Annotated in this window: 53 protein-coding genes, 1 tRNA gene and 4 pseudogenes (2 of these 58 running past the window's edge); 33 read left to right on the top strand and 25 right to left on the bottom strand. The window is 64.9% G+C overall.

Features of this window, described 5'->3' with window-relative positions:
• From ybeY to dnaK, 19 genes and pseudogenes are all read right to left on the bottom strand, one after another.
• Positions 1-269 carry the 5' portion of an rRNA maturation RNase YbeY gene (gene ybeY, locus D1F64_RS01640; RefSeq protein WP_117411000.1) on the bottom strand. The gene continues 232 nt to the left of window position 1, outside the view, so 269 of the gene's 501 nt are visible here — the first part of the coding sequence; it begins with the start codon at positions 267-269; its stop codon lies beyond the left edge, outside the window.
• Between the two features lie 136 nt (positions 270-405).
• Positions 406-1470, bottom strand: a complete 1065-nt coding sequence (locus tag D1F64_RS01635) for a PhoH family protein (protein ID WP_248304832.1) — start codon at positions 1468-1470, stop codon at positions 406-408.
• 14 nt (positions 1471-1484) lie between these two features.
• On the bottom strand, positions 1485-2903 hold the full coding sequence (gene miaB, locus D1F64_RS01630; RefSeq protein ID WP_117410999.1) for a tRNA (N6-isopentenyl adenosine(37)-C2)-methylthiotransferase MiaB: 1419 nt from the start codon (positions 2901-2903) through the stop codon (positions 1485-1487).
• Positions 2904-3200: 297 nt separating this feature from the next.
• A complete protein-coding gene (locus tag D1F64_RS01625) occupies positions 3201-4094 on the bottom strand; it encodes a 1-acyl-sn-glycerol-3-phosphate acyltransferase (protein ID WP_117410998.1) in 894 nt (297 codons plus the stop codon).
• The gene (locus D1F64_RS01620; protein ID WP_117414345.1) at positions 4091-4507 is read right to left on the bottom strand and encodes a Fur family transcriptional regulator; all 417 of its coding nucleotides are present in this window, start codon (positions 4505-4507) and stop codon (positions 4091-4093) included. The genes D1F64_RS01625 and D1F64_RS01620 overlap by 4 nt, the downstream gene beginning before the upstream one ends.
• A 179-nt stretch (positions 4508-4686) precedes the next feature.
• Positions 4687-5199 carry a ribosomal protein S18-alanine N-acetyltransferase gene (gene rimI / locus D1F64_RS01615; RefSeq protein WP_248304575.1) on the bottom strand — a complete coding sequence of 171 codons (513 nt, stop codon included), beginning with the start codon at positions 5197-5199 and terminating at the stop codon, positions 4687-4689.
• Between the two features lie 175 nt (positions 5200-5374).
• Positions 5375-5908 (bottom strand): annotated as a pseudogene (tsaB, locus tag D1F64_RS01610) (tRNA (adenosine(37)-N6)-threonylcarbamoyltransferase complex dimerization subunit type 1 TsaB); the annotation flags it as partial.
• Between the two features lie 205 nt (positions 5909-6113).
• A complete protein-coding gene (locus D1F64_RS01605; RefSeq protein WP_117410996.1) occupies positions 6114-6668 on the bottom strand; it encodes a NifU family protein in 555 nt (184 codons plus the stop codon).
• Positions 6669-6977: 309 nt separating this feature from the next.
• Positions 6978-7472, bottom strand: coding sequence for a universal stress protein (locus D1F64_RS01600; protein ID WP_117410995.1), 495 nt, complete (start codon positions 7470-7472; stop codon positions 6978-6980).
• 74 nt (positions 7473-7546) lie between these two features.
• Positions 7547-8851, bottom strand: coding sequence for an ATP-dependent protease ATPase subunit HslU (gene hslU, locus D1F64_RS01595; protein WP_117410994.1), 1305 nt, complete (start codon positions 8849-8851; stop codon positions 7547-7549).
• Positions 8848-9636, bottom strand: a complete 789-nt coding sequence (locus D1F64_RS01590; protein WP_117410993.1) for a hypothetical protein — start codon at positions 9634-9636, stop codon at positions 8848-8850. The genes hslU and D1F64_RS01590 overlap by 4 nt, the downstream gene beginning before the upstream one ends.
• Entirely contained in the window at positions 9567-9926 is a 360-nt protein-coding gene (locus tag D1F64_RS01585; RefSeq protein ID WP_117410992.1) for a hypothetical protein, read from the bottom strand. The genes D1F64_RS01590 and D1F64_RS01585 overlap by 70 nt, the downstream gene beginning before the upstream one ends.
• Positions 9913-10473 (bottom strand): ATP-dependent protease subunit HslV, encoded by a 561-nt coding sequence (hslV, locus tag D1F64_RS01580; protein WP_117410991.1) that lies wholly within the window; start codon positions 10471-10473, stop codon positions 9913-9915. Before hslV ends, D1F64_RS01585 begins: the two co-directional genes overlap by 14 nt.
• A 126-nt stretch (positions 10474-10599) precedes the next feature.
• Positions 10600-11196: an NAD(P)H-dependent oxidoreductase gene (locus D1F64_RS01575; protein WP_117410990.1), complete on the bottom strand. Its 597-nt coding sequence runs from the start codon at positions 11194-11196 to the stop codon at positions 10600-10602.
• 85 nt (positions 11197-11281) lie between these two features.
• Positions 11282-11884: a methyltransferase domain-containing protein gene (locus D1F64_RS01570; protein ID WP_117410989.1), complete on the bottom strand. Its 603-nt coding sequence runs from the start codon at positions 11882-11884 to the stop codon at positions 11282-11284.
• A gap of 133 nt (positions 11885-12017) precedes the next feature.
• A pseudogene (gene dnaJ, locus D1F64_RS01565) lies at positions 12018-13156 on the bottom strand (molecular chaperone DnaJ).
• A gap of 14 nt (positions 13157-13170) precedes the next feature.
• Positions 13171-14067, bottom strand: a complete 897-nt coding sequence (locus D1F64_RS01560) for an FkbM family methyltransferase (RefSeq protein ID WP_117410988.1) — start codon at positions 14065-14067, stop codon at positions 13171-13173.
• A 148-nt stretch (positions 14068-14215) separates the two neighbouring features.
• A protein-coding gene (locus tag D1F64_RS01555; RefSeq protein ID WP_117410987.1) for an IS5 family transposase occupies positions 14216-14978 on the bottom strand; the annotation gives its coding sequence in 2 pieces (ribosomal slippage) (positions 14216-14648 and positions 14647-14978; 765 coding nt in all).
• A 497-nt stretch (positions 14979-15475) separates the two neighbouring features.
• A pseudogene (gene dnaK, locus D1F64_RS01550) lies at positions 15476-17385 on the bottom strand (molecular chaperone DnaK).
• A 483-nt stretch (positions 17386-17868) separates the two neighbouring features.
• On the opposite strand from dnaK, the gene D1F64_RS01545 reads away from it, so the two are divergent.
• Complete coding sequence (locus D1F64_RS01545; protein WP_117414344.1) at positions 17869-18459, top strand: alpha-ketoglutarate-dependent dioxygenase AlkB; 591 nt, start codon at positions 17869-17871, stop codon at positions 18457-18459.
• Positions 18460-18484: 25 nt separating this feature from the next.
• Here D1F64_RS01545 and D1F64_RS01540 read toward each other — a convergent pair whose 3' ends face one another.
• Positions 18485-20164, bottom strand: a complete 1680-nt coding sequence (locus tag D1F64_RS01540) for an AarF/UbiB family protein (protein WP_117410986.1) — start codon at positions 20162-20164, stop codon at positions 18485-18487.
• Between the two features lie 2 nt (positions 20165-20166).
• Positions 20167-20958 (bottom strand): bifunctional demethylmenaquinone methyltransferase/2-methoxy-6-polyprenyl-1,4-benzoquinol methylase UbiE, encoded by a 792-nt coding sequence (gene ubiE / locus D1F64_RS01535; protein ID WP_117410985.1) that lies wholly within the window; start codon positions 20956-20958, stop codon positions 20167-20169.
• 108 nt (positions 20959-21066) lie between these two features.
• On the opposite strand from ubiE, the gene mutM reads away from it, so the two are divergent.
• From mutM to D1F64_RS01485, 10 genes and pseudogenes are all read left to right on the top strand, one after another.
• Complete coding sequence (gene mutM / locus D1F64_RS01530; protein WP_117410984.1) at positions 21067-21948, top strand: bifunctional DNA-formamidopyrimidine glycosylase/DNA-(apurinic or apyrimidinic site) lyase; 882 nt, start codon at positions 21067-21069, stop codon at positions 21946-21948.
• A gap of 168 nt (positions 21949-22116) precedes the next feature.
• Positions 22117-22890 (top strand): enoyl-CoA hydratase, encoded by a 774-nt coding sequence (locus tag D1F64_RS01525; protein ID WP_117410983.1) that lies wholly within the window; start codon positions 22117-22119, stop codon positions 22888-22890.
• A 181-nt stretch (positions 22891-23071) separates the two neighbouring features.
• Positions 23072-23374, top strand: a complete 303-nt coding sequence (gene rpsT / locus D1F64_RS01520; RefSeq protein ID WP_248304831.1) for a 30S ribosomal protein S20 — start codon at positions 23072-23074, stop codon at positions 23372-23374.
• Between the two features lie 680 nt (positions 23375-24054).
• Positions 24055-24501, top strand: a complete 447-nt coding sequence (locus tag D1F64_RS01515; RefSeq protein WP_117410981.1) for a rhodanese-like domain-containing protein — start codon at positions 24055-24057, stop codon at positions 24499-24501.
• 363 nt (positions 24502-24864) lie between these two features.
• Positions 24865-26325 (top strand): chromosomal replication initiator protein DnaA, encoded by a 1461-nt coding sequence (gene dnaA / locus D1F64_RS01510; RefSeq protein ID WP_117410980.1) that lies wholly within the window; start codon positions 24865-24867, stop codon positions 26323-26325.
• Positions 26326-26684: 359 nt separating this feature from the next.
• Positions 26685-27803 carry a DNA polymerase III subunit beta gene (dnaN, locus tag D1F64_RS01505; RefSeq protein ID WP_117410979.1) on the top strand — a complete coding sequence of 373 codons (1119 nt, stop codon included), beginning with the start codon at positions 26685-26687 and terminating at the stop codon, positions 27801-27803.
• Positions 27804-27873: 70 nt separating this feature from the next.
• On the top strand, positions 27874-29013 hold the full coding sequence (gene recF, locus D1F64_RS01500) for a DNA replication/repair protein RecF (protein WP_117410978.1): 1140 nt from the start codon (positions 27874-27876) through the stop codon (positions 29011-29013).
• A gap of 185 nt (positions 29014-29198) precedes the next feature.
• Positions 29199-31684: pseudogene (gene gyrB, locus D1F64_RS25245) on the top strand (DNA topoisomerase (ATP-hydrolyzing) subunit B).
• A 225-nt stretch (positions 31685-31909) separates the two neighbouring features.
• Positions 31910-32272 carry a hypothetical protein gene (locus D1F64_RS01490; protein ID WP_117410977.1) on the top strand — a complete coding sequence of 121 codons (363 nt, stop codon included), beginning with the start codon at positions 31910-31912 and terminating at the stop codon, positions 32270-32272.
• Positions 32273-32360: 88 nt separating this feature from the next.
• Positions 32361-33164: an HAD-IIB family hydrolase gene (locus tag D1F64_RS01485; RefSeq protein ID WP_117410976.1), complete on the top strand. Its 804-nt coding sequence runs from the start codon at positions 32361-32363 to the stop codon at positions 33162-33164.
• A 56-nt stretch (positions 33165-33220) separates the two neighbouring features.
• Here D1F64_RS01485 and D1F64_RS24170 read toward each other — a convergent pair whose 3' ends face one another.
• The gene (locus tag D1F64_RS24170) at positions 33221-33700 is read right to left on the bottom strand and encodes a hypothetical protein (protein WP_248304574.1); all 480 of its coding nucleotides are present in this window, start codon (positions 33698-33700) and stop codon (positions 33221-33223) included.
• 316 nt (positions 33701-34016) lie between these two features.
• On the opposite strand from D1F64_RS24170, the gene D1F64_RS24165 reads away from it, so the two are divergent.
• The 3 genes from D1F64_RS24165 to D1F64_RS01470 all read left to right on the top strand — a co-directional run bounded on the left by D1F64_RS24165 (position 34017) and on the right by D1F64_RS01470 (position 36320).
• Positions 34017-34439, top strand: a complete 423-nt coding sequence (locus D1F64_RS24165) for a hypothetical protein (protein WP_248304573.1) — start codon at positions 34017-34019, stop codon at positions 34437-34439.
• Positions 34440-34825: 386 nt separating this feature from the next.
• Positions 34826-35263, top strand: coding sequence for a hypothetical protein (locus tag D1F64_RS01475; RefSeq protein WP_117410975.1), 438 nt, complete (start codon positions 34826-34828; stop codon positions 35261-35263).
• A gap of 34 nt (positions 35264-35297) precedes the next feature.
• On the top strand, positions 35298-36320 hold the full coding sequence (locus tag D1F64_RS01470) for a 2-oxoglutarate and iron-dependent oxygenase domain-containing protein (protein ID WP_117410974.1): 1023 nt from the start codon (positions 35298-35300) through the stop codon (positions 36318-36320).
• Between the two features lie 86 nt (positions 36321-36406).
• Here D1F64_RS01470 and D1F64_RS01465 read toward each other — a convergent pair whose 3' ends face one another.
• Both D1F64_RS01465 and D1F64_RS01460 read right to left on the bottom strand, forming a co-directional pair.
• Positions 36407-36736: an antibiotic biosynthesis monooxygenase gene (locus D1F64_RS01465; protein ID WP_117410973.1), complete on the bottom strand. Its 330-nt coding sequence runs from the start codon at positions 36734-36736 to the stop codon at positions 36407-36409.
• An 84-nt stretch (positions 36737-36820) separates the two neighbouring features.
• Positions 36821-38797 (bottom strand): TonB-dependent hemoglobin/transferrin/lactoferrin family receptor, encoded by a 1977-nt coding sequence (locus tag D1F64_RS01460; protein ID WP_162901221.1) that lies wholly within the window; start codon positions 38795-38797, stop codon positions 36821-36823.
• Positions 38798-39139: 342 nt separating this feature from the next.
• On the opposite strand from D1F64_RS01460, the gene D1F64_RS01455 reads away from it, so the two are divergent.
• The 4 genes from D1F64_RS01455 (at position 39140) to D1F64_RS01440 (ending at position 42082) form a co-directional block, all read left to right on the top strand.
• A complete protein-coding gene (locus D1F64_RS01455; protein ID WP_346432336.1) occupies positions 39140-39277 on the top strand; it encodes a hemin uptake protein HemP in 138 nt (45 codons plus the stop codon).
• An 8-nt stretch (positions 39278-39285) separates the two neighbouring features.
• A complete protein-coding gene (locus D1F64_RS01450) occupies positions 39286-40143 on the top strand; it encodes an ABC transporter substrate-binding protein (RefSeq protein WP_117410970.1) in 858 nt (285 codons plus the stop codon).
• Positions 40144-40210: 67 nt separating this feature from the next.
• Positions 40211-41302, top strand: a complete 1092-nt coding sequence (locus D1F64_RS01445) for an iron ABC transporter permease (RefSeq protein ID WP_248304572.1) — start codon at positions 40211-40213, stop codon at positions 41300-41302.
• A 9-nt stretch (positions 41303-41311) separates the two neighbouring features.
• Positions 41312-42082, top strand: a complete 771-nt coding sequence (locus D1F64_RS01440) for a heme ABC transporter ATP-binding protein (RefSeq protein WP_117410969.1) — start codon at positions 41312-41314, stop codon at positions 42080-42082.
• A 484-nt stretch (positions 42083-42566) separates the two neighbouring features.
• Here the strand turns inward: D1F64_RS01440 and D1F64_RS01430 are convergent.
• Positions 42567-42656, bottom strand: a tRNA-Ser gene (locus D1F64_RS01430).
• 530 nt (positions 42657-43186) lie between these two features.
• Here D1F64_RS01430 and D1F64_RS01425 point away from each other — a divergent pair.
• From D1F64_RS01425 to D1F64_RS01355, 15 genes are all read left to right on the top strand, one after another.
• Positions 43187-43798, top strand: coding sequence for a 50S ribosomal protein L21 (locus D1F64_RS01425; protein WP_117410968.1), 612 nt, complete (start codon positions 43187-43189; stop codon positions 43796-43798).
• 27 nt (positions 43799-43825) lie between these two features.
• Positions 43826-44095 carry a 50S ribosomal protein L27 gene (gene rpmA, locus D1F64_RS01420; RefSeq protein WP_117410967.1) on the top strand — a complete coding sequence of 90 codons (270 nt, stop codon included), beginning with the start codon at positions 43826-43828 and terminating at the stop codon, positions 44093-44095.
• Positions 44096-44157: 62 nt separating this feature from the next.
• Positions 44158-44844: a GNAT family N-acetyltransferase gene (locus D1F64_RS01415; protein ID WP_248304571.1), complete on the top strand. Its 687-nt coding sequence runs from the start codon at positions 44158-44160 to the stop codon at positions 44842-44844.
• Positions 44845-45327: 483 nt separating this feature from the next.
• Positions 45328-46374: a GTPase ObgE gene (gene obgE / locus D1F64_RS01410; RefSeq protein ID WP_117410965.1), complete on the top strand. Its 1047-nt coding sequence runs from the start codon at positions 45328-45330 to the stop codon at positions 46372-46374.
• Positions 46362-47480: a glutamate 5-kinase gene (gene proB, locus D1F64_RS01405; protein WP_117410964.1), complete on the top strand. Its 1119-nt coding sequence runs from the start codon at positions 46362-46364 to the stop codon at positions 47478-47480. The genes obgE and proB overlap by 13 nt, the downstream gene beginning before the upstream one ends.
• 60 nt (positions 47481-47540) lie before the next feature.
• On the top strand, positions 47541-48842 hold the full coding sequence (locus D1F64_RS01400; protein ID WP_117410963.1) for a glutamate-5-semialdehyde dehydrogenase: 1302 nt from the start codon (positions 47541-47543) through the stop codon (positions 48840-48842).
• A complete protein-coding gene (locus D1F64_RS01395; RefSeq protein ID WP_346432287.1) occupies positions 48839-49504 on the top strand; it encodes a nicotinate-nucleotide adenylyltransferase in 666 nt (221 codons plus the stop codon). Before D1F64_RS01400 ends, D1F64_RS01395 begins: the two co-directional genes overlap by 4 nt.
• Positions 49505-49744: 240 nt before the next feature.
• Positions 49745-50155 carry a ribosome silencing factor gene (gene rsfS / locus D1F64_RS01390; protein WP_117414341.1) on the top strand — a complete coding sequence of 137 codons (411 nt, stop codon included), beginning with the start codon at positions 49745-49747 and terminating at the stop codon, positions 50153-50155.
• Between the two features lie 123 nt (positions 50156-50278).
• Positions 50279-50761 carry a 23S rRNA (pseudouridine(1915)-N(3))-methyltransferase RlmH gene (gene rlmH, locus D1F64_RS01385; protein WP_117410962.1) on the top strand — a complete coding sequence of 161 codons (483 nt, stop codon included), beginning with the start codon at positions 50279-50281 and terminating at the stop codon, positions 50759-50761.
• Positions 50762-51040: 279 nt separating this feature from the next.
• Positions 51041-52450: a peptidoglycan DD-metalloendopeptidase family protein gene (locus D1F64_RS01380; RefSeq protein WP_248304570.1), complete on the top strand. Its 1410-nt coding sequence runs from the start codon at positions 51041-51043 to the stop codon at positions 52448-52450.
• The gene (locus tag D1F64_RS01375; RefSeq protein ID WP_117410960.1) at positions 52447-53775 is read left to right on the top strand and encodes a S41 family peptidase; all 1329 of its coding nucleotides are present in this window, start codon (positions 52447-52449) and stop codon (positions 53773-53775) included. The genes D1F64_RS01380 and D1F64_RS01375 overlap by 4 nt, the downstream gene beginning before the upstream one ends.
• Positions 53776-53912: 137 nt before the next feature.
• The gene (locus tag D1F64_RS01370; protein ID WP_117414340.1) at positions 53913-55106 is read left to right on the top strand and encodes a divergent polysaccharide deacetylase family protein; all 1194 of its coding nucleotides are present in this window, start codon (positions 53913-53915) and stop codon (positions 55104-55106) included.
• A 46-nt stretch (positions 55107-55152) separates the two neighbouring features.
• Positions 55153-55653 carry an RNA pyrophosphohydrolase gene (locus tag D1F64_RS01365; protein WP_117410959.1) on the top strand — a complete coding sequence of 167 codons (501 nt, stop codon included), beginning with the start codon at positions 55153-55155 and terminating at the stop codon, positions 55651-55653.
• A 135-nt stretch (positions 55654-55788) separates the two neighbouring features.
• Entirely contained in the window at positions 55789-56559 is a 771-nt protein-coding gene (locus tag D1F64_RS01360; protein WP_117410958.1) for a glucose 1-dehydrogenase, read from the top strand.
• A 15-nt stretch (positions 56560-56574) separates the two neighbouring features.
• Positions 56575-56930, top strand: partial view of an acyl-CoA dehydrogenase family protein gene (locus D1F64_RS01355; RefSeq protein ID WP_117414339.1) — the 5' portion only. It continues 853 nt past the right edge of the window; 356 of the gene's 1209 nt are visible here — the first part of the coding sequence; the start codon lies at positions 56575-56577; its stop codon lies beyond the right edge, outside the window.

Raw genomic sequence — 56930 nt, 5'->3', positions numbered from 1 at the left:
TACACCGGGCCGGACTCGTCGCCGCCTGGAAACGACAGCACGTTCGTCGGCTTGTCCTGGTCGCGCCACTTCTTGTTGAGATCATGTACCGTGGCGTCGTCGGAAAACAGCAGGCTGAGTTCAGAGCCGGGCAGATAGCGCAGCGAGCCGACACTCACGGCCGCCGCGAAGGCCTGAGCAACGCGGGCGTTCAGCGCGTCCGCTCCGGGCCAGCCGGACGCCTCCACCGCCACATCTATGATCACGTCACACGTCGCTGCGTCGTTCATGGGTAACCCGAAGTTCGCTTTCCAATATCGGCCGTCATTGCGGGGCAGCGCCGGTCGCGCGTGCGGCCACATATGGCGACGGCGGCGCCGCATGCAACGACAGCATCCGCCTTTTGCGAACTCTCTCGCATGCCGCTCATGCGCCCTGCCGCACGGGAACGCCCGGCTCCTCGGCAAGCGGGCGCCGCGTGGCGCGGTCGTAGGCCGTAACGATGCGGCCCACGAGCTGGTGCCGCACGACATCTGCCTCGCTGAAGGCAACATGAGCGATGTCCTCAATGCCGATGAGAATATTCAGCGCCTCAACCAGGCCGGAGGTCTGACCGCGCGGCAAATCGATCTGGCTGGGATCCCCAGTAACGATCATCTTCGAGTTGTCGCCCAGCCGGGTGAGGAACATTTTCATCTGCATCGCGGTGGTGTTCTGCGCCTCATCGAGGATCACCACCGCATTGGACAGCGTCCGGCCGCGCATGAAGGCGAGCGGCGCCACTTCGATCACACCGGACGCCATGCCCCGTTCGACCTTCTCGCCCGGCATCATCTCGTACATGGCGTCGTAGAGCGGCCGCAGATAGGGATCGACCTTCTCCTTCATGTCGCCGGGCAGGAAGCCGAGCCGCTCGCCCGCCTCCACCGCCGGGCGCGACAGGATCAACCGCTCGATATCGCCGCGTTCCAGAAGCGCTGCCGCATAGGCCACGGCGAGGAAGGTCTTGCCTGTGCCCGCCGGTCCCGTGCCGAAAATCAGATCGGCGCGATCCATGGCGCGGATATAGGCGTCCTGGGTGGGCGTGCGCGCCACCACCGTCTTGCGGCGGGTGGAAATCTGCGCGAAGGCGAGCCGGGAGCGCGGTTCCAGCGTCGGCAGCGACAACTGCCCGCTGTCGGTCGCCGCCATGCGGATGGCGCCCTCCACGTCCCCCGGGTGCAATTCGTGCCCCAGCCGCAGGCGCTGATACAGCGCCTCAAGCACGAGACGCGCCTGCTCGCAGGTCTCGCGCGGGCCGCGCATGGTGACTTCGTTGCCGCGCGCCACCAGCTCGATGCCGAGCCGCTGCTCGATCATCGCCAGGTTCTGGTCGAATTGGCCGACCAGATCGCCGACAAGTCTGTTGTTGTCAAAGCCAACCACAAGATGGGTACGCTCTTGTCCGCGCTTGGCCTCAGAGGAATGCGTATCGTCGCGCGTGCCGCGCAAGGGAACATCCGCCGTCAACAAACAGCTCCTGTTGAATGCCGCATGATGATGTCGTGCGCGCCCACCGGGCCTCCGGCCACCTCCACATCGACCAGCCGGCCGACGAGGCTGTTTGCGCGCACTTCCTCGATCCGCACCGTGCGGATGGAGCCGAGCAGGCTCTCGGGCGCCTCGACATGCACCGCCTGCAGCCACGGCGAACGACCGCCGAGCTGACCAGGGCGGCGGCCGGGCTTCTCCAGGAGCACATCCACCAGACGGCCATCCATGGCCGCATTGAAATCCTTCAGCTGCCGCGCGATCAGCGCCTGCAGCCGCGCCAGCCGCTCCGACTTGACGTCTTCGGGCACATGGTCATCCATGGCGGCGCCCGGCGTGCCCGGGCGGGGGCTGTACTTGAAGGTATAGGCGGAGGCATAGCCGACGCGCTCCACCAGATCCATCGTGTCCTTGAAATCCGCGTCGGTCTCGCCGGGAAAGCCGACGATGAAGTCGCCCGACAGCGCCAGGTCGGGACGGCCGGCGCGAATGCGGTCGATCAGCCGGAAATAATCCTCACGGGTGTGCTGGCGGTTCATCGCTTCCAGCATGCGGTTGGAACCCGATTGCACCGGAAGATGCAGATAGGGCATCACCGCCTCGATATCGCGATGCGCTTCAATCAGCGAATCGTCCATGTCGCGCGGATGGCTGGTCGTGTAGCGCAGCCGGGCGATGCCGGGGATTTCCGCCAGCGCATGCAGCAGGCGCCCCAGCCCCCACGTGCCGCCGTCATCCGAGACGCCGTGATAGGCGTTGACGTTCTGACCCAGCAGCGTCACCTCGCGCACGCCGGCGTCGGCCAGCCTGCGTGCTTCCGCCAGCACCTGCGACACCGGGCGGGAGAGTTCCGCGCCGCGGGTATAGGGCACCACGCAGAACGTGCAAAACTTGTCGCAGCCTTCCTGAATGGTGAGAAAAGCGGTCACGCCACGTTTGCGGGTGGTCTCGCGCGATGCCGCCGGCAGATGCGCGAACTTGTCCTCGACGGGGAACTCCGTCTCCACGACGCGCGCGCCATTGGAGGCGCGGGTCACAAGATCGGGCAGCTTGTGATAGCTCTGCGGGCCGAACACCAGATCGACGGAGGGCGCGCGGCGGGCGATTTCCTCGCCCTCGGCCTGCGCCACGCAGCCGGCGACCGCCAGCAGCATCGGATTGCCGCTGTCCGCGCGCGCTTCCTTGAGCTTCCGGATCCGGCCGATCTCCGAATAGACCTTCTCGGCGGCTTTTTCGCGGATATGGCAGGTGTTGAGAATGACCAGATCGGCCTCTTCCACCGCATCGGTCGGGCTGTAGCCCTTCGGCGCCAGGGCGTCGATCATACGATCGGAGTCGTAGACGTTCATCTGGCAGCCGTAGGTGCGGACGTAGACTTTCTTTTTATCGCTCATCAAAAGTGGAACTTGGCCTTTCGGGTCCCGCGCCGGTGACGACGGATTTCGGGGGCATGTTTAGGATCGGTGTGCAGCGGCGGCCGTGGCGACAGGCTTGATGCCTCAGGGAACGCGCCTATGCCGCGCGCTTCGCATCGAGTCGCGCTGCGGCGCACATGCGTGCCGCCGTAACCGCATACCCGCTTCAAGATCATGTGCCGTTCGCACACCGGACGCAAGCGTGTCAATCTGTATCGAGGTCCAGAAGTAGCCGGTTTTCGCCAGCTTGAGAACACCTTTGACACTAGGCACCGTTCATGACGGCTCGACGACGCGGTCCGCCGCATGCATCGCGGTGTCAGCCGTTCCCGAATCATATGCGGCGGCGTGGCGCGGCCCCCGGCCCGTCAGCACCGACAGCACGTCGCGGCGCACACGTGCCTCCAGCGCCCGGGTCAGCGCCTTGCGGTCGGTGTCGGCGGAAATCGGCACAGGGTCTCCCCAAACCACCTCCACATCCAGTGCGCCCTCGCGCAGGATGGCCCACAGGTGCGGCGCCAGATCCATGTCTCCGTACCAGGCGATCAGCGGCCGGAACTGCCGGCCCATCGGCATGCCCTGCAGTTTCGAGTAAACAATCGACAGCGGCTGCGCCCAGACCCGCGCGTCGCGTCCAGGCGTCTCCTGCGCGTCGCCGTCGCCGACCATCGCGTGATGCACGGCGCCCACAAGCGCCGAGCGGAACGGCAATACCCGGTTGCCGTCGCTCGATGTGCCTTCGGCGAACAACACCATGACGTCGCCGGCCGTCAAGCGCTCGCCGATCTCCGAAGCCGTGCGGCCGGTCGACGTGCGACGCTGGCGGTCAACGAAGACGGAGCGCTGCATGCGCGCGAAGGTACCGAACACCGGCCAGCGCCCCACTTCCGACTTGGCGATGAACGACAGCGGCATCAACGAGCCAAGCACGATGATATCACCCCAGGATACATGATTGGACGTGACCAGCAGGGGCCTGTGTTCGGCCGGAGCGCCGCGCACGTGCACGCGCATGCCCGTGGCGACCAGCGCACAGCGGTGAAAGATCAACGGAAGCCAGCGCTGCATCGGCAGATCGAGTTTCAGGGCCAGCCACTGCAGCGGCATCAGACAAAGGGCAACGACCGTGAGTCCCGCAATCGCGAGGATGGCGCGCAGCGACGCGATCACGGCGTCTTCTCTCCATCGTCATCTGAATCCGACGCGCCGGCCTTGCCGTCCAGAGGCACCGCGTAGAGTTCCAGCCGGTGGTCGACCAGCCGGTAGCCCAGCTTGCGGGCGATGGCGTCCTGCAGTGCCTCGATTTCCTCATCGCGGAACTCGATGACGCGCCCGGACCGCAGATCGATCAGATGATCGTGGTGTTCGTCGGGAACCGGCTCGTAGCGCGCGCGGCCGTCACGAAATTCGTGCCGTTCGATGATGCCGGCATCCTCGAACAGCTTCACCGTGCGATAGACTGTGGAAATCGAGACGTTGGGATCCACGTCGGCCGCGCGGCGATAGAGTTCCTCGACATCCGGGTGGTCCTGCGCGGCCTCGATGACCCGCGCGATCACGCGCCGCTGCTCGGTCATGCGCATGCCCTTGGCGGCGCACAGATCTTCCAATGAGGCGATGTCCGTCACGGTTCGCTACCCGCACTGCATTCGAACCAGTTCGCCCGAACGACCCAGTGCCCGCCGGCGCGCCGGTCATGTGGGCGTGCCGCCGAGCGGTCCCGGAGCCCACGACCTGAGCGTCCGTCTAAACGCCTAATGCTCTAGCGAAGATCGCACCGCATGACAAGCGCGAGGCCATCCTCCGGCGTGATGGGCGCCGCACCCGTCCCGGAGCCTGTCGCGCCTGCGTCTCCCGATCCGGAATAGTAGCCCCTGCGCTCGCCCACACGGGCAAAGCCAAGCGCGCGGTAAAGCGCAAGCGCCGGCCTGTTGGCGGCGTCGACCTCCAGGAAAAGCGCCGCAACCCGGTCGGCGTAGAGCCGCCGGATGGCCTCTTCCAGCAGCATCCTGCCATAACCGCGGCCCCGGTGGCGCGGATCGACCGCGATTGTCAGCACCTCAGCCTCGTCGGCGGCGGTCCGCAAAATGGCGAACCCAAGCGGCTGGCGGGTGCCGCCGGGGCTGGCGCGGCGCGCAACCAGCACCATGACGGCAGGATCGGCGACGAACGACGCGATCTCGTCGGCACTCCACGTGCGGGAGAACGAGCGGCCATGGATCTCCGACAGCGCCGCCGCGTCCTCGGGCAGCGCCTCTTCGATCACCTTGGGCATGCGGGGGATCCAAAATCCAAGCATCGACGGGGCCTAGCTTGCTAAAGACGCGCAATCTTGAAACGGGTCTGCGGCTTGGCGTCGGGCGGCCGCAGATACAGCGGCACCGGCGCGCCTTGCGGTTCGGGGCGCGGCATCCAAGCCTCGCCACGGCCGCGATATCCGCGGCAGCCGCCGCCTCCGGCGGATCCGCGTGCAGAAGCGCCGCGAGCCTCGGCGCGGCTGATCCGGCAAGCCGCACATCCGGTGGAAGACCGGTCGCGAACGCATCCAGCAGCATCACGCCCGGCTCGCCGCATGGCGATCCGTCCGCATCGAATGCCTGGGCGTAGACTTCCTCGCCCCGCGCCGACAGCGCCACCGCAATGACATGCGTCCCGTCTCGCGCACCCTCGGCCAGGGCGGCCAGCGTCGAGATGCCGACCACCGGCACGCCGAGCACAAGTCCCAGCCCACGCGCCACCGACAGGCCCACGCGCAGGCCTGTGAAACTGCCAGGCCCGACGGTCACTGCGATGCGGTCCATCGCGGCAAGCGGCAGTCCGGCGTCCGCCAAAACCTCGCCGATCATGTCCATCAGGCGTTCCGCGTGGCCGCGACCGATCTCCTCGCTGAGCGCGAAGAGGATTTCCCCGCCGCCATCCGCGCCGCTGTCGAGAACCGCGGCGGAGCAGCAGGCATTGGCGGTGTCGAGTGCGAGGATCTTCATTACGATTCCAAATACGTCAACCTGCGGCCATCCACGACGCACTGGCACTAGGCCATGCGGATCCTGCGGGATCAACGCCGCCCTTCGTATAGCAGATCGCGCTCAAGCGGATGCTTCACGCCGAGACGGCCATGCAAAAGCCCGGCGTCCTGCGACGCCGGGCTGTGGAAGAGTTATCAGCGTGCGGCGCGCCGCGCGCAACCACCTACATGGCGCGCACTTCCTGCACTTCGGGAATGAAGTGGCGCATCAGGTTCTGGATGCCATGGCGCAGCGTCGCCGTCGACGACGGGCAACCGGCGCATGCGCCGCGCATCGACAGATAGACGATGCCTTCCTTGAACCCGCGGAAGGTGATGTCGCCGCCATCCTGGGCCACCGCCGGGCGCACGCGCGTCTCCAGCAAGTCCTTGATCATCTCGACGGTCTTCTCGTCACCGCTTTCGAAGAATTCGTCCGTGCTCTCCGCCGCGCTGTCGGTGCGCAGCACCGGCTGGCCGGACATGAAATGCTCCATGATGGCGCCGAGAACGGCCGGCTTGAGGTGCTGCCAATCGCCATCAGCCTTCGTCACGGTGATGAAATCGTGTCCAAGATAGACGCCGGCGACGCCGGGAACCTCGAACAGGTTCTCGACCAGCGGCGACACATGCGCCTCCTCGGAGGTGCGGAAGTCGCGGGTCTCGCCTTCGAGCACATTCCGGCCGGGAATGAATTTCAAGGTCGCCGGATTGGGTGTGGCTTCGGTCTGGATAAACATCGTTTTGGTCCCTGGCAGGGAGCGGGATCATGACCCATGGGGCTCTGTCGCCCGCCCGATCATGCTCCGGCAAATTAATCCTCAAGCGCCCGTCCGCCGTCTCGATTGCCCGCTCTCGACGGCGTGCGCGGCCTCTTGCATCGCACGCGATCGAGAAAACATCTCGTGGCAATCGTCGGCCCGCACTCAAGGCTCCACTTTGGAATTATTCCATTCTAGTCTATTTATGGCCGTTGGCAACCGCTTCAAGCCACGCTCCGCCGATTTTCCCCCGGCCCCGCAGGCGCATCCTTGGAAGCCCTCGCGCGGTCACGCCAGGGAGACGATTTCCTCGTCCGACAAAGTGCCCGGCACGATCGTCACCGGAATCGGGAACGTTCCGGCCGACTTGCTGGCAAACGAGGAGACCAGCGGCCCCGGCCCTTCGGTCGACGTACCCGCGGCGAGGACGAGAATGGCGATGTCCTCGTCTTCCTCGATCAGCGCCAGGATCTCGTTGGCCAGGGTGCCTTCGCGAATCACCGTCTCAGGCTCGACCCGCGCCATCGCCTTGACCCGCTCGGCGGCCCGCGCCAGCGTTGTCTCGGCTTCTTCCATCGCCTCGGCGCGCATGATGTTTTCGACACCGATCCAGTGCTGGAAATCACCCGGCGCGATCACGTACAGCAGCACCGGCACGCCACCGGTGCGTTCCGCGCGCATTGCCGCGTAGACAAGCGCCCGCCCGCACTCCGGCGTGTCGTCGACGACGACCAGGAATTTGCGGCGATGGCCTTCTTCGAAACTTCGTCTCTGCCCTACCATGCCGCCATGCTGCCATTCGCCCGATTGCCCGGCAAGTCCAAACGTGTGCTCGGACCTGCGGCAATTGCAGCAATTCAGAGAATGAACCGAGACAGATCAGCGTTCTTGGCCAGATCGCCGATGTTTTCGCGCACATAAGCGCCGTCGACAACGAAAGTCTCGCCGGCCTTGTCGGAGGCGGTGAAGGAGATCTCGTCCAGAATCCGCTCCATCACCGTCTGCAGCCGCCGCGCGCCGATGTTCTCGATCGATGAGTTGATGTCGACGGCGATCGAGGCGATCTCGTCGATCGCGTCCTCGGTGATCTCCAGCGTCACATCCTCCGTCGCCATCATCGCCACATACTGCTTGATGAGGCTGGCTTCGGTGTCGGTGAGGATCATCTTGAAATCCTCGCGGGTCAGCGGCTTCAGCTCGACCCGGATCGGCAGGCGGCCCTGAAGCTCGGGCAGCAGGTCCGAGGGTTTGGACACGTGGAAGGCGCCGGAGGCGACGAACAGGATGTGGTCCGTCTTCACCGGTCCGTGCTTGGTGGAAACCACCGTGCCCTCGATCAGCGGCAGAAGATCGCGCTGCACGCCTTCGCGCGAAACGTCGGCGCCCGATCGGCTTTCCCGCGCGCAGATCTTGTCGATCTCGTCGAGAAAGACGATGCCGTGGTCCTCGGCGAGGCGAATCGCCTCCTGCACCAGTTGCTCCTCATCGAGCAGCTTGTCGGATTCCTCGTTGATCAGCAGCTTGTAGCTGTCGCGCACCGTGACGCGGCGGCTCTTCTTGGCGCCGCCGAACGCCTTGCCGAGCACATCGGAGAGGTTCATCACGCCGATGTTGGCGCCGGGCATGCCGGGGATCTCGAAATTCGGCATGCCGGCGGGCGCGGCCACCTCGATCTCGATTTCCTTGTCGTCCATCTGGCCGTCGCGCAGCTTCTGGCGAAAGCTTTCCCGGGTCGCGGGCGAGGCGCTGGCGCCGACCAGCGCGTCGAGCACGCGCTCCTCCGCCTGCATCTCCGCCTTGGCCTCCACGGCCTTGCGCTTTTCGTCGCGTACCATGGCGATCGCCGCTTCCACCAGATCGCGCACGATCTGCTCGACGTCGCGGCCGACATAGCCGACCTCGGTGAATTTCGTCGCCTCGATCTTGATGAACGGCGCCTTGACCAGCTTGGCCAGTCGCCGCGAGATTTCGGTCTTGCCGACGCCCGTCGGCCCGATCATCAGGATGTTTTTCGGCAGCACCTCGTCCTTCATCGGCCCTGTGATCTGGTGCCGCCGCCAGCGGTTGCGCAGCGCAATGGACACGGCGCGCTTGGCGTCATGCTGGCCGACGATATAGCGGTCAAGTTCCGAGACGGTTTCCCGGGGTGTCAATTCGGTCATGTATCATTCCTGACGGCTGTGGTTGCGGCGGGGAGGGCCGCGGGCAGATAGGCGGCAAGCGTGGTGCCCATAAAAGGCCGCATCAGCAGGGCGCGCAAGGAGCTCCAACCCGAGCCGAGCATCAGGACGATCAGCCCGAGAATCACCAGCGTGCCGGCGAACAGCGCGGTCTCGTCGACATTGGCGCCTTTCAGCAGCGAGCCTATGGCAACGCCGAGATAGGCCAGGCCCGAGACCAGCAAGGCGCGCCGGTCAACGATCAGCGCAACCAGCGCCAGAACGCAGACCAGCGCGACGACGAGAAAGGCGCCGTTGCCGCCGGCGCTGTTGCCAACCAGCATCGACAGGCTGGAATGCACGATCATCGGCGCCGCCAGCAGATGCAGCCAGAAGGCCTTGTCGGTGTTCAGGCTCGTGCGGCGCACGTCCCGCGCGTCGAACGCCATGGCGGCGGCGAAGACCGCCAGACCGGCGACCAGCGTCAGTGCCGCGAGGTTCGCCTCGACGACGCCGGGCAAGGCCCAGTCCAGAGCGGAGAGCGCGAGGGCCGCCGCCATCGCCGCGGTCGCCGCATAGGTGATCGGCACCTTGAAGCGCAGTTGGAACGCCAGCGTGGCGATGAGCCCGGCGCCCACCGCCAGGAACAGCAACCGCCGCCCCTCATTCGTGCCGGTGTTGAAATGCGCAAACACGCTGCCGGTCCGGCCATCGAGCGTCAGAACCGCCACCACCACAAGCGGCGCAAAGGCCAGCGCCAGCAGGATCGCCGGCAGGGCCAGCCGCATCCGCGCGACGAAGATTTCCGCAAGCCCCAGACCAGGGCCGCCACGAAGGGCGCCGGGCCGGCTTGCGCCAGATCCGCCGGCAGCACCCCCGCGACCCCGTAATAGGCGCCGATCAGCAGGATGCCGATGCCGATGGAAATGAAGATGTCGTGGAAGCCGCGCGCAAACCGGACCTCTTCGGGATCATGGGATTTTGTCGCCGGGTCGAGATGGAACGCCAGCGCATCGGCCTGCGCGGCGCTCAGGATGCCGGCGGTCACCGCGCTGTTGAGTTGCTCACGCGGTATCATCAAGGCTCTCCACGGTGACATTGGTGTTGGTGTAGACGCAGATCTCGGCGGCGATCTCCATCGCCTTGCGGGCGATGGTCTCGGCGTCGTGATCGGTGTCGATCAGCGCGCGCGCCGCGGCCAGCGCGTACATGCCGCCGGAGCCGATGCCCATGACGCCACCTTCGGGCTCGAGCACGTCGCCTGTGCCGGTGAGAACCAGCGACAGCTTCGGATCGGCGACGATCATCATCGCCTCGAGCCTGCGAAGATAACGGTCCGTGCGCCAGTCCTTGGCCATCTCTACACAGGCGCGCATAAGCTGACCGGGATATTGCTCCAGGCGCGCTTCCAGCCGCTCGAACAGCGTGAAGGCGTCGGCGGTGGCGCCGGCGAAGCCGGCGATCACGCCGCCGTTGCCGAGCGGACGCACCTTGCGCGCCGAATTCTTGATCACCGTCTGGCCGAGAGTGACCTGTCCGTCGCCGGCGATCACCACGCGGCCGCTCTTGCGCACCGTCAGGATCGTCGTGCCGTGCCAGACCCCGGCCTGGATTTCATCGCTCATGTCCGCTCCCGCCGCGCTGCCGCGGCCATTGTCGTCGTTGCATGGGACAAGACGCCCGCTCTGATCGTCGCAGGCAAGCTCCCTTGCATGTCATATGTATGCGGTTCGATCCGGGTTGCAAACCGGCTAGCCGAGCAGTTCGTCGGCGTAGGTCGAGGCCTCGCGCACCAGCCGGCGCGCCAGGGTTCGCAGGGCGGTTGCGACACGTTCCTCGCGAAAACTGCCGTCCTCCGCAAACGCGTCGCCGGCGTGCGGCACGCAGACCTGCTCGGGCAGCACCAGGGCACCCAGACCGACCTCGAGAACGGTCCGCAGGGTCATCAGTCCGCGCATGCCGCCGAATTGTCCCGGACTTGCCGAGCCGACGGCGAACACCCGGTTCTTGAAGGCCGCGTTGCGCGCCTCGCCGCGTTCCGCGACGCGGCTGATCCAGTCGAGCGCGTTCTTCAGCAGGGGCGTCACCGAGGCGTTGTATTCGGGTGCTGCGATGAACACGCCGCTGTGCGCCTGAAACAGCCGCTTGAGCGCCACCGCGTGTTCCGGCACGCCCTTGGCCGCTTCCAGATCCGCGTCATAGAGCGGCAGCGGATAGTCGGCGAGCGAAATGCGGGTGACCTCGGCGTCCGCCTGCACCAGTTCCTTCATCACCATGTCCGCAAGCCGGACGTTGAACGAACCGCTGCGGTTGGATCCGGCGAAAACGAGAATTTTCGGATTACGCATTCGCATCGCTCCCACGGATGGTCGGCATGGCGCATCGGATACAAACAGGCCTGCACCCGCGCATCAACTCACACCGGAGCCATCGTTAGACCTTGCGGTAGGTCCAGACCCGGGCGGGCGGCAGGTTGACGAGCACCCAGTTGGACGCTTCGACGGTGAACAGTGCCGGCTCGGAAGGAACAGGCGGCACCAGCGCATAGGAAAACTGGATGAACGGCGCGCCCGGCTCCAGCAGGTCGAGCGCCTGCAGCAGCAGCTTGCGGCGCTCGGCCGGCGGGCGGCTGAACAGCGGCAGGCTGGAAACGATGCTGGCCAGGGAACCGGGCACGGTGTCCGGCAAGGTGGCGGACAGGTTGTAGGCGTCGCCTTGCACAACACGGACGCCGGCATAGCGCTTTTGCAGCAGCTCGCAGAAGTCGCGGTTGTACTCCAGCGCGATGAGGCGCTCCGTCGCGATGCCGCGATCGATCAGCGCCTTGGTGACGACCCCGGTTCCCGGTCCGAGCTCCAGAACAGGACCGTCGCGCCAGCCGTCCACGAACTCCGCCATGCGCTTGGACAGCGCCGGCCCGGAGGGGCTGACGGCGCCGGTCTTGAGAGGACTTTCCAGCCAGCTCCGGAGAAACCGGGCCTCGTCGAGCAGCTTGGAGGAGAGTTTCTTGGCATGAATAACCGGCGAGGTGTTCATCAATGCGTTCCGGGATCAATAAGGGTTTCTAGATATAGGCGCCTTGCCGTCTATAGCAATGACAGCTTTCAAATGGCCCGCGCCACTGCTGCATACCACCCGCGCGAGCGGGCGCGGGCGCCGACACCGTCCGTCACGCGCCGAAATTGTCGATGAAGTCCTTCACACGGGCAAAGAAACCGGTGGTCTCGGGGTTGTTCTCATGGCTGGACGCGGTCTCGAACTCTCGCAGGATCTCGCGTTGCCGCTTTGTCAGGTTGCTCGGCGTCTCCACGGTCACCTGAATGTACATGTCGCCATGCTGCGAGGAACGCATCACGGGCATCCCCTTGGCCTTGAGCCGGAACTGCTTGCCCGCCTGGGTGCCCTCGGGGACATTGACGCGCGTCTTGCCGCCATCCACCGTCGGCACCTCGAAATGGCCGCCGAGCGCCGCCGTGGTCATGGAGACCGGAACGCGGCAGAAGATGTCCGCGCCGTCGCGCTGGAAGAAGGCATGCGGCTTGATCGACAGGAAGATGTAGAGATCGCCGGAGGGGCCGCCGCGCACGCCAGCCTCGCCCTCGCCGGCCAGGCGTATGCGGGTGCCGTCCTCGATGCCCGCCGGAATGTTGACCGACAGGGTGCGCTCCTGGGTGCGCCGGCCGGTGCCGCCGCATTCGGCGCAAGGGTCGGCGATGATCTCGCCACGCCCCTGACATGACGGACAGGTTCGCTCGAGGGTGAAGAAGCCCTGGCTTGCGCGCACGCGGCCGGCACCGCCGCAGGTGCCGCAGGTCGTGGGCCTCGATCCGGGCTTGGCGCCGCTGCCCGAACAGCCCTCGCAGGTGACCGACGTGGGGACCTCGATCTCCACCGACTTTCCGGTAAACGCGTCCTCGAGCGAGATTTCCATGTTGTAGCGCAGATCGGCGCCGCGCTCGCGTCCGCCGCCCCGCCGCCCCGCCGGGCGCCGCCGCCCATGCCGAAGAACTCGTCGAAGATGTCCGACATGGTGGAGGAGAAGTCGCCGGAGAAGCCGCCGGGTCCACCGCCGCCACCGCCGTTCTCGAACGCGGCATGGCCGAAGCGGTCGTAGGCGGCGCGCTTGTTGGGATCCTTCAGCGCGTCGTAGGCCTCGCTGACCTGCTTGAACTGCGCCTCGGCGGCTGCGTCATCGGGATTGCGGTCGGGATGAAATTTCATCGCCAGCTTGCGATAGGCGCTCTTGAGCACCTTTTCATCGGCGTCGCGGGCCACGCCCAGCACGTCGTAGAAATCTTGTTTGGCCATGAAGCGTCCAGCGTCTATGCGTCTAATGTGGCCGGCGGCGAAGCCGGACGGCGCAGGATCGAGTTGATGCGCGCCGACATGGCAGGCATATAGCCATTGGCGCGACAAAGTTCAAAGGCCTTGGACGTTCCCGACCGGCCAACCTCCAGAACAATGTGCCCCGGCCACAGCGCGAAGGGACTTTTGGCGAAGAACGCCTGCAGCGTTTCGAACTCCTCGCCCTCGATGTCCATTTTCAGAACATCGATACGGCTGATGCCGGCCTGCGTCAGTATATCGCCCAGCAGCCGCACGCGCACCCGCCGCACCACGCCATCAGCGGCCGCAGGTCGCGCTGCGCCGCACAGGCGAACTTCGCCGCGATTGCTCTCGCCGTCAACCAGCACGGCGAACCGTTCGGCACCACCCAGGGCGTCGGGGCACACGGCGATGATCTCGGCCTGCGACGCCGAAATGTTGAAGCTCAGCCGGCCGCGATTGACTGCGTCCGGTTCGATGGCCAGCACCGTCGTCGCCCGGTCGAGACAGGCCGCCGCATCGGTGACAAAGAGGGAATAGAAACCCACATTGGCGCCCGCATCGACGAAGACGAAGGGCCGCCCCGCGGGCGCGGTCTCGATTTCACCCCGCAGGAACGCGCGCTCGGCGCGGTCCCAGGAGCGCATTCCGGAGAAGGCGCGTTTCTCGCAGCGGTTGGTGCGCGGGTAGACGCGGGCATGCTGCCGCTCGAACAGCGGAATGTCGAATGGCCCCGCGCCGCCGCAGCGCAGGCAAAGCTTGCGGATCACGGAAGCCAGCCGGCGGCCGGCGAATGTATCGGGAAGCCGGTTTCCGACCCGGCGAATTCCTTCGAGCGCCCGCCCAAGGCGATACGCGCCATAGGGTTCGGCGATCGTCTCAACGGTATTCATATGGCGCCCCTGCACAGTACTGATGACGCGTGCACGTTCCCGGTACGGGACCGCCCGTCTGCGTGCGCATCTGCCTGCGGACGCAGACGCCCTGCCGCTGAAAAACGCACACCAATGTGTTCTTGCCTAGGCTGTAGTGACAATTTAATCATTTGAGCCAGAGCATGATGCTGGCGAGTTTGACGAAGCCTAGGAAGTTGGCGGCAAGCTTGTCGTAGCGGGTTGCGATGCGGCGCCACTGCTTGAGCTTAGCGAAGAAGCCCTCAATGCCCCACCGGTTCTTGTAGGCAATCTTGTCGTAGTCGTGCTGGTATCTGCGATGCCGGCGCGGCGGGATGACCGGCTCGCCGCCCTGTTCGAGAATGAGCTCGTATAGCCGGTCGGCATCATAGGCGCGGTCGGCGATCACCTGTGTCACCGCCAAGCCCTCGATCAGCTCGCAAGCGGGCGCCATGTCGTTCTGCTGACCCGGTCCCAGCTCGAAGCGCACCGGCAGACCGAGCGCGTCTACGACGGCGTGCAGCTTGGTGCAGAAGCCGCCGCGGGAGCGGCCGAGAGCCTGGGTTTCAGGCCCCCCTTTTACGCCGCGCTCCGGCGGCCTGCGCCTGGGCGCGGATGACGGTGGCATCGATCGACAGCCATTCCATGTCCGGATCGCTCGCGATCGCCTCGAACAAACGGTCGAACACACCCGCCTCGATCCAGCGGTAGTAGCGCCGCTTGGCGGTCTGGTAGGGGCCGAAGCGATCCTCCGGCAGATCCCGCCAGCGCGCTCCGGAACGCGCCAGCCACAAAATCGCATCGAAGAAGCGTCGGCCGTCGCTGCGCGGGCCGCGCTTGCCCTTCAGGCCGCCCGGAACAAACGGCCTGATCTGCTCCCATTGATCGTCGCGTAGAACTTCGCCTTCCAAAGCCGACCTCCAAAAGTCAGCCTTGAATCTGATTTGCGCCTCAAAGGGAATCCCCAGTGATGTTAAATTGTCACTACAGCCTAGAGCGTTTCCTTGTTAAATGGGATCAATTCTGTTGGTCCAAACCGGTTCGATCCGCGAGGAAACGGGCGAACGGCGTAGCCCACGCTACGGCGGAGGCCGTTGACGCGGCGGACGGCCGGTTTCGACCAACCCTTTGGGCGGGATGAATTTTCCCGATTATCGGCGAGGCTCGTCTCGGCCATATCCGCGATATGCCCTTCGCCAATCCTCTTGATCCTCGACAAAATTCATCTCCGCAGAATGGGTCCATTTAACAAGGAAACGCTCTAGAGATCCCGTCAGGTGATGAGCCCGTGACCTGGGCCGCGGCCGGGAACCAGAAATAAGAAATCCCGGGCGCCGCTGGCGACGCCCGGGATTTGGTTCACAAGCGGGACGGCCCTGAAAGTCGAGCCGCGGCGCGAGGCGTTGGTTTACGCCGACTTCTTGTCGTCGTCGTCGACTTCCTCGAAGTCCGCGTCGACCACGTCGTCCTCGGCAGGACCCGCACCTTCCGCGTCTTCGTCCGCGGCTTCCGCCTGGCTGGCGTGGTAGACCGCCTCGCCAAGCTTCATGGACGCGTCGGCGAGCGCCTGGGTCTTGATCTTGATGGTTTCGGCGTCATCGCCGTCCAGCGCGGACTTCAGATCGCCGATCGCCACGTCGATGGTCGACCGGTCGGCTTCGGAAAGCTTGTCGCCGTGCTCCTGGAGAGTCTTCTCGGTGGAGTGGACCAGCGCCTCGGCGTGGTTCTTGGCTTCGACCGTTTCCTTGCGCGCCTTGTCTTCCTCGGCGTGCGCCTCGGCGTCCTTGACCATCTGTTCGATGTCGGAATCCGACAGACCACCCGATGCCTGGATGCGGATCTGCTGCTCCTTGCCGGTGCCCTTGTCGCGCGCCGACACATTGACGATGCCATTGGCGTCGATGTCGAACGTAACCTCGATCTGGGGCACACCGCGCGGTGCGGGCGGCAGGCCGACCAGGTCGAACTGGCCGAGCATCTTGTTGTCCGCCGCCATTTCACGCTCGCCCTGGAACACGCGAATGGTCACCGCGCTCTGGCTGTCCTCGGCGGTCGAGAAGGTGTTGGACTTCTTGGTCGGAATCGTCGTGTTGCGGTCGATCAGGCGGGTGAACACGCCGCCCAGCGTCTCGATGCCCAGCGACAGCGGCGTGACGTCGAGCAGCAGCACGTCCTTGACATCGCCCTGCAGCACGCCGGCCTGGATGGCGGCGCCCATGGCGACGACCTCATCCGGGTTCACGCCCTTGTGCGGCTCCTTGCCGAAGAAGCCCTTCACGACTTCCTGGATCTTGGGCATGCGGGTCATGCCGCCGACGAGGACGACTTCGTCGATCTGGCTGGCGTTGAGGCCAGCGTCCTTCAGCGCCGCCTTGCACGGAGCCATGGTCTTCTGCACCAGATCGTCGACCAGCGCCTCGAACTTGGCGCGGGTCAGCTTCATGGTCATGTGCTTGGGACCCGACGCATCGGCGGTGATGAACGGCAGGTTGATTTCGGTCTGGGTCGCGGAGGAGAGCTCGATCTTGGCCTTCTCGGCGGCTTCCTTGAGCCGCTGCAGGGCCAGCTTGTCGCCCTTCAGGTCGATGCCCTGTTCCTTCTTGAACTCGCCGGCCAGATAGTCGACCAGACGCATGTCGAAATCTTCACCGCCGAGGAAGGTGTCGCCGTTGGTGGACTTCACCTCGAACACGCCGTCGCCGATTTCCAGCACCGACACGTCGAACGTGCCGCCGCCGAGATCGTAGACCGCGATGGTCTTGCCGTCGTTCTTGTCGAGACCATAGGCGAGGGCCGCCGCCGTCGGCTCGTTGATGATGCGCAGCACTTCCAGGCCGGCGATCTTGCCCGCGTCCTTGGTGGCCTGGCGTTGGGCGTCGTTGAAATAGGCCGGAACGGTGATCACCGCCTGCTCGACCTTCTCGCCGAGATAGGATTCGGCCGTTTCCTTCATCTTCTGCAGGATGAAGGCGGAAACCTGGGAGGGGAGTATTTCTCGCTGCCGGCCTTGACCCACGCATCGCCGTTGTCGGCGCGCACGATCTCGTAAGGCACGAGCTTCTTGTCCTTGGCGACCGTCGGATCCTCGTAGCGCCGTCCAATGAGGCGCTTGACCGCAAACAACGTGTCTTCCGGATTGGTGACGGCCTGACGCTTGGCAGGCTGGCCGACGAGACGCTCGCCGTCATCGGTGAACGCAACGATCGACGGCGTGGTGCGCGCGCCCTCGGCGTTCTCGATGACTTTCGGTGTCTTGCCGTCCATGACGGACACGCACGAATTCGTCGTGCCGAGGTCAATACCGATGACCTTACCCATGTTCATTCTCCTCTAGGCAGATCGCCCGAACCCTGAGCGGCGTCCGGATGCGCCGGCTATAACACCGGCCGATCCCCACTGACATTGACTTTCGCCCGGTCAAAAGGCTTCCGGGCAACCTCTGTGGGCTATATAAGTGGCTGCGGATCGGCTCGCAAGGCGGCAGTCGGCATCCGGTGTGATTCTGCATTGGCGGCTATAAAACAGACCGCGAAACGGACCGCAAGGCGGCGGGTGCATCCAATTGCGGCCCCGTCGCGCAACGGCCGGGCCGATACCCGGTCCACTCCGCGTCCTGCACGCCGCACATGGTATGGCAGCCCGCGACACGCAAGCCGGTCCTGAGCGCCTCAGAACCCGGCCCGGTGTTACGAAACCCGGCCGTCCCTGTCCACAAGTGATCGCGTCGTGAGGAGTGATACCATCGCGGGAAGCACGGTAGAGCAGGGACATCCGGCCAGCCCCACGGGCGCCGGTTTCCGGCTGCGCGCGGAGTATCTCGACCGCGCCGCGCAGCAGGCGCTGCTGGAAGAGATCCGCGCGATCGTGCGCGCAGCCCCGCTGTTTGCGCCGCGCATGCCGCGCACCGGCAAGCCGCTCAGCGTGAAAATGTCGAACTGCGGCCCCCTGGGCTGGGTCGCGGACAAGGCGGGTTACCGCTACCAGCCCACCCATCCGGATACGGGCGCGCCCTGGCCGCCAATGCCCCGGACCTTGCTGGACATCTGGAACGACCTTTCAGGCTTCCCGCATCCGCCGGAGGCCTGCCTGATCAATTTCTATGAGGCTTCGGCGAAAATGGGCCTGCACCAGGACCGCGACGAGGAGACATTCGAGGCCCCCGTCGTCTCGCTGTCGCTCGGCGACACCTGCCGGTTCCGTCTGGGCGGTGCGGCCCGCACGGCTCCCACACGCTCGTTCAAGCTGGCCTCGGGCGACGCCCTGGTGCTCGGCGGCGACGCGCGGCTGGCGCACCACGGCGTCGATCGCATCTATCCCGGCACCTCCACGCTTCTGAAAGACGGCGGCCGGATCAATCTGACGCTGCGGCGGGTGACCGCGGCGCTGGAATAGAAGATCCTGCCCTGGACGAGACCCGCTACAGAACAAGTTCCAAGGCGATCACCACCATTGCCGCCGCGATGATCCACAGGGCCCAGCGGCCCGACCGCGTATGGCGCGCCTCGGCGCGGCCGATGGCGTCTGCGGTCTCGGCGTCAAACCGCAAACCGTTCTTGCTCATGCTCTCAAGCTCAGCCGACATGCGGCTGGCGCGCTCGGCCAGCACCGGCATGTCGCCCAGCAGCCGCATGAAGCCGCCAAACCCCTCGCCCGCGTCCTGAAGCTTGCCGGCGGGTCCGAGATTGCGTTCGATCCATTCGCGCACCACAGGTTCCGCCGTCTTCCACATGTCGAGTTTCGGGTCCAGCGTGCGCGCAACGCCCTCGACCACCACCATGGTCTTCTGCAGCATGATGAGCTGCGGCTGGGTGGTCATGTCGAACAGCTCGGTCACTTCGAAGAGCTGAGTCAGCAGCCGCGCCATGGATATTTCCGACGCCGTGTGGCCGTGGATGGGCTCGCCGATGGCGCGAATGGCCTGGGCGAAGACCGCCACATCCTGGGTGCCTGGCACATAGCCCGCCTCGAAATGCACCTCGGCCACCCGCAGGTAGTTGCGGGTGATGAAGCCGAACAGGATTTCCGCCAGGAACCGCCGCTCGGCCTTGTTCAGCCGACCGGTGATGCCGAAGTCGACCGCCACCAGCATGCCGTCGGCTTGCGCGAACAGATTGCCCTGATGCATGTCGGCGTGGAAAAAACCGTCGCGCAGCGCGTGGCGCAGAAAGCTCTGGATGATGTTGGCGGCCAGCCGCTCCATGTCCTGGCCGTCGGCGCGGATGCCCTCGACATCGGAGAGTTTCCGGCCGTCGATCCATTCCAGCGTCAGCACGCTTTTCGCGGTGTGCACCCAGTCGACCGACGGCACACGGAAATCGGGATCCTTGGCAATGTTCTCGGTCATTTCCGAAAGGGCTGCCGCCTCGAGCCGGAAATCCATCTCCAGTTCCACCGAGCGCGCCAGCGTGTCGACGATGGCGACGGGACGCAGGCGGCGGGCGGCGGGCGCGAAGCGCTCGATCAGCCGGGCGGCGAGATAGAAACATTGCAGGTCACGCTGGAATCGCCGCGCTACGCCGGGACGCAGCACCTTGACCGCCACCTTGCCGGCGTGATTGTCCAGCTCCGGGGCAACCTCAGGATCGCGCTCGGGATCGGCAGCACCTGCGGCGCCAGCGCCAACAGGGTCATCGGCACGAGCCGGATCGTCTTCCAGCGGCGCGGGGTTGCGCAGCACCGCCGGATGCACCTGGGCGATGGAAGCGGCCGCGACGGGAGCACCGAACTCGGCGAAGATCGCGTCGATCGGCTGACCAAACGCCTCCTCGACCACGGCGATCGCATCGGCCTGCGCAAACGGCGGCAGCTGGTCCTGCAGCAGCGACAGCTCCAGCGCCACTTCCGCGCCGACCACGTCGGGGCGGGTGGCCAGGAACTGGCCCATCTTCACGTAGGACGGACCGAGCCTGTTAAATGCCTGGGAGATGCGCGCGCCGGCGTCCGCGCGCCGCGCCGCCTTGCGTTCCAGCATTCGCACCAGCCGCAGCGCCAGACGCGGGCCCGCGGGCAGGTCCGGCACCTCGACCAGACCGAACACGCCCTCGCGCGCCATGACGAAACCGGCATGCGCCAGGCGGATGAAATTCGTGACCGGCATTTCTACAGTTTCCAGCCCGAATGGATCGCCGCGATGCCGCCCGACAGATTGCGGTAGCTGACCCGCGAGAAGCCCGCGGTGCGGATCATCTGGGCAAAACGTTCCTGGGTCGGGAACTTGCGGATCGATTCCACCAGATACTGGTAGCTGTCCGCATCCCCCGTCACCATCTTGCCCAGGGCCGGAATCGCGTTGAACGAATAGGCGTCATAGAAGCGGTCGAGCCCCGGCACGTCGACGGCGGAGAATTCCAGGCACAGGAAGCGGCCACCGGTCTTGAGAACGCGATGGGCTTCGGCAAGCGCGCGCTCGATGCGCGGCACGTTGCGGATTCCGAAGGCGATCGTATAGGCGTCGAAACGCGCGTCGGGAAACGGCAGATCCTCGGCGTTGCCCTGCGCGAAACGGATGGCGTTGGACAGCTTCGCCTTGGCCGCCCGGTCGCGGCCCACCGTGAGCATGGAATTGTTGATGTCGCAGACGATGGCCTGGGCATGGCCCTGCGAGCGCTCGACGATGCGGGTTGCGATGTCGCCCGTGCCGCCGGCCACGTCCAGCACGGCCCACGGCCGCTTGCCCGCATGCGGCGGCGACAGCCACGAGACCATGGCGTCCTTCCACAGCCGGTGCATGCCGGCCGACATCAGATCGTTCATCAGATCGTAGCGCGAGGCCACCCGGTGGAACACCGTGTCGACCATCTCCTGCTTGTCGCCCAGCGGCACGGTACGGAAGCCGAAGCTCGCCGATGCTCCGTCCGATCCTGATGTGTCTTGATGGGGCTCGCGTGCCATATCCGCTCTCCTGTCGGCGCGGACCATAGTACAAGGCGCGCCCGGGCGCTATCGTATCGCCCGTCTGATTCTCAGCCTTTCTACGGCAAAGAGATCGCAGGAGAAACCATGCCCGAACTGCCCGAAGTGGAAACCGTGCGCGGCGGGCTGGCGCCGGTGATGGAAGGCGCGCGGATCACCCGTGTCGAACAGCGCCGCCCCGATCTGCGCTTTCCCTTCCCAGTCGATTTCACCGCCCGGCTGGAGGGACAAAAGGTCGCGACGCTGGGCCGCCGCGCCAAGTACCTCCTCGCAGACCTCGTCTCCGGCGACGTGCTGGTGATGCACCTGGGCATGTCCGGCTCCTTCCGCATCGAGGACGACGGGCTGACCGACACACCGGGCGACTTCCACCACGCCCGCGGCAAGAACACCGTGCACGATCACGTGGTGCTTCATTTCGAGGACGGCCGGCGCATCCTCTATAATGACCCGCGCCGCTTCGGCTTCATGACGCTGGTCCCCCGCGCCGGCCTCGACGCGCATCCGCTGTTCGCCCATCTGGGCATCGAGCCACTGGGCAACCGGCTCGACGGCGCCTTTCTCGCAAGCGCTTTCGCGAACAAGAAGACACCGCTCAAGGCGGCGCTGCTCGACCAGCGCATCGTCGCGGGGCTTGGCAACATCTATGTCTGCGAGGCGCTGTGGCGCGCGGGCCTGTCGCCCATACGCGCCGCGGGAACGCTGGCACGCAAGGACGGGCGACCAACGGAGCGCGCCCTCCTTCTGGCGCAGGTCATCCGCGACGTTCTCGGCGAGGCGGTGGCGGCCGGCGGATCGAGCCTGCGCGACCACGTCCAGACCGACGGATCGCTGGGATATTTCCAGCACAGCTTTGCCGCCTATGACCGCGAAAACGAGGCCTGCCGGCACGAGGGGTGCGGCGGCATCATCGCGCGGTTTGTGCAATCGGGGCGCTCAACGTTCCATTGCCCCGCCTGCCAGCGCTGAAGCCCGTCGCCGGCTGCTCACCGGCATCCGCAGCGCAAGACAATGTGTTCACGCGTACCGCTGCCAAGGTCTTGCGCCGGGTCACGCGCGGCGCTACGCCTTGCATCCTGGACACACCTTTCCATCCCGCGCAGCGCATGCGGATGGGAAGGCCATGCGGGAGGCATCATGGCTTACGAGAACATTCTGGTGGAGACGCGCGGCAAGGTCGGGCTCGTCACGCTGAACCGTCCGAAGGCGCGCAACGCGCTGAACTCGGCGCTGATCGCGGAACTCAACCGCGCCATCGAGGGATTCGAGGCGGACGAGAAAGTCGGCTGCATCGTGGTCACCGGCTCGGACAAGGCGTTCGCCGCCGGCGCCGACATCAAGGAAATGGTCGGGCTCACCTATCCGCAGACCTACAAGGACGACTTCATTACGTCGTGGGAGCGCATCGCGCGCACCCGCATGCCGGTGATCGCGGCGGTGGCCGGCTACGCGCTGGGCGGCGGCTGCGAGCTCGCCATGATGTGCGACTTCATCCTGGCGGCCGACAACGCCCAGTTCGGCCAGCCGGAAATCCAGCTCGGCGTCATGCCGGGCGCCGGCGGCACCCAGCGGCTGACCCGTTTCGTCGGCAAGTCCAAGGCGATGGAAATGTGCCTCACCGGCCGCTTCATGGATGCCGAGGAGGCCGAGCGCGCAGGGCTTGTCAGCCGTGTGGTGCCGTTGTCAGACCTGCTCGAGGAAGCCCTGCGCGTGGCGCAGAAGATAGCGGAATTCTCCCAGGTCACCGTCATGATGACCAAGGAAAGCGTCGACCGGGCCTATGAGACCACGCTGGAGGAAGGCGTACGTTTCGAACGCCGCGTGTTCCACGCCATGTTCGCCACCGAGGACCAGAAGGAAGGCATGCAGGCCTTCATCGAGAAGCGTTCGCCGCAGTTCCGCAACAAATAGAGCGCTTCGACATTGACGTTGCCGCCCGCGCGGCATATAAGCCCCGTCCAAATGGTGGCGGGCTTTCTGCTGCCCATTGCGTTTGGTCCGGTGCGCTGGTCCTTTTGCCTCAAGCGATGTTGCGAAACACCAGATGTGCGCAGCGGAGCCGGCAGCAGGGACACGGTGTGTCGGGCGCAACATCACAACCAGTTTTACAAACGGACCAGGACAGAGCCATGGCCAACACCCCTCGGCCAAAAAGGCTGGACGCAAGATCGCCCGCCGCACGGTCGTGAACCAGGCGCGCCGCAGCCGCATGCGCACCTTTATCCGCAAGGTTGAGGAAGCCATCTCGGCCGGCGACCAGGCGATCGCCGCTGAAGCACTGAAGACGGCGCAGCCGATCATCATGAGCGCCGTCAACAAGGGCATCCTGCACGCCAACACGGCGTCGCGGAAAGTTTCCCGCCTCAGCAAGCGGGTGAAGGCGCTCAGCGCCTGATCTCAAGCCCTCGGATATGCCTGAAAAGCCCGGTCTTCGACCGGGCTTTTCTATTAGACGGCTAATCACGGTTTCAATTCCGCCGGCTAAACAAAAACACCTACGTACAGTCGAAATTGCCGCCGAGGGCGTGACTCAAAAAACACATATAAATCAAAGCGTTAATGCTATGTTAACGTTTATGTTAAGCGGGCTGCAGGGATTCGACGGCTGTCAAGATGAATTGCCGAAAAAAAAATTGCGGCCCCGTCCGCGCGCCTCATAAAGCCTCTCGTATGAGCTAAAGCCGTTGAGTCAAAACACATTAAGTACCCCCTCGGAGCAGCCCCATCGGGGAGCTGACGTAAGGGCTGGAAGCGCTGTTAATCCGATTGTCGATTAGTTCGGTTGCAGCCGCAGAACGCCATGTGTATGTTTGCTTTCAACGGGGGGCCACCTCGGGATTATCGCCATCCAGAAGATTACCTTGCCTCAAACGAGTGCATTCATGTCGTACGGTCAAATAAATCTGAAAGTGCCTGACAAAATATGCTTGCTCTCCGAGAGGCCAAGGCCTAGAGAAGACCTTATAGATGCTGAAAAGTTATACTAAATACTAAACTTTTTAGTCGTCAATACATTACCACTCAAAAACTCGATAGAAATGTTGGTGTCGGTTTTACCGGCGGCAAAGGGGCTTCATGTCGAGCGACGCATCCGGCGGATACGCCGGTGACAAGACCGCGACCGCGACGTACCAGGACCTGGTGGACAATCCTTCAGCCGTCTTGATCGACGTACGCACACGCGCCGAATGGACTTTCGTCGGCATCCCGGATATTCGCGGTCTCGATCGCGAACCGGTTCTGGTCGAATGGCAGCAATTTCAGGGGCAACCCACCGCCTCCGATTTCGTCACGACGTTGGGCGACGAACTCGCAAAACGCGGCGTGGAAAAGAGCGACCCTTTGTATTTTCTGTGCCGGTCCGGCGCCCGCAGCCTCTCCGCTGCCATTGCCATGACGCAGGCCGGATTTACACAGTGCTATAATATCACCGATGGCTTTGAAGGGCCTCTGGACGCGGACGGGCATCGCGGGTCCGTTGGCGGCTGGAAGCAATCGAACCTTCCATGGGTACAGTCCTGAACGAGTTGGTCCGGGGCTGTTCGCCCGTGACCGGATCCTCTCTTGCACCGCCGGTCCGGCCTGAAAGCAAGAGAGACGCGTACAGGATCCGGTTTGATCCTGCTTAGGGTTCCTCATCGCGAACCCGGACGATGCGGCACATCGTTTGCACACGCGGCGCCTCAGGCGCCGCACACAGGTGTTCAGTCGTCGGCCCGCCGGCGCCGGGATACCTGTTTGAAACGATCAGCGCCTGAGGCCGGGACCGGCCGCGGGCGTCACAAAAGCAAGGCGCCGGCCTCCGGGCATGGCGCTGTAAAACGATAAACGGCGGGGAACCGGGTGCGGCGCCCGAACCCCGCTCGACAGACGGAGGCGCAAGCCATGGACATTGCTGACGTTCCGGGTCCGGAACAATGGAAACGGGTGAAGAGCCAGTTGCGTGCTGAACTGGGCGAGGATGTGTTCTCGAGTTGGTTTGCACGCGTCAATCTGGAAGGCCAGGCGCCCGATGGAACCGTTCAGCTGTCCGTTCCCACCCGCTTCCTGAAGACGTGGATCCAGTCGCATTACCGCGACCGCATCATCGGCCTTTGGCAGAACGAGTGCGACTCGGTCAACCGTATCGAACTGACGGTGCGCGGCGCCGTCCGGGCCCGGCCCTCCGTCGTCGCCCAGAACGCCCAGACCGCGGCGAAGGCCAGCCAGAAGGGCGTCTTCGAGACCCGTCCAGTATCACTCGGCGACGCCACGCCGCGCGGCCTGTCGCAGCCCCAGACGCGCAGCGAGCACGAGCCGCGACGCGATGTCCTGGAAGGCTCGCCGCTGGAGCCGAGATACACGTTTGCGACCTTTATCGAGGGCAAGTCGAACGCGCTTTCGCTGGCCGCCGCGCGCCAGCTCACCTCAGGCGCGCCGGTGACCTACAACCCGCTGTTCGTTCACGCCAGCGTCGGCCTCGGCAAGACACATCTGTTGCACGCGATCGCCGCGGAGGCTCGCAGCACCGGACGCAAGGTGCTCTATCTGACCGCCGAGCACTTCATGTACCGTTTCGTCGCGGCGCTGAAGACCCAGTCGGCCATTGCGTTCAAGGACACGCTGCGCGGAATCGACATTCTGCTGATCGACGACATGCAGTTTCTGCATGGCAAGCAGATCCAGCAGGAATTCTGCCACACGCTCAATTCGCTGATCGACGGGGCCCGCCAGGTGGTGGTGGCCGCCGACCGGCCGCCCGCCGACCTGGAAGCTCTCGATGACCGCGTACGTTCGCGCCTCGCCGGCGGACTGGTTGTCGGCATCCAGCAGCCGGACCATGATCTGCGCCGCGCCATCCTGTCGCATCGCATCGCGCTGACCCGTAACACCTATCCCAACTTCCACATGCCGGAAGCGGTGCTCGACTACGTCGCCACCAACGTCTCCTCGAACGGCCGCGATCTGGAAGGCGCGCTCAACCGTCTGGTTGCGCACAACCAGCTCACCAACGCGCCGATCACCCTCGACATGGCCGAGATGACGCTGCGCGATCTGGTGCGCGCTCATGAGCCGCGGCGAGTGAAGATCGAAGACATTCAGCGCGTGGTCTCCAAACACTACAACGTGTCCAAATCGGACCTGCTGTCGGCTCGACGTACCCGTACCATCGTACGTCCGCGCCAGATCGCGATGTTCCTGGCGAAGGCCCTCACCCCCCGTTCGCTGCCCGAAATCGGCCGGCGCTTCGGCAACCGCGATCACACGACAGTGCTGCATGCGGTGCGCAAGATCACCGAGCTGTCGTCGAACGATCCGAATCTCGCACAGGAAATCGAGCTGCTGAAGCGCATGCTCGACAACTGAGCCGCGTTTCACGGCTACTCGCGGCCCCGGAGCACGGGTCCGCAGCAGGATCACGCACCCGCTTCGTGGCTCGAGGCGGGTGCGCTGTTTCATGGGCGCGGCAGGCACCGATTCGGCGTCCCGGCGCGGCGTGTTGCGCTGCACCCGCGACCGGTTCGTGCGTCGCATCACGTTTGCGGCGCGAAAAGCCGCAGCGCGGCCCCGGGCAAGCCCCCGGAACGGCGAAATCCTGCCCCGGGCTCTTGCATTCCGCACGCTTTGCGGGCAGGGTTCCAATCCCCTCGGGCTGCTATGAAGCCTCAACCTGTTCTGCCAAAGCGGCTTTTCCGCATGGCACATCCAGCTCACGGACCCTGTTCATGAAAGCGACACTCGAGCGGACGGATCTCCTGAAGTCCCTGACTCATGTGCACCGGGTCGTTGAACGCCGCAACACCATTCCCATTCTTTCAAATGTGTTGTTGCGGGCCGACGGCGGCCAATTGCGCCTGAAGGCGACCGACCTCGACCTGGAAATCTCCGAAACCGTTCCCGCCATGGTCGAGACGCCTGGCGCGACCACGGTGCCGGCGCATATGCTGCACGACATCGTCCGCAAGCTGCCCGACGGCGCCCAGGTGGTGCTGGAGACCTCGTCCGACAACGCGACGCTGGAGCTGCGCGCCGGCCGCTCGCGCTTCGCGCTGCAGATGCTGCCGGAGACGGATTTTCCCGATCTTGCGGCGGGCGAGATGTCGCACACCTTCGAGATGACGGCGGAGAGCATCCGCAAGCTGATCGACCGCACCCAATTCGCAATCTCCACCGAGGAGACGCGCTACTATCTCAACGGCATCTATTTCCATTCGGTGAGCACGCCCGCCGGCGAGTATTTCCGCGCGGTCGCCACCGACGGCCACCGTCTGGCGCAGGCCGAGATCCTCGCGCCAGAGGGCGCGGCGGGCATTCCCGGAATCATCGTGCCGCGCAAGACGGTCGGCGAGATCCAGAAGCTGCTGGACGATCCGCAGGCCAAGGTGCAGGTGGAACTGTCCGACACCAAGATCCGCGTCACCACCGATTCGGTGATCCTGACCTCGAAGCTGATCGACGGCACCTTCCCCGATTACGGCCGCGTCATCCCGCAGGACAACGACAAGAACATGCGGCTTGACTGCGACGTGTTCGAAAAGGCGGTCGATCGCGTCTCGACGATCTCCAGCGATCGCGGCCGTGCCGTCAAGCTGGCGATCAGCGAAGGCCGCATGGTGCTCACTGTCACCAATCCCGATTCCGGCAGCGCCACCGAGGAACTGGCGGTCGAGTATGATTCCGATCCCATCGAGATCGGCTTCAACTCGCGCTACTTGCTCGACATCGCAAGCCAGCTCGAAAGCGACACGGCGGTGTTCCGTTTCTCCGATCCCGGCTCGCCGACGCTGGTGCGCGACGAAGGGGACGAAGGCACGCTTTATGTGCTGATGCCGATGCGCGTCTAGAGCAACCGGCCGGCGCCACCGCGCCGGCCCCCGCGCATAGGCACGCCGCCACACAGAGGAACGCGCTCCGATGGCGACCCCGGCGCCTGTCGCGCTGTCGCGGCTGCAACTCACCGACTTCCGCAATTATCGCGCAGCCAGCCTCGATTTCGACGCGCGCCTGATCGCCTTTGTCGGCGACAATGGCGCGGGCAAGACCAACCTGCTTGAGGCGATCTCGCTGCTGAGCGCCGGGCGCGGATTGCGCCGTGCACAGTTGAGTGAACTGACACGCCGCGACGCCAGCGGCGGCTGGAGCGTCTCCGCCGTGCTGCAAGGCATGGACGGCGAGACCCGAATCGGCACCGGCCTTGCGCCCGGCGGCGGCCGCAAGGTGCGCATCAACGGCGCGGACGCACGCTCGTCTGAAAGCCTGCTCGAATATCTGCGGGTCTTGTGGCTGGTGCCGTCCATGGACGGGCTGTTCACCGGGCCCGCCGGCGATCGCAGGCGGTTTCTTGACCGGCTGGTGCTCGCCGTCGACCCCGGACATGGCCGCCGCGTGGGCGATTTCGAGAAAGCCCTGCGCGGCCGCAACCGGCTTCTGGAAAACGGCGGCTCGGGCCCCTATCTTGACGCGGTGGAGGCGCAGATCGCGGCGCTGGGCGTTGCTGTCGGCGTGGCCCGGCGCGAAACGGTCTCCCTGCTGCGCGATCTGGTCGGCACCCGCGCCGATGACTCCGATCCGTTCCCGCGCGCCGCGATCACGCTGGAAGGCGCGTTCGAGACGCTGGCCGACAGCGCCGCGGCCACCGATCTGGAGGACCGCTACCGGGCGCTGCTGGCGCAAGGCCGCACCCGCGACCGCGCCGCCGGGCGCACCCTGGAGGGACCGCATCGTTCCGATCCCGTGGTGATCCACACCGCCAAGGCCATGCCGGCGGGCCAGGCGTCGACAGGCGAACAGAAGGCGCTGCTGATTGGACTGGTTCTGGCGCACGCGGAGCTGACCGCCCGGATAGCGCGGATGACGCCGGTGCTGCTGCTGGACGAGGTGGCGGCGCATCTGGATCCGCGCCGCCGGCAGGCGCTGTTCGCCCGGCTCAGCGCTCTGGGTCTGCAGGTCTTCATGACCGGCACCGACGCGCTGCTGTTCGCGGACCTCCCCCGGGACGCGCAGCGCTTCACCGTCACCGAGGCCACGATCGCCGTGGACACGCCACCACAATGAGACTGCCGAAGGCCTCGCCGGCGCCTCGGCGACGCGCTGGGATCGCGGCTGTGTGAGGCCTGTCATCCCCGGCTTTCTCGGATCGTCGCGAACGCAAGCGGCCCCCCGGTTTCTGCCGAGTTGAATGCGGGCGTGAACCCCGTATAACGTTCATGGAAGATCATTATGGACGGACTCTGATTCGCATGAGCGATACACCGATCGACGGCAACGACGCGAGCACCGGCACTGACGCAATCACCGGCGCAACAACCGGCGTGGGCACTGGCGCGGATGAGTACGGCGCGGATTCCATCAAGGTCCTCAAGGGGCTGGATGCGGTGCGCAAGCGCCCCGGCATGTACATCGGCGACACGGACGACGGCTCCGGCCTGCACCACATGGTCTACGAGGTGGTTGACAACGCCATTGACGAGGCGCTGGCGGGCTTCGCGGATCACGTCACGGTCGCGCTGAACCCCGACGGCTCGGTCACGGTCAGCGACAACGGCCGCGGCATTCCCACCGATATCCACACCGAAGAAGGCATCTCCGCGGCCGAGGTCATCATGACCCAGCTGCATGCGGGCGGAAAATTCGACCAGAATTCCTACAAGGTATCGGGTGGCCTGCACGGCGTCGGCGTCTCGGTGGTCAACGCGCTGTCGACGGAGCTGGTGCTGACCATCCGCCGCAGCGGCAAGATTCACCAGATGCGATTCCGCGACGGCGTGGCCGAAGCGCCTCTGGCCGTGATCGGCGACGCGGGCCGCGACACCGGCACCGAGGTCACCTTCACGCCCTCGCCGAAGACCTTCACCAGCCTGGATTTCGATTTCGCCACGCTGGAACACCGCCTGCGAGAGCTCGCCTTTCTCAATTCGGGCGCCCGCATCATCCTCACCGACAACCGCGGCGTCGAGCCGAAGGTCGAAGAACTCTACTACGAGGGCGGGCTGGAAGCCTTCGTGCGCTATCTCGATCGCGCCAAGCACCCGCTGATCGAGACGCCGGTGATGATGAAGGCAGAGAAGGACGGCGTCGTCGTCGAAGTCGCCATGTGGTGGAACGACAGCTACCATGAGCACGTTCTGTGCTTCACCAACAACATCCCGCAGCGCGACGGGGGCACCCATCTGGCGGGCTTCCGCGGCGCGCTGACACGTCAGTTGATCGGTTACGCCGACCGCGCCGGGATCACCAAGAGGGAAAAGGTCTCCCCACCGGCGAGGATTGCCGCGAGGGCCTGACGTGCGTGCTCTCGGTGAAGGTGCCGGATCCGAAATTCTCCTCCCAGACCAAGGACAAGCTGGTCTCCTCGGAGGTTCGCCCGGTGGTCGAGAACATCGTCAACGAGGCGCTTTCCACCTGGCTTGAGGAAAATCCCGCCCCCGCCCGCATCATCGTCTCCAAGGTGGCGGAAGCCGCCGCCGCCCGCGAGGCGGCGCGCCGGGCCCGCGAACTCACCCGCCGCAAGGGCGCGCTCGATGTTGCCTCGCTGCCGGGAAAACTCGCCGATTGCCAGGAGCGCGACGCCTCCAAGGCCGAACTGTTCCTCGTCGAGGGTGATTCCGCCGGCGGCTCCGCAAAGCAGGGACGCAACCGCGCCAACCAGGCCGTGCTTCCCCTGCGTGGCAAGATCCTCAACGTGGAACGCGCCCGCTTCGACAAGATGCTGTCGTCGAACGAAATCGGAACGCTGATCACGGCGCTGGGCACCTCGATCGGCAAGGAAGAGTTCAACATCGAGAAGCTGCGCTACCACAAGATCATCATCATGACCGACGCCGACGTGGACGGCGCGCATATCCGCACCCTGCTGCTGACCTTCTTCTTCCGGCAAATGCCCGCGCTGTTGGAGAACGGCTACATCTATATCGCCCAGCCGCCGCTGTACAAGGTCAAGCGCGGCCAGTCCGAGCAGTATCTCAAGGACGAAAAGGCGCTCGAGAACTTCCTCATCGATACCGGCCTCGAAGACGCCTCCCTGGTGCTGGCCGACGGTGAAGTCCGCCTGGGCCGCGACCTGCTCGGCGTCGTCGAAGAGGCGCGCGTCGTCGCCGGCGTCCTCGCTGGCCTTCACGCGCGCTACGATCAGTCCGTGGTCGAACAGGCCGCCATCGCCGGAGCGCTGTCCGCAGATCTGCTCGAGGACCGCGCCAAGGCCGAGGAGGCCGCGAGCTACATCGCGCGCAGGCTCGACATCATGGCCGAGGAATTCGAAAAGGGCTGGGAAGGCGTGGTGCTCGAGGACAACAGCCTGGAGTTCACCCGCACGCTGCGCGGCGTCAAGGAAGTGGCGACCATCGACGCCGCCCTGCTGGACTCCGCCGATGCGCGCAAGCTGTCGTCCCATTCCGATTATCTGAAGGAAATCTACGGCAAGGCAGCGTCGTTGCGGCGCAAGGATACCGAATTCGTGATCCGCGGTCCGCGAGCGATGCTCGACGCCATGTTCACCTTCGGCCGCAAGGGCCTGTCGCTACAGCGCTACAAGGGTCTGGGCGAAATGAACCCTGGCCAATTGTGGGAGACGACACTCGATCCCAATGCACGCTCGCTGCTGCAGGTGAAGATCCGCGAGGCGGACGACGCCGACGACATCTTCACCAAGCTGATGGGCGACGAAGTGGAGCCGCGCCGGGCGTTCATCCAGGACAACGCCCTGTCGGTGGTCAATCTCGACGTCTGAACCATCACGCCGTTCGCATGATCCAGGCGCGCGTAACACGTCGTTGCGCGCGCCTTTTTGTTAGCGTCAAGGCACCGGCCGCCCCTCACGGGAGAGCAATGCCGCGCATGCGCCAATCTGTCGCTTGTCGCCAGACATGTCGCCAAACCACATCGACCGGATGTATATTCTTGGCTGCCCCGCACCGTCTGCGGCCGCGCGGGCAATGATCCGGGAGAGACACCCATGACCGATGCCGCGCCGACGGGCCTGACAATCCTTATCCGCAACCCGCTCCTCCGCCTGCTCGCCATCAACTGGCTGATCGGCTTCTGCGTGACGACGCTGGTCGTCTCCGGACTGCTCTACTGGGATGCCGGCGGGCTGTGGTCTTTGATCGCGCGCGCCGAAGCCCCGCTCGTGCCGCTGGCCATGCTGTTCTTCGGATTCCTCATCACCTTGTGCAGCGCCGCCATGGGCACCGCCATCATGGCCATGCCGAGCAAGGACGCCGAAACCCCTCCGGGACGGCCCAAGAAATTGTGGGCGAACGCGCATACCGTGCCCGCCGTGGCTGAGAGCGTATCCCGCCGCAGCGCGGCCCGCTGAAACTTTCCCTGCCGCGTGGCTTTCGCCTTTCCCGTATGGCCCGAATCCATGACAATGGAGGCCATTGGGCAGCAACAGGCGGCATTTGATGGCATCGCAACTCGTCGTCTTCTCGGATCTCGACGGAACGCTGCTCGACCACGACACCTATTCATTTGAACCCGCCCGCGAAGCGCTCGAAACCCTTCGGCGGCAGGGAATCCCGCTGATTCTGGCCACCAGCAAGACGGCCGCGGAAATCGGGCCCCTGCAGGACGCCATGGGCCTCCGGCATCCGGCCATCGTGGAAAACGGCGCCGGCCTCGTTGTGCCCGCAGGATATTTCGACGGCTGCGTGGCAGACGGCGCAGGCGTGCCCTACGCGGAGATCCGCCGTGCGCTCAAGGAAATGGATTCTGAATTGTCCGGGCATTTCATGGGTTTCGGCGACTGGAGCGTCGAGGATATCGCGCGCCGCACCAAACTCACGCTGGACGCGGCCGCCCGTGCCCGTGATCGGCGTTGGTCCGAACCGGGTCTTTGGGACGGCGACGATGCCGCGCTTGGGCGCTTCCGGGACGCTCTCAAACCCCTGCAGGCGGTGCGCGGGGGACGCTTTCTCACCCTCATGGGTCCCGGATCCAAGGCCGACCGCATGGCGGCCCTTTGCACATGCTACCGCGCGCAATTGGACGGCGATGTGCTCACCGTCGCTCTGGGTGATGCGCCCAACGATCGCGAGATGATCGAGGCAGCCGACATCGGCGTCATCGTTGCCAACCCCTCGCATCCCCCGTTGCCGCGGCTGCCGGGGGAGAGCGCCGGGACGATCCGGCGCACGGTTCTCGCCGGGCCCGCGGGATGGAACCGTGCCATACTCGACATCGTTGAAGAGCAGGCCCGGCCGCAATAGACAAGCGACGCCAGCCGAAGCAACGGCGGGCCCTCTGAGCGCATTGCGGTCGGAAATCAAATTGAGCCGCGGGCGACCAGAAAAAGGACAGACGAATGGGTGATTTCTTCCAGAACGGTGTCGTCGCGACGCTTCACAATCTCACCGACCAGCCGGTGGAAGCGCTGGAACGGCAACTGGTCGGCTTCTCCCGCTCGCGTCCCATCACGCTGATCCTGCCGTCGCTGTTCTCCGAGCTCGAGGGTCCGGCGCTCGGCAACATTCTCGATCATCTCGCGCAGGTGCCGTATCTGAGCGAAATCGTCATCGGGCTGGATCGCGCCAACGAGCAGCAGTTCCGCTTCGCCAAGGATTACTTCTCGCGCCTGCCGCAGGACCACACCATCCTGTGGAACGACGGACCGCGTCTGCAGGCCATCGACAAGCAACTCTCTGAGAGCGGGCTGTCGCCTCTGGAACCTGGCAAAGGCCGCAACGTGTGGTTCTGCATGGGCTACGTGCTGGCCTCGGGCAAGGCGGACGTCGTCGCCCTGCACGATTGCGACATCGTCACCTATTCCCGCGAGATGCTGGCGCGCCTCGTCTATCCGATCGCCAATCCCGGCTTCAACTACCTGTTCGCCAAGGGCTATTATCCGCGCATCGCCGACGGAAAACTGTCGGGCCGCGTCACCCGCCTGCTGGTGCGCCCCTGCTCATCGCCCTGCGCAAGACGCTGGGCCCCAAGGAATACCTCGAATATCTGGAAAGCTTCCGCTATCCGCTGGCCGGCGAATTCGCCATGCGCACCGCCATCGTGCCCGACATCCGCATCCCCTCGGACTGGGGCTGGAGATCGGCGTTCTGGCCGAGGTGCGCCGCAACGCCAATCCGCGCGCCATCTGCCAGGTCGACATCGCGGACGCCTACGACCACAAGCACCAGCCGCTGTCGGAGGACAATCCCGACACCGGCCTGTCGAAAATGTCGACCGACATCGCCAAGGCACTGTTTCGCAAGCTGGCAATCGACGGTGCGGTGTTCAGCCAGGACACCTTCCGCACCATCAAGGCCACCTATTACCGCACCGCGCTCGATCTCATGGAGATCTACTACAACGACGCCAAAATGAACGGGTTGAGCCTCGACCGGCACAAGGAAGAGCAAGCGGTGGAACTGTTCGCCGCCAACATCGTGGAGGCCGGGCAGACGTTTCTGGAAAATCCGATGGAAACCCCTTCATCCCCAACTGGAGCCGCGTCCAGAGCGCCTTCCCCGACCTGCTGCGCGAAATGAAGGAAGCCGTGGACGCCGACAACGCGGAGTGAGAGACGCGGCCTCCGGCCGTTACACCCGTGCCTCCAGCGCGGCGATGTCCACTGGTGTCCAGCTTCGGAAGAACGCAGTACCGTCAGCGCTCTGATGCTGCGTGGAGAAACCCCGGCGCGGGGAAGCGTGTCGAACAACATCGCGCGCACGCGCGTCGGCACGGTCGACAGCGTGATGACGCCGGTTTCGCCGCTAATCTCGCCGAAGCTGTACTCGCGCTCACACAGGGCGGCGATGACCCGGGCACGGTCGGAACCGTCGAGCGCCTCCGCCAATGAATCGGACCCGGCCAGGCGCGCGGGGCGGTCGCAGGCGAACAGAAAACGCCCCTGTGCGCGTATCAGAATCGCCAAATGGCCGTCGACGCCGGTGAACGCATTAGCGTGGACGACGGAATCCGGCTTTCCAATCCGCTGCCACAACTCAACGAAATCCGCCTCCACGCCGTGCTCAAAAAGCCCGTCGGAGCCGAAGGAGAGCGCCCCGATGTCCTTGCCCTTCTCGGGCCCCTGAAGGTTGATGAAGCGCCGCCAGGTGCATACGCCGCCTGTGACCGACGACAGGCCCGCAAAGCCTTCGCATTGGTCGCACAGCGCGAGCTGCTCGTCCGTCAAATCCTCAGATGTCAGGCCTTCGAATCCTTGCGCCAGGGCGCCGGGCACGCGCAGATCGGCATAGAGCCCTGGGCCCTGGAACCAGCGGACTTCGGTTGCGTGATCCTCGAACGTCGGCTGTGTGGCAGAAACCTCGATGTAGGCGCCGCCACAGGTCGCGGATGTCATCGTTTGTGACGGGTGCGGCGCCCGGGATCACGCAGCTTCCGCCTTGTGGCTGACGAAGGCGCCGATCACCTCGGCGCTCAGCGCCTCGGGCGTCGAGTTGCCGGTGATCGATCTTTCGGGATTGCACACGGGCCACCTGGAGGACATGGCCGCGGTGGCGACGGAGCTCGGAGAGGCGGCGCGCATATCGTGGTTCTTCTACATCAAGAACCACGGCGTGGATCAGAGCCTGATCGACGGGATCTTTGCCGCCTCGAAGCAGTTTCACGACCTGCCGCGGCGCACCAAGATGAAGAACTGGTCGGGATTTTCCACCCATCATCGCGGCTATGTGCCCTTCGAGGAGAACGGCACGAAATTTCCCAAGAAGATCAATTTCAACGAAGCATGGGACATGTCCTACGGGACGCCAGCCGACCACCCGGATTATCTGGCGGGCTGGCGGATGACCGGACCCAACATCTGGCCGGAGATCCCCGGCTGGCGCGACGCGGTGTCAGCCTATTACGACGCGATTTTCTCGCTCGGCCTGAAGATGTTGTCGGCGCTGGAATATGAACTCGGCGTGGAGCCAGACACGCTGAAGCGCCACATCAACAATCCGACGTCGCAGCTTCAGATGCTGAAATATCTCGAAAACGACATGCCGGCGTCCAACGACATGGTTGGCATCGACGCGCATTCGGATTTCGAGTGTTTCACGATTCTGCTTCAGGGCGGGCCGGGGCTGCAGGCGATGAACGTCGACGACTACTGGATGGAAGCGCCGCCGCTCGAGGGCACCTTCATCGTCAATATCGGCGACATCTTCGAGACCTGGTCGGGCGGCCAGTACAAGGCCACCCAGCACCGCGTGGTCAACACCGGCCGCGAGCGCTACTCGTTCCCGCTGTTCTTCGGGCTCGACTACGACGCAGTGGTGGAGCCGCTGCCCAAATTCCGCACACCGGAGACGCTGGCCAAATATCCGCCGATCGCCGCCGGCGAGCATCTGATGCGCATGACGGTTCATGCGTTCCGCTACATCGCGGACGCCCACGCCAAGGGCGAGTTTTCACTGGACTAAGAGGTGCCGGACTCCAATCCGTTCGCCCGCCAAGCCAAGCCGATCACGGACGTCCCGGGCCGCGCGGCGCGGCCCGGCGCCGGGCCTTACCGGCCTTCGGTGAGGATCACGTCGAAGCCTTCGAAATGCGGGCCGCCGAGGTACAGCGGCTTGTTCTGGCCGGCGTTCTTGTGCGCGTTCTTGAAGGCATCGGACTTCGTCCAGTCGACAAAATCCTGATACGACTTCCACACGGTGTGCGAGGCGTAGAGCGTGTGGTCTTCCTCGGTGCCGTCCTTGTGTTCGGGACCCTTCAGGAGCTGGAACTCGACGAAGCCCGGCAGCTCCTTGAGGTGCCGGTCGCGGTTCTTCCAGACGGTCTCGAATTCCTCTTCCGATCCGCTTTTGACGCGAAACCGGTTCATGGCGATATACATGCGTTCATCCCTGGTTTTGCGGAGAGGAACAGGTTCCTCTCCCGTTGGCGATTCATGTGCACCTTCCGATCACGAAAGGCCGGTTCAGCCACCCAGCCGGGCGCGCACGGTGAACTTGACCTCAAGTCCCTTGGCGGCGTCGCTGTCCAGATAGGGCGTGTATTGCTGGTCCAACAGATTGTCGACGTTGAGGCCGAGCGTCAGATCCTCGCGCGGCGAGTAGCTGGCGAAAAGGTTGACCAGATTGTAGGCCTTGCTCGGCGTGGTGGTGGAAACGTTGTCCTGCGCGGACACCGTTTCCCACTGCACGCCCAGTGTCGCCTTGTCCTCTAGGACATGGAAGCCGACGGTGGTCACCAGCTTGTCGGCCGGAATCGAATCCAGCGCGCCGCCGGTGTTGCGGTTCGTGCCGCGCTGATGCTGTCCGGCGAGGCCGACAAAACCCCAGGCCGCGTCATAATGGGCTTCCAGCTCGACGCCCTCGATACGGGCCTTGTCGATGTTCTGGTACTGATAGTTGCATGGCCCGAAGCAGGTAAACGGCCCGCTGCCGACGAGATCGATGAAGTCGTCGACGTCGTTGCGGAAGATCGCCGCCTTCATGCGCAGCCGGTCGCCGTCCACCAAGATCCCATTCCGCTTGAAGTTGACGCCCGCCTCGATGGTGTGCGCCGTTTCAGGCCGCAGGTTCGGATTGGGATTGAAGGCAAAGGCCGGAAAGGGATGCAAGCCGGAAATCAGCGTCTCGGTGACCGACGGCGCGCGGTAGCCTTCCGCGTAGGTGCCGTAGAGCGTCAGCCCCGAAAGCGCCATGCCCTCGAAGGGCGAGACGCCGACGGTGATCTTCGGTGAAACCCGTTGGCCGGAAGAGGACACCGCGCCGCCATCCAATTCATAGTGATCGAACCGCAGGCCGCCGATGACTTCCAGCCAGTCGGAATAGCTCACCGCATTCTGCACGAAGGCGCCAAACACGGTGCGCTCGCCGTTGGGAGTGAACAGAGCGCCGGTGCCGGCCGCATCCGTGACCTCGACCGTGTCCTTGAACGCGTCGACGCCTACGGTCAGCGCGTGATCGAAGGCGCCGGTTCCAAACCGTGAGGTGTTGTTGGCGTCGATGCCGATCGTATCGATGCCAAAGTCGCGCGTGTTGCCCGCGTTGGCACCGGTCAGATAGGTTTGCTCGAGATCGGTCGATGTCCAGTAGGTGCTGGCCACCAGATCGATCCAGTCGTTGTCGAGCGCCTCATAGTGGTAGTTGGCACTCAGCGTGTTGTCCTGAACCGTGTTGTCGTAATTGGTGCCGCCGGGATTGCCCGAACGATAGTCGGAGTTGTTGGTGATCGCGCCCAGCAGCAGCGTATGACCCTCGGCCGGCGTGATTTCCGCCTTCACGAGGCCGCTGGCGATGTCGCTGGTGGAATTGAAGACCTCGTTACCCTGACCGTCGGAGTATTTCCAGTTCTTGCGGTAGACGACGCTGCCGAGCACCGCGAAAGCGTCGGAAACGCGCGCCGCGCCGGTCAGCCCTTGGGAGAAGCCGTTGTTGGTGCTGAACTGGCTGAAATTCTGCACTCCCCAGGTCTCTCCATCGCGCAGGAAGGTGGAGGGTTTCTTGGTCTCGAAACTCACGACGCCGCCGATGGCGCCCGAGCCGTAGACGTTGGCCACAGGTCCGCGCACCACCGTGACGGTGTCGAGGAACTCCGGCTCCAGAAAGAACGCCCCGCCTTCCAGGCTGTGACCGCTGGTCTGGAAATTCTGCCGCGCACCGTCGATCGTGACCGCCACGCGGCCGTAATCCTGCAGGCCGCGGATGTTGACGGCGGCACCCGTTGAATCGGCGTCATGGCGGATCGCGATGCCCGGCACCGAGCGCAGCACGTCGGCGATCTTGTCCGCTTCGGTGCGCTGGATGTCCTCGGATGTCACCACGCTTTCCGAAGCGAGCGCATCGACGGCGGAGCCTTCGGTACGCGTCGCGTTGACGGTGATCGTGTCGAGCGAAACCACACCGGCTTCTTGAGCCGATGCCGCCTGCGTGAGGGGCCAGGTCGCCATTGCACTGCCTGCCAACAGCATGGCCGCGCGCCAATTCATTGATCGCATCGATCTTCTCTTTCTTGAGGGATGTCGATTTTTTGGCTGGCGGCCGCTGCGGGACAGCGGATGGGCTTGCTTCGGGTCCGGCGGCAGCGCCCCGTTGATGGCGACTGCGACCGCGGACATTGCCTTCGTATCCAAACATGAGTATGAGAGTCAAGTATATAGTCCTAACGGCGGTTAACCATTCGGCCGTTGCGACACGACCCAATACGCTCAAACACGGGAGATCTCCGGGCCATGTCTCGCCCCGAACCCAATTCCGGCGGCGACGCCGCAAGAACCGCTGATTCCCCGACCATGCGCACACCGCCCGAACCCATGACGATCAGCAGCGAAACCTTGTTCCAGGGCGCACGGGAAATCCGCATCACCCACGACGGTACGCTCTATCGCATGACCATTACCCGTCTGAACAAACTGATCCTGACCAAGTGAGATCCGGCATGCACCATTGTCTCTCCTCTTCCGGTCGCGGCCTCGCCGCGCTGGTTCTGCTCGCAGGTCTTGCGTTTTACGGCCAGCCCGCCAGCGCGGACGCCCCGAGAATCGTGTCCATTGGCGGCTCGGTCACCGAAATCGTCTACGCGCTGGGAGCGGAGGACCGGCTGGTCGCGGTTGACACCACCAGCACCTTTCCTGCCGAGGCCCGTGCGTTGCCCAGTGTCGGCTACATGCGCGCGCTAGCGGCCGAAGGCGTGCTGTCGCTGAAGCCCGATCTGATTCTGGCGATCGAGGGCTCCGGTCCGCCGCCGGTGATCGACGTGCTGAAAGCCGCCACTGTGCCTTTCGTGGAAATTCCCGAGGGTCATACGCCGGAGCGAATTCTGGCGAAAATCGGCGCGGTGGGCGCGGCGCTCAACATGCCGGAAAAGGCGGCGGCGCTGATAGTGACGGTGAAGGCGGACCTCGACGCGCTTCCCAGGGCTTCCGGCGAGCGTCCGGGGGTGCTGTTCCTGCTGTCGGCGACCGGCGGCAAGCCGATGGTCGCGGGCGCGGGCACTGCGGCCGACGCGATCATCGCGCTTGCCGGCGGCCGCAACGTTTTCGGACAGATCGAGGGCTACAAGCCGGTGACCCGCGAAGCGCTGATCGCCGCAAGCCCGGACATTGTGCTCACCATGCAGCGTCACGGCAGCACGCTGGACAAGACCGCGTTGGAAATTCCAGGCATGGAGCTGACGCCGGCGGGCCGCAACAAGGCGCTGATTTCCATGGACGGGCTGTACCTGCTCGGCTTCGGGCCGCGCACCGCGGCCGCCGCGCGCGAACTTGCGGACAGAATCGCGCAGGCCGCGCAATGAAACTGACCCGCGACCCCGATGGTGGTCATGACATGAGCAACGCCGCGCCACGCGCTGCGGAAGTCCCGTGCACGGGACGGACACGCCGCCGCGCCGCGCGCCGGCGGCGGCGCATCCCGCAGCGCGATCCTGGGCGGTGACCGTGGCGCTGATGGCGCTTCTTCTGTCCGTCACCGTCGCCTCCGTGCTCATCGGCCCTTCGGATATATCGCTTCAAGGCATGCTCGGCGCCGTGATCGAACGACTGGGCGACGATGTCGCCCCGCAATGGGTGCGCGAACAGGTGATTCTCTTCGAAATCCGATTGCCGCGCACGGTGCTGGGCTGTTTCGTCGGCGCAGGCCTGGCGGTGTCCGGCGCCATGATGCAAGGGCTGTTTCGCAATCCGCTCGCCGATCCGACGCTGATCGGCGTGTCGGCGGGCGCGGCGCTGGCCGCCGTCACCGTGATCGTGGTGATCAGCGGCATGAACCTGGCGATACCGCCGGCGTGGTCCGTGCATCTGTTGTCGCTGGCCGCCTTCGGCGGCGGACTGGTGACCACCTGGATGCTCTATGTGATCGCCACGCGCAGCGGGCGCACCTCGGTCGCCACCATGCTGCTGGCCGGCATCGCGCTCTCGGCGCTCGCCATGGCGCTCACCGGCGTGCTGATCTTCCAGAGCACCGACGACCAGATGCGCGATTTCACCTTCTGGAACATGGGCTCGCTGGGCGGCGCGACCTGGAACCGGGTGTTCGCGATGCTGCCGTTTGTGGCGATTCTGGCGCTGGCCATCCCCTTCCTCGGCGGCGGGTTGAACGCCCTGCTGCTGGGCGAGGCGGAAGCGTTTCATCTGGGTTTCGATCCGCAAAGGCTGAAGCGCGGCGTCATCGTGCTGACGGCCGCTGCGACCGGCGCCTGCGTCGCGTCCGCCGGCACCATCGGCTTCGTCGGCATCGTGGTGCCGCATGTGCTGCGGCTGGTCATCGGCGCGGACCATCGTCGCCTGCTGCCGGCCTGCGCGCTGCTGGGGGCGGCTTTGATGGTGGGCGCAGACATCATCAGCCGGGTGATCGTCGCGCCCGCGGAACTGCCCATCGGCATCATCACGGCGATTCTCGGGGTGCCGGTGTTCCTCTCCATCCTGCTGCGCCGCCGTTCGATCATTGATATCTAGGACCTTGTCATGCTGACCGCCGAAGACCTCCATGTCACCGCCGGCCGCGCGCAGCTTCTGCGTGGCGTCGGCATCGAGGCGCGCCCCGGTTCGGTGACGGCGATCATCGGCCCCAACGGCGCGGGCAAGTCGACGCTGCTCAGATGTCTGACCGGCGAGATGCGCCCGGCGCGCGGCCGTGTCAGCATTGATGGCCGGAACATCGGCGCATTGCGCGCCCATGAGCTGGCCGGGCGCCGCGCCGTGCTGCCGCAATCCTCGACCCTCTCGTTTCCATTCTCCGTGGCCGAGGTCGTCGGTCTGGGATTGCGCGGCAAGCGGCACGACGCGGCGCTGTGCGCGGAGATTTCAGCGCAGGCGCTGGAGCGGGTCGGCATGAGCCGGCATGCGCACCGGCACTACCAGACGCTATCAGGGGGCGAGCAGCAGCGGGTGCATTTGGCTCGCGTGCTGTCTCAGGTCTGGGAGCCCTGCGTCGAAGGTGTCGCGAACTACCTGCTGCTCGACGAGCCCACATCGAGCCTCGACATCCGCCACCAGCTCGACGTGCTGGAGCTGGCGGGCGATTACGCGCGGCGTGGCGGCGGGGTCGTCGTGGTACTGCATGATCTGGAAATGGCGCGGCTCTATGCCGATCATCTGGTGGTGCTGCAGCGCGGCGCGGTGGTCGCCCGCGGCGCGTCAGATTCAGTGGTGACGCCGGATCTGATCGCCTCTGTCTACGATCTCAGCGCGGAGATGATCGCGAAGCGCTGGCCGGCGTTGGCACGAGCGCTGTGATTCTGGCGGTTTGACGCGAATTGTCTGACGCTGGAACGGCATGCAAACGCCGGATTGGCCTGCTGGCTTTCATCAAACGGACATCGGGTGCACGTATCATACTTGGGACCGTTTCCAAGTACAGACTGCCCGTCTTCAAAGGGTTTGGGACAATTGGCGGCCTGCTCTGGTGAAGGCTCCGGCACATCACGGCTTTCACGTTAGACGGCGGTTGCCGACGGAACCACCTGCGCGCGATCGCGCAATGTGTCGAAGTTGACGAGCGCGAAGTGCGCATCACGGGATCGAAGATCGAGCTTCTGGGGACGCTGACCGCCGCAAGCGGCGCAGAAACGGCGGCAACCGGCGTGCCCGGTTTCATGCCGACGTGGCGGAGAGTTCGGAACGCAGTTCGAACTGGGAGCCAGGCGCGCGGCGGCGCGACCCCCGAAAGGGCGCGCCCGCGGAGCCGTCGAACGAAGCGAGATTGGCGCGAGCGAAATAGTGGCGGAGAGAGAGGGATTCGAACCCTCGGAACGCTTGCACGCTCAACGGTTTTCGAGACCGTCCCATTCAACCACTCTGGCACCTCTCCGCGGTGCGAGCCTTTGGCTAGCGGCGCGGACCATACACACGGGTTTCGCGGCGCGCAAGGGGCAATCCGGGACGGTGCACAGGCTGTGGGCGGCGGTGCGCGCATGTCGCCGGCAGCCCCGCAGAACATTGACAGCGCTTGAGTTTCGGCCGATTTACCCGCGCCTGAACGGCCGTCGGCCGGCCCTTGTGTGAAACGCACGCAGTGCCACGGCCGCGGCGTGGCGGACGCGGCCGCTGGAATGACCATTTGAATGGGCTGGCCGCGCGGGCCGGATTGCAGGCGTTGCGGCGCGGAAAATTATCGCCCGCGACGTTGACTCCGTGGCGCGAAACCGTATAGTCCGCGCACTTTCGCAAAGGCGGGGAAACTCCGTCCAACGCGCTGCCCGAGGCTCCCAGACGAAGCAATGTCGATGGCGCGGCTAGATCCGCCCCCGAGACACCGTCGCAAAAGTCCATGATCGCACCGATTCCGGGGCAATCGTGGCGCCGAAGGGCGTGCACACGAACGAATGAAGGAAGCCAGCGATGTTCGCTGTAATCAAGACCGGTGGCAAGCAGTACCGCGTTGCCGCCAATGACCTGCTGAAGGTCGAAAAGCTTTCCGGTGAAGCCGGTGACGCCGTGACGTTCGACGAAGTTCTGATGGTTGGTTCCGACACCGACACGACGATCGGCACGCCGACCGTCGAAGGCGCATCGGTTGCCGCCGAGGTGGTTGAGCAGGCGCGCAACAAGAAGGTCATCATCTTCAAGAAGAAGCGCCGCCAGAACTACCGCCGCAAGAAGGGTCATCGCCAGGAGGTGACCATGGTCCGGATCACCGATATCCTGACCGGCGGCGCGAAGGCTGCCAAGAAGGCCGCCGCGCCGAAGAAGGCGGAAGCCGCCTCCAAGGACGCGGCACCGGCCAAGGAAGCCGCTCCGGCCGCCGCCGGTGGCGACGACCTGAAGAAGCTGACGGGCCTCGGCCCGGCCATGGAGAAGAAGCTGAATGCCGCGGGTGTCTCCACCTACGCGCAGATCGCTGCCTTCTCGGCCGACGACGTCGCCCGCGTCGAGGACGAAACCGGCCTGAAGGGCCGTTTCGAACGCGACAACTGGATCGAACAGGCCAAGACCCTCGCCGCTGGCGAGTAACGGCGACCCGAGAGTAGGAGAGAAACCATGGCTCATAAAAAAGCTGGCGGTTCGTCGCGCAACGGTCGCGACTCGGCAGGCCGCCGTCTTGGCGTGAAGAAGTTCGGCGGCGAAGCCGTGATTCCGGGCAACATCATTCTGCGTCAGCGCGGAACGAAGTGGCATCCGGGCACAGGCGTCGGCCTCGGCAAGGACCATACGATTTTCGCCAAAGTCGACGGTCGAGTTGCGTTCCGCGCCAAGGCGAACGGCCGCACGTACGTATCCGTTGTCCCGGTGATGGAAGCAGCAGAGTAAAGCCGGCATATGATTTTCAAATCGCCGGTGTCACATCGACCCGGCGGTTGCAGGCAACCGTGATGAAGAAAGGGGAGATGGGACACCACCATCTCCCCTTTTCTTTGTGCGCCCAGGGACCGAGGTCCGAACGCGCGTCGTCTGAGTGGAGGACGATCATGATTGCTGATTGCAGGGAGTGCCCAGGCGGCGCTCCGTCATTGAGTACCGAGCGGCTCCGGCTGAATCGGCCGGAACTTGCGGATGTCGGCGACATCATCGCGCTCGCCAACAACCGCAAGGTGGCGGAAATGACGGCGCGCATGCCGTATCCCTATACGATGGAGGATGCGCGGCAGTGGATCGCGAAGGCGGAAACCGCCGGGGGCGGCCATGCGATTTTCGCGGTGCGACTGCAGACAACGGGCCGCCTTATCGGGGCCTGTGGCTACGGGCCCCTGTCCGGCGAAATGCGGGAGCCTCAGCTCGGATACTGGATCGGTGAACCGTTCTGGGGGCAGGGCTTCGCCACCGAAGCGGCGCACGCGGTGCTGGATCATGCGTTTGATGTCGGCGGGCACACCGAACTCGTCGGCGCCTGCCGGCCGACCAATCCGGCCTCGCGAAGGGTCCTGGAAAAATGTGGCTTCCAGTACCGCGACGGCGGCATGATCCGTTCGATCGCGGTGGGCGGCGCCGTGCCGGTTGAAAATTACGTGCTGGACCGCAAGTTGTGGGTGGCGCTGAAGGGCTGGGGCTCGGTGGCCTGACGCCTGCCGTCCATGAACATGCCGCGTGCCGCCGGGAAGACCTGTTGTGTCGTTCCCGGTCGCCTGCGGCGTCGAAGCGCAGACGGATTTACTAGAGCGTTTCCTTGTTGAATGGAACCATTCTGCGGAGATGAATTTTGTCGAGGATCAAGAGGATTGGCGAAGGGCATATCGCGGATATGGCCGAGACGGGCCTCGCCGATAATCGGGAAAATTCATCCCGCCCAAAGGGTTGGTCGAAACCGGCCGTCCGCCGCGTCAACGGCCTCCGCCGTAGCATGGGCTACGCCGTTCGCCCGTTTCCTCGCGGATCGAACCGGTTTGGACCAACAGAATTGATTCCATTTAACAAGGAAACGCTCTAGAGGCACGCGGAAGATCTGTCGAAAGCCTGGCCAATCGGCTATTTACCTTTCTTGCGTCCTTTTGGACGCGGCGGCATCCGGAAACCACCGGGCGTTGCAATGAATTCGAGATGAGACAATGAAGTTCCTGGATCAGGCGAAAGTCTTTGTGCGATCGGGCGACGGCGGCGGCGGCTCGCTGAGTTTCCGGCGTGAGAAATCCATTCAGTACGGCGGACCGGACGGCGGCGACGGCGGACGCGGCGGCGATGTCTGGGTGGAATGCGTCGACGGACTCAACACGCTGATCGACTACCGCTACCAGCAGCATTTCAAGGCCAAGACCGGCGGCCACGGCATGGGCAAGAACCGCACCGGTGGCAAGGGTGACGACATCACCCTTCGGGTGCCCATCGGCACCCAGATCCTGGAAGACGATAACGAGACGGTGCTCGCCGACCTGACGGCGGTGGGTCAGAAGCTTCTGCTGCTGCGCGGCGGCAACGGCGGTTTCGGCAACGCGCACTTCAAGACCTCGGTGAACCAGGCGCCCCGGCGCGTCAATCCCGGTCTCGATGGCCTGGAACGTTGGATCTGGCTGCGGCTCAAGCTGATCGCCGACGCGGGTCTCGTCGGGCTGCCCAATGCCGGAAAATCGACGTTCCTGGCGGCTGTGTCTTCGGCCAAGCCCAAGATTGCCGACTATCCCTTCACCACGCTGCATCCCAATCTCGGCGTGGTTGGCATCGACGGACGCGAATTCGTCATGGCGGACATTCCCGGACTGATCGAGGGCGCGCATGAGGGTGCGGGCATCGGTGACCGCTTCCTGGGCCACGTGGAGCGCACCCGGGTCCTGCTGCATCTGGTCGACGGCACACAGGATGATCCTGCGGAAGCCTACCGGATCATTCGCGGCGAACTGAGCGCCTACGGTCATGGTCTGGCGGAAAAGCTCGAGATCGTCGCCATGACCAAGCTGGACGCCATGAACGAGGATGTGCGCACGGAGAAGCTTGCGGCCCTTGCCGCTGTGACGCCCACGCCACCGCTGGCGATTTCGGCCGCCTCCGGCGAAAATATCCAGGAGACACTCCGCGAGATCATCCGCACCGTCGGCCACGCCGACGCCGCGCAGGCGATCGCCGAGGAGCCGGCCGGCGATCCCGAGGAGTGGCACCCGTGAAGCGGACGTTTGCGGCGCGAAGCCGCATCGTCGTGAAGATCGGCTCGGCGTTGCTTGTCGAGGCCGGGCAGTTGCGGCGCGCCTGGCTTGAAGCGCTGGCGGATGACCTGGCGGCCCTTGTCGCCCGGGGCTGCGAAGTGATGATCGTCTCCTCGGGCGCCATCGCGCTGGGGCGCGGTGTGCTTGGCCTGCCGGCCGGCGCGCTCAAGCTCGAGGAAAGCCAGGCGGCGGCGGCGGTCGGCCAGATCGCGCTCGGCCACGCCTATGCCGAGGTACTCGGCGAACGCGGCATGACGGCGGGTCAGTTGCTGCTGACACTGGGCGACACCGAGGAGCGCCGCCGCTATCTCAACGCGCGCGCGACCATTCACATGCTGTGCAAGCTGAAGGCCGTGCCGGTCATCAACGAAAACGACACGGTGGCCACCAGCGAGATCCGCTATGGCGACAACGACCGGCTGGCGGCGCGCGTCGCCACCATGGCCAGCGCCGACACGCTGGTGCTGCTGTCCGATGTCGACGGGCTTTACACCGCGCCGCCAGCGCTCGATCCCGATGCACGGTTTGTCGAGACGGTGGAGCGGGTGACGCCGGAGATCGAGGCGATGGCGGGTGCGGCGGGATCGGAGCTGTCACGCGGCGGCATGAAAACCAAGATCGATGCCGCGCGGATCGCCACCAACGCCGGCACCACAATGGTGATCGCCTCCGGCAAGCGGCTCAATCCGCTGGCCTATGTGGCCGACGGCGGCCGCGCGACCTGGTTCACCGCGCAATCGACGCCGGCCACCGCCCGCAAGACCTGGATCGCGGGGCATCTGGAAACCCGCGGCAGCGTGTCGGTAGATGCGGGCGCGGCGAAAGCGCTTGGATCCGGCCGCAGCCTGCTGCCCGCCGGCGTCACAGCCGTCAAAGGCGGATTCCAGCGCGGCGACGCGGTGTGTATCCTGAATGAAACCGGACGCGAAATCGGCCGCGGGCTGGTCGCCTACGATCACGCCGATGCGGCGCGGCTGGTTGGCCGCAACACGAATGAGATCGAGGCCATCCTGGGCTATGCCGGGCGTGCCGTGATGATCCACCGCGACGATATGGTGCTCGACTGATATCATTGGCCAAAACGGATCGCGGAGCCCAGATGGCCAGGGACGCAAGGAAACAGGGCGATGCTGAACGAAGCCGCAACGGCGCAGGACGTGGAAACAGCCGAGGATGTCGGCGCGATCATGACCCGGATCGGCGCGGACGCCCGCGCCGCCGCCCGGACGCTCGCAACCACGCCGGCCAGCCGCAAGGATGCGGCACTGCATGCCATGGCCGCCGCCATTCGCGCCAATGCGAATGCCATCCTTGCCGCCAACGCGAAGGACCTCGCCGCCATGCGTGCCCAAGGCCAGACGGCGGCGTTTCTCGATCGCGGCACACTCGATGACGCGCGCATCGAGGATATGGCCGCCGGGATCGAGGCGATTGCCGCGCTGGACGATCCTGTGGGCACCGTGATCGGCGAATGGGAGCGGCCCAACGGGCTGAAGATCGAGCGCGTGCGCACGCCGCTGGGTGTTATTGGCGTGATCTACGAAAGCCGTCCCAATGTGACGGCGGACGCGGGTGCCCTGTGCGTGAAGGCCGGCAATGCGGTGATCCTGCGCGGCGGCTCCGACAGTTTCCATTCTTCCTCGGCGATTGCCGATTGCCTGCGTCAGGGGTTGGCGGAAGCCGGTCTGCCCGAAGCCGCGATTCAGCTTGTTCCGACCACCGATCGCGCCGCCGTGGGCGCCATGCTCGGCGGGCTGGACGGCAATGTCGACGTCATCGTGCCGCGCGGCGGCAAGAGCCTGGTCGGCCGGGTGCAGAGCGAAGCCCGCGTCCCGGTCTTTGCCCATCTGGAGGGCCTGGTGCATGTCTTCATCGACAAGGATGCGGATCTGGACAAGGCGGTGAAGATCGTCGTCAACGCCAAGATGCGGCGCACCGGCATTTGCGGCGCGGCCGAAACCCTGCTGATCGACAGGGCCTGCGTGGACACCCATCTCGTGCCGCTGGTTCAGGCGCTGATCAATGCGGGCTGCGAGATCCACGGCGATGCGGAAGTTCAAGAGCGCGTGGCCGATGTGATCCCCGCGACCGACGCTGACTGGAGCACGGAATATCTCGACGCGATCATCGCGGTGAAGGTCGTCGACGGGCTGGATGCGGCGATAGATCACATCGAGACGTTGGGCTCGCACCACACCGACGCGATCATCACTGAAAACGCGCAGGCCGCGGAGACATTCCTGAGCCAGGTGGATTCCGCCATCGTCGTGCACAATGCCTCGACCCAGTTCGCCGACGGCGGCGAGTTCGGCATGGGCGCCGAGATCGGCATCGCCACCGGGCGCATGCATGCGCGTGGCCCCGTTGGCGTCGAACAGCTCACAAGCTTCAAGTATCAGGTGCGCGGCACCGGTCAGATCCGCCCGTGACGGATGCCGGGCGGCCCCCGACGACTCTGCGTCAGCAGCTCGAGGGTGCGCCCGCGCCCGAATGGATGCGCTTGCCGCCGGCCGGCCACGGCCAGCGCATCGGCCTGTTCGGCGGCTCGTTCAACCCGCCGCACAGCGGACATGCCCACGTGAGCCGCATTGCCCTGCGGCGGTTGCGACTGGATGCGGTGTGGTGGCTGGTCACACCGGGCAATCCATTGAAAAATCACGACGAACTCGCGCCACTACAAGCCCGTGTTCAGGCCTGCAAAGAGATTGCGGGCGATCCGCGCGTGCATGTGACGGCCTGGGAAGCGCTGCTGGGCACCGCCTATACGGCACAGACCATTGCCGCGTTGACGCAACGCCGGCCGGATCTGCGTTTCACTTGGATCATGGGTGCCGACAATCTGGCGGGCTTCCACCGCTGGCAAAACTGGCGCGACATCGTCGAGCGGCTGCCGGTGGCGATCGTCGACCGGCCGGATTCCACGCTCGCGGTGCTCGGGTCCCGGCTGGCCCATGCTTATGCCGCGCAGCGCGTCCCAGAGCGTGACGCCTCCGCGCTGGCCGCGATGCGGGCGCCCGCCTGGACCTTCCTACACGGACCGCGAGACCCGATTTCATCGACCGAATTGCGTCGCCGTTCGGCAACAACCTGAGATTTCCGTAACCGTGCCTTTGGGAATGTCTTGAAATAGACGCATCCGAGAGCATATCCTGACAATAGAGTGGCTATATGGCCGCGCGTAGTATATGCGGCACACCACTCGAGAATGCGTTTGTTGGCCTGGTTCTATGGTATTGCTCCCGACGGTGTTGCACCCGAAGTGCAAACCCCATCGGGGATGTCGATGAACGCGGAACACGTAACGCATGGCGAAAAGGCTATACACCTGACCATGACATCTAAAAACGAGGGCGCGGTGCTCCGCGATCCTCATGAAGCAGCGATCCAGTCGAGTGATATCGCGGATCCGCTGTCTGTCGTCCTTGCCAGCCTTGATGATTCAAAGGCCGAGGACATTGTCTCCATCGACATTTTCGGGAAGACCGCCATCGCCGATCACATGATCGTCGCGAGCGGCCGGTCGCACCGTCATGTCAGCGCCGTCGCTGATCATCTCATCCGGGATCTCAAGAAGGCCGGTCTGGGCGCTCCGCGCGTCGAGGGATTGCCCCATTGCGACTGGGTGCTGGTCGATACCGGCGACATCATCGTGCATCTGTTCCGGCCCGAAGTGCGGAGCTTCTACAACATCGAGAAGATGTGGTCCGCCGAGACCGACACGCAGCCGCAGTACTCGAACTGACGTCTTCGGGAGCGCGCTGAAGGCGGCCGCTCGCGGATACGGCTGACGATGAACCCGAGCGGCCCGCGCGGCGCCCATCCTGGCGCTGTGGCGTCGCATCGGTTGTGACACAGAGACTGGCGCATGCGGATCACCATAGCCGGTATCGGCCGGATCAAGGCCGGTGCCGACAGGGATCTTCTTGCGCGCTATCTCGATCGCGCGCGCAAGAGCGGCCCGGCGCTGGGGTTCTCAGGTCCCGACATCATAGAACTGGCGGAATCACGCGCCTCCCGCGCGCAGGACCGCAAGCAGGCAGAAGCCGAAGCCTTGCTCGCCGCCCTTCCGGAGCGCTGCGTGCTGGTGGCGTTGGACGAGCGCGGCAAGACAATGCCAAGCCCGGATTTCGCCGCCCGCATCGGGCGCTGGCGCGATGACGGTGTCTCCGATCTCGCCTTTGTCATCGGCGGCGCGGACGGACACGGCGAGGCGCTTCTGGCGCGCGCCGATCTCAAGCTTTCCTTCGGCGCGATGACATGGCCGCACCAGCTCGTGCGCATTCTCCTCGCAGAGCAGGTTTACCGCGCCATATCCATCCTTGCGGGTCATCCATATCATCGTTCCTAAGAGCCGCTGGACCCGGCCTGAACACGTGCTGTTTACCAGGTGTGCACTGCGGCTACTGCGGACTCATCGCGCCTGTTTGTCGCCGCAATCTGCCGATACGAAGAAGAGCCCCCGGAATCTTATGGTTGACGTTTCGTTAATCGGCCGCTGACATACTCGACGGGGTGAGTTACTGGCGCGACCATCAGGCTCGAGACAGCCGTTTGGCTGGTGGCCTGAACGGAGGACAAGGTGACGGCGCACCGTCGCGGAATCAGTGCAATTCCGGCAGGATCAGGAGTGACGGGCTTCCATCGCATGGGCGCCCGCGCCGCGTGTGGCGAGGTGCGTTTCGCGCTGCGCGCCTGGCTGTGTGGTGTATCGATACCGCTTCTGCTGCTCACGGCGGCGGCAACATCCGCAGCGGCAACCCAGAGCGAGGTCGACCCCGACGCCGCGGAGCTTGTCGCTGAAGATGCGGGCGCCGCTCAGACCGAGGCGGAACGCGCCAAACAGGCACACGAACAGGAACTGCAGGCGCTGACGCGCGACATCAGCCTGACCGAGGAACGCCAGGCGGAACTCAAGCGCGAGATCGATGCGATCAACCGCGATCGCGACACGCTCAATGCCGATCTGTTGCGCACCGCCCAGCGCGTGCATGCGCTGGAGGGCGAGTTGGATGCGACCGAGGAGCGACTGGGCCGTTTGCGCATGAACGTGGTGAGCGTCCGCGCGTCACTCAATGATCGGCGCGGCGTGCTGGCCGAAGTGCTGGCGACGCTGCAGCGGATCGGCCGACGTCCGCCGCCGGCGCTGGCGGTGCGGCCCAAGGATGCGCTGGCCGCCGTGCGCAGTGCGATGCTGCTCAACGCGGTGATGCCGGAAATCCGCACGGAAGCCGAAGCGCTTGCGGGCGACTTGCAGCAGCTGACAAGCCTGCACGATGATATCGCCGGCGAACGTGATCGCCTGAAAAGCGACTCAATGCGTCTGGCCGAGGAACGGTCGCGGGTGGAATTGCTGATCGAGGCCAAGCGCGAGCAGGAAACAGCCTCGCGCGAGAAGCTCGAGGCGGAGAGTGCTCGCGCGCAGGAGCTGGCGCAGGCGGCCACCTCGCTGCAGGATCTGATCAGAAAACTGGAAGCGGAAATCGGCGCGACCCAGCAGGCCGCCCGGGATGCGGCCGAGCACGAGGCGCGCACCCGTGCCGCGCACCGCGACGATGATCCCTTCGCCGATCCCGGTCGTCTGAGTCCGGCGATCACATTCGCCCGGGCGAAGGGTCTGCTCGGCATGCCGGTGAACGGCGCCGTGCTGCGCGACTTTGGCACGGATGACGGCTTTGGCGCGCACACGCAGGGAATGTCGATTGCCGCGCGCAGCGGCGCCAGTGTGACCGCGCCCGCTGACGGCTGGGTGGTCTACGCGGGGCCATTTCGCAGCTACGGCCAACTCTTGATCCTGAACGCGGGCGGTGGCTATCATGTCCTGCTCGCCGGCATGGATCGAATCGATGTGGATCTGGGACAGTTTGTCCTGGCGGGAGAGCCTGTCGCGGTCATGGGAATTCCCAAGCTGGCCAGTGCGACGATGCTTGACCTGGGGTCCACGCGTCCTGTGCTCTATATTGAGTTTCGAAAAGACGGCACTTCAATCGATCCCGCGCCCTGGTGGGCGCGCCCGGAAGATGAAAAGGTTCGCGGATGATACGGAAAGCCTCGTTGTTGCTCGCCGGCGCCTTGCTTGGCGCCACCGCGGTGGTCACCCTGTCGCAGACAGAGTTCATGATCGGCAGCGCCGCAAACGCGGCCGCTTCCGACACCTACAGGCAGTTGCATCTGTTTGGTGACGTGTTCGAGCGGATCCGCTCCGATTATGTGGAGACACCCGACGATGCGGAACTGATCGAATCCGCCATCAACGGCATGTTGACCTCGCTCGATCCGCATTCGAGCTACATGTCGCCCAAAAGCTTCCGCGACATGCAGGTTCAGACGCGCGGTGAGTTCGGCGGCCTCGGTATCGAGGTCACCATGGAGGACGGCTTCGTCAAGGTGGTGACACCGATCGACGACACGCCGGCGTTCCACGCCGGCGTCATGGCCGGCGATCTGATCACCCATCTGGACGGCGAGGCCGTCCAGGGTCTCACGCTCAACGAGGCGGTGGAGAAGATGCGCGGGCCGGTGCAGACCGACATCCAGTTGCGCATCCGTCGCGGCACTATGGAAGAGCCGATCGAGATCACCGTCAGGCGCGACGTGATCCGCATCCGCTCCGTGCGCTGGCGCAAGGAAGACGACATCGGTTACATCCGCATCACGCAGTTCAACGAACAGACCTATGACGGCGTGAAAAATGCGATCGCGGAACTGTCCGGTGAAATCGCCGAGAAGGACCTCAAGGGGTACATCGTCGATCTGCGCAACAATCCCGGCGGGCTGCTCGATCAGGCGATCGCCGTGTCCGATGCGTTCCTCGATCGCGGCGAGATTGTCTCCACCCGCGGCCGCAACAACGACGAGAGCCAGCGCTACAATGCCCGTTCGGGCGATCTGTCCAAGGGCAAGCCGGTGATCGTTCTGGTCAATGGCGGATCGGCCTCCGCATCCGAAATCGTGGCAGGCGCCCTGCAGGACCATCGCCGCGGCACCATCCTGGGCACCCGATCCTTCGGCAAGGGTTCCGTTCAGACGATCATCCCGCTTGGCGCCAATGGCGCGATCCGGCTGACCACGGCACGCTACTTCACCCCGTCGGGCACCTCGATCCAGGCCAAGGGCATCGTGCCGGACATCGAGATCCTGCAGGAGCTGCCTGAGGAGCTGAAGGGCAAGCTCGAGACACGCGGCGAGGCGAACCTGCGCGGCCATCTGGAATCGGAAGACGGCAGCGAGCAGACAGGCTCGCAGGCCTACGTTCCGCCGGACGCCAAGGATGACAAGCAGCTGCATTTCGCCTTTGATCTTCTGCGCGGTATCAAGATCAACCAGAAGTTCCCGCCGGACCCCAATGCCGGTGTGCCGAACTGATGCATGAGACGCGGGCCGGGCGCACCTGTTGCGCCCGGCCCGTTTTATGCGCGCGACGCGCGCACGGGACGAGCTGACACGAACAGCGGTTGCGCGATCACGCGCGGCTGAAATGCGGCTATCGGGTGGATTTTGTCATGGCGGCGGATGAACTGACCGCCCCCTTGGGGCTGAAAAGCGGACGGGTGCAGTTTCGCATTCCGCTCGGCCTGATCGGCATGACGATCATCGCGGTGATTCTCATCGCAGCGACGGTCTGGATCGGATTCGTCGACGATCCCAACGGGGGCGAACCCTCTGCCGTGGTGGCCATCAACAAGAACCCGCGCAACGTTTCGGCCCGCGACATCTCGGTCGTCGGCATCCGTCCGACCATCGACCAGCAAGGCGCCGGCGAGGGTGCGGCGAACGGGATGACGGGCGATGGCGTGACGCCGGAAGACGCAGCGGTGCATTTCGACCCCGTGCTGCCTGACGGCACCACCGGTGGCCAGATCGCCGGGCTCGATGGTGAACGCAGCCTGACGACCACGCCCGACGACCGGATAACCGAGGAAGGCCGCTACGGCCCGCTGCCGCGGATCGGCGACGACGGCGCCCGGGCACTCGACTTTTACGCCCGCCCCTATGACACCCAGAGCGTCGGTGTGGCCAGCATCGCCATCGTCGTGGGTGGCCTGGGTCTCAGCCAGACGGGCACTCAGGAGGCGATCGCCAAGCTGCCGGCGGACGTGACCCTTTCCTTCGCGCCCTATGGCGCCAGCCTCGACCGCTGGCAGACGCGCGCGCGCCAGGCCGGTCATGAACTTCTGCTGCAGATCCCCCTCGAACCGTACGATTTCCCTGACAACGATCCCGGCCCGCACACGCTTCTGGTGAAGCTGTCACCGCAGGCCAACGCGGACCGGCTGCACTGGCTGATGAGCCGGATTTCCAATTATGTCGGCGTGGGCAACTTCATGGGCGCGCGTTTCACCGCCGAAGCGGCGGCCATCAAACCGGTGCTCGAGGAACTCAAGCGCCGCGGGCTGATGTATTTCGACGACGGCTCCTCGCCGCGCAGCACGGTTGCGGCGCTCTCCAACGCCACCCGCACGCCCTATGCGGGAGCCGACGTGGTGCTTGACGCGGTGCCGTCAAAAGACGAGATCGACGCGCGGCTGCTCAAACTCGAGGCCACCGCGCGCACCAAGGGGCTGGCCATCGGTTCGGCTTCGGCGCTGCCGATTTCCATCGAGCGGATCAGCGAATGGGCGCAGAGCCTTGAAGCGCGAGGCCTGCGCCTTGTGCCGCTCAGCGCATCGGTGCGCAACAGAGTGCCCTCCAACTGAGCGGCCACATATCTGCTCTTCCCTTCGCCCGCCACCGAGGATACCGATGTCCGACACCCCTCCGCTCACTCATCGCCCGTGCGTCGGCGTAATGCTGATCAACCGCGACGGGCTGGTATGGGTCGGCAGGCGCATGGATGGTCCGGAGCAGGAGGATGCCGCTCACCGCTGGCAGATGCCGCAGGGCGGTATCGACAAGGGCGAGGATCCGCTTGCGGCCGCCAGGCGCGAGCTGTTTGAGGAGACCAGTGTCTCATCCATCTCGCTGCTGGCCGAAGCCACCGATTGGTACAGCTACGATCTTCCGGCCGCGGTTGCGGGCCAGGCCTGGAAGGGCAAATATCGCGGCCAGACCCAGAAATGGTTCGCGTTCCGGTTTGAGGGCGACGACAGCGAGATCGACGTTATCAAGCCGCCGCACGGCCACAAGCCGGAGTTTTCCGCCTGGCGCTGGGAAAAGGCCGAGAACCTTCCCCAGTTGATCATTCCGTTCAAACGGGATGTCTATGAAAAGGTCGTGGCGACGTTTTCGCAGTTTACCGCATAGGTTGCCGCCCGGTCTGCCGAACCCGCGCCGATCATCCCCTATCCAACTGAATCCCTTTCCCAAATTTCGTCAAGGCACGTGACGCGACCCGGTGCTTGGTTCTACAGTGAGCTCCAAACGGTTTGGGAGGATCGGATGGATCTGGGAGGCATGCTGGCCGGGCGCAGCATTTTGATCACCGGCGCGTCCAGCGGTATTGGCGCGCATTTCGCAAAAACCTGCGCGCGCTGCGGCGCGCGTGTCGCCATTGCCGCGCGCCGCACCGACAGGCTCGAGGCATTGCGCGCGGCGCTTGAGCAGGCGGGCGCGGCCGAGGTCCTGGCCGTGGCGCTGGATGTGAGCGACGAGGCATCGATCGAAACGTGCATGCAGACGGTTTTCAACGCCTTCGGCGGGCTCGATGTGCTGGTCAACAACGCCGGGACCGCCCGTGACGGGCTATCCGTGGATCAGAGCGTCGAGGATTTCGACGCGGTAATGGACGTCAACCTGCGCGGCGTATGGCTGACGGCCATGGCGGCGGCGCGGCGCTGGCGGGAGACCGGCTCGGGCGGCGCCATCATCAATATCGCCTCCATCCTCGGCCTTCGGGTCGCTCCGGGCGTTGTGCCCTATGCCATCTCCAAGGCCGGTGTCGTGCAGATGACCAAGGGCCTGGCCGGCGAACTCGCCCGTTTCAACATTCGGGTCAACGCCATCGCCCCGGGCTACTTCGACACCGAGATCAACCGCGCGTTTTTCAAGACGCCGCGCGCCGAGGTGATGATCAAGCGCATCCCGATGCGCCGCATCGGCCGGCTTGCGGAGCTGGACGCGCCCTTCCTGCTGCTGGCGACGGATGCGGGCTCCTACATCAACGGCGCGGTGATTCCCGTGGACGGCGGCCATCTGGTCAGCGCCTTGTAAAATCGGACCATGGTCATGGACTTCACGCTCGATCCCCATCACGACGCGCTGCGCACGCAGGTCCGCGCATTCGTCGATGAGCACATCATCCCGCTGGAAGCGGACAAGGCGAATTTCGACGAGTTCGAGAATATTCGCCTGGAGCTGCGAGACCAGTTGCGCGCCAAGGCAAAGGCGGCCGGGCTGTGGGCGCCGCAGATGGCCAAGACGCGTGGCGGTCTCGGTCTGCCGATGATCGGCCAGGCGGCGTTCTACGAGGAAGCCAACCGGTCGATTTTCGGCCCCTCCGCCTTCAATTGCGCCGCACCCGACGACGGCAACATGCGCCTTCTTGAAATGGTCGGGACCGATGACCAGAGGGAACGCTGGCT

The sequence above is a fragment of the Breoghania sp. L-A4 genome (genome assembly GCF_003432385.1).
Lineage (GTDB): Bacteria > Pseudomonadota > Alphaproteobacteria > Rhizobiales > Stappiaceae > Breoghania.
The sequence above is the reverse complement of the archived record's forward strand: the minus strand, read 5'-3'. Positions and strand labels throughout refer to the sequence as shown.

Bases quoted from the DNA above. Each gene is read 5' to 3' on its own strand.
- D1F64_RS01570 (WP_117410989.1), bottom strand. From the start codon at position 11,884: ATGAACACCTCGCCGGTTATTCATGCCAAGAAACTCTCCTCCAAGCTG.
- D1F64_RS01605 (WP_117410996.1), bottom strand. From the start codon at position 6,668: ATGTTTATCCAGACCGAAGCCACACCCAATCCGGCGACCTTGAAATTC.
- hslV (WP_117410991.1), bottom strand. From the start codon at position 10,473: ATGAGCGATGAAATCCAGGCCGGGGTCTGGCACGGCACGACGATCCTG.
- D1F64_RS01465 (WP_117410973.1), bottom strand. From the start codon at position 36,736: ATGTATATCGCCATGAACCGGTTTCGCGTCAAAAGCGGATCGGAAGAG.
- hslU (WP_117410994.1), bottom strand. From the start codon at position 8,851: ATGACCGAATTGACACCCCGGGAAACCGTCTCGGAACTTGACCGCTAT.
- D1F64_RS01370 (WP_117414340.1), top strand. From the start codon at position 53,913: ATGGCGGCGGATGAACTGACCGCCCCCTTGGGGCTGAAAAGCGGACGG.
- D1F64_RS01600 (WP_117410995.1), bottom strand. From the start codon at position 7,472: ATGGTAGGGCAGAGACGAAGTTTCGAAGAAGGCCATCGCCGCAAATTC.
- rpmA (WP_117410967.1), top strand. From the start codon at position 43,826: ATGGCTCATAAAAAAGCTGGCGGTTCGTCGCGCAACGGTCGCGACTCG.
- D1F64_RS01375 (WP_117410960.1), top strand. From the start codon at position 52,447: ATGATACGGAAAGCCTCGTTGTTGCTCGCCGGCGCCTTGCTTGGCGCC.
- rsfS (WP_117414341.1), top strand. From the start codon at position 49,745: ATGACATCTAAAAACGAGGGCGCGGTGCTCCGCGATCCTCATGAAGCA.
- D1F64_RS01450 (WP_117410970.1), top strand. From the start codon at position 39,286: ATGCACCATTGTCTCTCCTCTTCCGGTCGCGGCCTCGCCGCGCTGGTT.
- D1F64_RS01400 (WP_117410963.1), top strand. From the start codon at position 47,541: ATGCTGAACGAAGCCGCAACGGCGCAGGACGTGGAAACAGCCGAGGAT.
- D1F64_RS01560 (WP_117410988.1), bottom strand. From the start codon at position 14,067: ATGAATACCGTTGAGACGATCGCCGAACCCTATGGCGCGTATCGCCTT.
- D1F64_RS01575 (WP_117410990.1), bottom strand. From the start codon at position 11,196: ATGCGTAATCCGAAAATTCTCGTTTTCGCCGGATCCAACCGCAGCGGT.
- rimI (WP_248304575.1), bottom strand. From the start codon at position 5,199: ATGCCCAAGGTGATCGAAGAGGCGCTGCCCGAGGACGCGGCGGCGCTG.
- recF (WP_117410978.1), top strand. From the start codon at position 27,874: ATGGCGACCCCGGCGCCTGTCGCGCTGTCGCGGCTGCAACTCACCGAC.
- dnaN (WP_117410979.1), top strand. From the start codon at position 26,685: ATGAAAGCGACACTCGAGCGGACGGATCTCCTGAAGTCCCTGACTCAT.
- D1F64_RS01620 (WP_117414345.1), bottom strand. From the start codon at position 4,507: ATGCGCATGACCGAGCAGCGGCGCGTGATCGCGCGGGTCATCGAGGCC.
- D1F64_RS01475 (WP_117410975.1), top strand. From the start codon at position 34,826: ATGGCCGTCGACGCCGGTGAACGCATTAGCGTGGACGACGGAATCCGG.
- D1F64_RS01490 (WP_117410977.1), top strand. From the start codon at position 31,910: ATGACCGATGCCGCGCCGACGGGCCTGACAATCCTTATCCGCAACCCG.
- obgE (WP_117410965.1), top strand. From the start codon at position 45,328: ATGAAGTTCCTGGATCAGGCGAAAGTCTTTGTGCGATCGGGCGACGGC.
- D1F64_RS01365 (WP_117410959.1), top strand. From the start codon at position 55,153: ATGTCCGACACCCCTCCGCTCACTCATCGCCCGTGCGTCGGCGTAATG.
- mutM (WP_117410984.1), top strand. From the start codon at position 21,067: ATGCCCGAACTGCCCGAAGTGGAAACCGTGCGCGGCGGGCTGGCGCCG.
- D1F64_RS01515 (WP_117410981.1), top strand. From the start codon at position 24,055: ATGTCGAGCGACGCATCCGGCGGATACGCCGGTGACAAGACCGCGACC.
- rlmH (WP_117410962.1), top strand. From the start codon at position 50,279: ATGCGGATCACCATAGCCGGTATCGGCCGGATCAAGGCCGGTGCCGAC.
- miaB (WP_117410999.1), bottom strand. From the start codon at position 2,903: ATGAGCGATAAAAAGAAAGTCTACGTCCGCACCTACGGCTGCCAGATG.
- dnaA (WP_117410980.1), top strand. From the start codon at position 24,865: ATGGACATTGCTGACGTTCCGGGTCCGGAACAATGGAAACGGGTGAAG.
- D1F64_RS01440 (WP_117410969.1), top strand. From the start codon at position 41,312: ATGCTGACCGCCGAAGACCTCCATGTCACCGCCGGCCGCGCGCAGCTT.
- D1F64_RS01425 (WP_117410968.1), top strand. From the start codon at position 43,187: ATGTTCGCTGTAATCAAGACCGGTGGCAAGCAGTACCGCGTTGCCGCC.
- D1F64_RS01485 (WP_117410976.1), top strand. From the start codon at position 32,361: ATGGCATCGCAACTCGTCGTCTTCTCGGATCTCGACGGAACGCTGCTC.
- D1F64_RS01415 (WP_248304571.1), top strand. From the start codon at position 44,158: ATGAAGAAAGGGGAGATGGGACACCACCATCTCCCCTTTTCTTTGTGC.
- D1F64_RS01585 (WP_117410992.1), bottom strand. From the start codon at position 9,926: ATGATACCGCGTGAGCAACTCAACAGCGCGGTGACCGCCGGCATCCTG.
- D1F64_RS01455 (WP_346432336.1), top strand. From the start codon at position 39,140: ATGCGCACACCGCCCGAACCCATGACGATCAGCAGCGAAACCTTGTTC.
- D1F64_RS01525 (WP_117410983.1), top strand. From the start codon at position 22,117: ATGGCTTACGAGAACATTCTGGTGGAGACGCGCGGCAAGGTCGGGCTC.
- D1F64_RS01460 (WP_162901221.1), bottom strand. From the start codon at position 38,797: ATGGCGACCTGGCCCCTCACGCAGGCGGCATCGGCTCAAGAAGCCGGT.
- D1F64_RS01590 (WP_117410993.1), bottom strand. From the start codon at position 9,636: ATGCGGCTGGCCCTGCCGGCGATCCTGCTGGCGCTGGCCTTTGCGCCG.
- D1F64_RS01360 (WP_117410958.1), top strand. From the start codon at position 55,789: ATGGATCTGGGAGGCATGCTGGCCGGGCGCAGCATTTTGATCACCGGC.
- ubiE (WP_117410985.1), bottom strand. From the start codon at position 20,958: ATGGCACGCGAGCCCCATCAAGACACATCAGGATCGGACGGAGCATCG.
- D1F64_RS01540 (WP_117410986.1), bottom strand. From the start codon at position 20,164: ATGCCGGTCACGAATTTCATCCGCCTGGCGCATGCCGGTTTCGTCATG.